Genomic DNA, 43,083 nt, shown 5'->3' with positions numbered 1-43,083 from the left:
ACTCTTTTTTCGGATTTATTTTGTGAAAAATTAAAAATAAACACAAAAAAAGAGCTGTGGACAAAATGATTTCTCATTTTGTCACAGCCCCTTTTATTTATCATAGCCGTTTACCAATAGTGTCAGTTCACCTGAATCGGGATCCACAATAAAACCGTGAACTGGAATATCATTAGGCAGATAAGGGCTGTTTTTTATATTTTGGACAGAATAAAGTACATTTTGTGCTGGCTGCTCAAATTTGTCAGCCCAGTTATTTAAATCTGGTAAAATGTTTTTTATAGCAGTATCATTGATGCTGTTTTTTGTCATTTTTGTTTGCAGGCTGGTGGCAGTAGTGTTTTCCATCCCGCAGTTTTTATGTCCAACGACAATGATTTCCCGAACTTCTAATTCGTAAATACAGACCATAAGGCTTTTTATAACATCGTTTAAATTATCGTCGACAACGTTGCCGGCAATTTTTATAAACTTTACATCCCCACGCTTTATACCCATGGCCGGCTCTAAAAAATCAACAAGACGTGTATCCATGCAGGAAATAACAACGGCATGCCAACGGGGTATTTTATCGATTTTCTCATATGCTGCCTTGGTAAAAGCTGAATTAGCCTGAAGTACTTTTTTTACAATGTCCATAAAAATCAACCTCTTTATTTTTTTTTAGGAATATGCTCGTTGATAAAATCGGAAAATTTAGCTATGTTTCCTTTGCTGAAGCCCTTTTTTTCGATAATGAAAGCACCGCGGTGCTTAGTGAAAAATAAATAGAAATAATCATCTCTTTCTACGAGCTTATTGATGGTCTCGTAGGTAATTTTTTCTCGGTTATTATCAGTTTCTACATACATGTGGCGTTCATAAAAACGCAGCTTTAAAGAATTGCCATTTCTTTTAACTAATATTAAAGAACTAATAAAACTCGAAAAGAAATACATAATAACCATGGCCACGATGAACATAAGAACGCGTTCCCAGGAATGGTTATTGTTATACTCTAAAGCACTGATAAGTACTAAAACCAGTAAATATACCCATATTTGTCGATGAATGTTGACATAGTTGACAAAATCACGGCAATTTTTTTTGGTGAAATGGGTTTCAGTAATAAATTTTTCATTCATAAAATATCAAATCCTGACTATTTGAATTAGGAACGTAATTTTTGTTGTATAAATATATTAAAATCGGCAGCAGTACCGATAACGAAAGTGTTCTTGTCCAATACATACATAGTGGTATCAGCAGAACGCGTACTTATAAAGAAATATTTATTAGTTTGCTGCACTTTTTTTATATCATTATAAGCTATTTTCATTATTTTGTGAGAATTGTTTATAATTAACTCATCATCGTTAAAATTGATATTTAAAGTGATATCACCATTTTGCTGATACATTTTTTTGCCGATGAACCAGGGAGCAGCTAATATGGCAGCTGTTAGAGCTAACCCAGGGATAAAACCAAAGCTTAAGCTAAAAGCTTCGGAGAAAGAATGACCCAGCAATATATAACCAGGTAAAGTGGCAAGCAGCAAAATTCCAATGATCAAGAAACAAATAAATATCGGATTGTGCCATATGATATATTTGGCGCAATCCATGCAAAGCTTTTTGGTTAGAGTAGTTTTTACTGTAAAATTATTATTCATATTTGTTTTTAGCAAAAAAAGGCATTATAATAATGCCGTTTTGCTAATCCTCATTGATTAAAATATATTTTCCGCACAGACGATAGTTTGGTCACGATTTGGACCAACTGAAACAAATCCGATTTCTACTTCGGCAACTTCAGCTAATCTTTTGAGATAAACTTTAGCCTGTTCAGGTAAATCTTCATATTCTCTAATAGCGGTAGTGTCGGTATTCCAGCCTTTGAAGGTTTCATATACCGGTTCTACTTCACCGAATACGCGCAAATTAGCAGGCATTTCATCAATAATTTTGCCATCATGTTTATAGGCTACACACATTTTTATTTCATCAAAATGATCTAAAATATCGAGACGGGTTATTGCTAAATAATCAAGGCTGCCCAAATAACCGGCATATTTAACAACACAGCCATCAAGCCAACCGGTACGGCGTGGTCTGCCGGTAACAGTACCAAATTCATGACCGACATTGCGGATTTTTTCACCGATATCGTTTAATTGTTCAGTTGGGAAAGGCCCTTCACCAACACGAGTACAATATGCTTTAACAACACCAACGGTAGTATCAATTTTTTTCGGACCAACGCCAGCACCAACGCATACACCACCGCTGATTGGATGTGAAGCAGTAACATATGGATATGTACCATAATCAATATCAAGCATGGTAGCCTGAGCGCCTTCAAATAAAACTTTTTCGTTGTTTTTAATGGCACGATTAAGATATGATGGAGTATCAATTACGAATGGGCGTAATTTTTCAGCATATGCGGAATATTCTTCAAAAATTTCATTATAATCCAGTGGGGCATGATTATAAAGCGCCTTGAGTTCGTTATTTTTCATTGCTAAAATAGTTTTTAATTTGTCAGCAAATGATTCACTGTCGATTAAATCGCACATTCTGATGCCGATACGACGGTCTCTATCCATATAGCATGGTCCGATACCACGTTTGGTTGTACCAATTTTTAAATTGCCGCGGCTTTCTTCTTCCAGCCCGTCCATTAGACGGTGGTAAGGCATAACGACCTGAGCACGGTTGGAGATAAGATAATCAGCAATTTCTATGCCTTCTTTTTGCAAAGAGGCAATTTCTGCTAAAAGTACTTCTGGGTCAAAAACGACACCATCACCAACAACACAGGTTTTTCCCTTATAAAGAATACCAGAAGGCATAAGGCGTAGTTTGAATTCTTTGCCATCAACGCTGACGGTATGGCCGGCATTGCTGCCCCCTTGATAACGTACGACTATATCAGATTGCTCAGCAAGATAATCAACAATCTTACCTTTACCTTCGTCGCCCCACTGAGTTCCTGTAACAACAACTGTTGACATATAAATCCCTCTTTCTATGACAATCGTTAGATTATCATTGTCAATTAATTATGATTATGCAGCATTTTTATGATTGACATATTGCAGGTAAATAGTATTATGCAATAAATAAAGTTCTCACTGTATTAGAAATATAATGCAGCAAGAACTTATTATCCAGAGGACTTAGCAATGTGAAGATTAACAAAAATAACGAAGCTGCAGATAGCTAAGTCATTGGATAAAAGATATATTAAATACCGAAACGGCTTAAGATCATATCAATATGGCGTAAGAACCATTTATAATCAAAGCAATTGTCGATTTCTTCTTTAGTTAGATATTTAGAGATATCGGGGTCATTTTCAATATTAGTGCGGAAATCTTCACCGGCCATCCAGCGCTTCATTGCGTTTCTTTGAACCCATTTGTAGGCATCTTCACGTAAAACCCCTTTGCTTACTACAGCAAGCATTAAACGCTGGCTGTAAATAAGACCGCCGGTTTTATTGAGATTGTCCATCATAGCATCAGGATAAACAAGAAGTTTATCAATGATATCAGTGAATTTACGTAAGCAGTAATCAACATTTATCGTGCTGTCTGGCAAGATAACTCGTTCTACGGAAGAATGTGAGATGTCACGTTCATGCCAAAGAGTAATATCTTCAAGTGCAGCAAGGGCATTACCACGAACAAGACGAGCCATACCGGAAATTCTTTCGCAGGTGATAGGATTACGTTTGTGCGGCATAGCGGAGGAACCTTTTTGTCCAGGACTGAAATATTCTTCCGCTTCACGAATATCAGTTCTTTGCCAGTTGCGGACTTCAGTTGCAAATCTTTCCAATGAGCTTGAAGTAATAGCCAGCATAGTCATATATTCGGCATGACGATCACGTTGTACAACCTGAGTTGCAAGTGGAACAGGGGTAAGACCGAGTTTTTTGCAAACAAGTTCTTCAATGCGTGGATCTATATTAGAATACGTGCCAACAGCACCGGATAATTTACCCACAGCGATGTTTTCACGAGCGTTTTCGATACGTTTTAAATCACGGCCTAATTCAGAATACCAAAGGGCAAATTTTAAACCTAAGGTCATAGGTTCAGCATGAATGCCATGAGTACGTCCGATGCAAGGGGTATGACGATGTTCATCAGCACGACGTAATAAAACTTCGCGCAGTTTTTTGATATCAGCAATAATAAGATCAGCTGATTTTTTCATCATAATACCAAGAGCAGTATCTTTTACGTCACTAGAAGTAAGCCCTTTGTGAATATACTTGGAGTCATCACCAACATATTCAGCTACATTTGTGAGGAAGGCAATGATATCGTGATTAGTTACTTTTTCGATTTCTTTTACACGCGGTAAGTCAAATTTAGCTTTAGCACGAATGTTTTTTGCAGCTTCCATTGGAATCTGACCAAGTTCAGCCATTGCTTCGCAGGCAGCTATTTCTACATCCAACATAACTTCAAATTCATGTTGCAGGGTCCATATGTTACCCATTTCAGGATTTGTATAACGTTCAATCATCTAGCTGTGTCCTCCTAAGACAAAAAAATATACGGGGGTTTATTTTACCCCCGTATATCATAGCATTGACCGCTTAGCATGTCAATTTAAAACCGTCGCGATATTTTATTTGAAAATCATTATTTGCAATAAATGGTGCCTCAGAGCGGAATCGAACCACTGACACGGGGATTTTCAGTCCCCTGCTCTACCGACTGAGCTACCGAGGCAAATTTATTAAAAAAAATAACATGGCTTTCCATGTTATATACTTAAATGGCGACCCGAAGGGGACTCGAACCCCTGACCTCCGCCGTGACAGGGCGGCATTCTAACCAACTAAACTACCGGGCCAAATATTATGGTGGGCGATAACAGGATCGAACTGCTGACATCTTGCTTGTAAGGCAAGCGCTCTCCCAGCTGAGCTAATCGCCCATAATATGGTGACGCCTATGGGATTCGAACCCATGAACCCGCCGTGAAAGGGCGGTGTCTTAACCGCTTGACGAAGGCGCCATATTGTGCTCGGTGAATATCTCTCGGTCACGAGCAAAAATATTGTATCATGCTGACAAAAAAAATGCAAGGGGTTTTTAAAAAAAAGTAAAATAAAATTTTATTAAACAGTAAAAATAAGTCTGCCACACCTTAATGAAAATGTGCAGCAGACTCGTTTTTTCAATGGTACTAGTTTTTGCCGATAGAACTATTGCCGCGGCTTGGACCAGTAGCAGGTATTGGATTATCAGCAGGACTGGTGTTGTTAGCCGGAGCAGCAGAAGGCTCACTCGTTTCACTTTTTGTAGAGGCTGAAGGTTGAGTTTTTTCTGAAATGGCTGCATCGTCTTTTTTCTTAGTCTTTGATGTTTTGGCGGAAGTTGATTTTTCTTCATTAGGCTGGTGGATAATTGTAGCCTGTGCCGGAGCAAGAGTTGCTGTTGAAGGAACAGAGTTTTTATATTCACGGTCAGCTTGTTCCATTGAGTTGCGGATAGCTGGTGTAATATCTACATCAAGAGTGTCAGCTAACGCTGAGCGTAATTTAGTAATGTCAGGAATCCAGTAGCTGATGCCATTTATATACATAGGGGTACCAGGAACCATAGCTGTTTTTAAGCCATTGTCATGTGATTCTTTTAAGGAACCGAAAAAGGCCAGCAGCTGGCGAATTGACATATCGGTTTTAACAGCAGCAAAAACCTCGGTAACTATAGCTGGTATACGAGGAATGATCGATGGTGATAAAACCTTATCCATTACTGCTTTCATAAATTTCTGCTGGCGGCCGATACGTCCGATATCACCTTCGGTATCACGATAACGTACATAGGTAACGGCTGTTTTACCGTCCATATGCTGCATGCCAGGCTGTAAGTTAATATGCAGACCGCCGTTGTCATCCCACGGGTCATTGTAATACATGCGTTTTTCAACGTTGATATCGATGCCGCCGATGGCATCGATTATTTTTTGGAAGGCCTCAATATTGATAATAATATAATGGTCCATAGGAACGCCAAGAAAATTTTCTACAGTTTCCTTGGAAAGGTTGTGCCCGCCGTAGGCATAGGCAGCATTGATTTTGTCCCAGCCATGATTGCGTATTTTTACACGAGTGTCACGGGGAATCGATAAAAGAGCGGCCTGATTTTTGTCAGGATCAACAGTAGCAATCATTAATGTATCACTGCGTCCCACATCATCATGACGAGAATCAACACCCATTATCATGATGGTGGCTTTGTTGCCAGCAACGAGCATGCCTTCTTTTTTTTCTGTGGGCTTATCATTGGAATAGCCGAAGAAAGTAGCAAAAAAGGCTCCGGCACCAGCAGCGATTAGAAAGACGAGGACAACTAATATTATGGGGACTAACATTTTTTTCTTTTTTTTCATATTTTCCATATAAGTATACTCCGATGTTAAGAGATTTTAAAAAATAATATATAATCTTAAACTTAGATATTGGTTGTAAATCAATTTGAAAGTAAAGACAGTACTTATTATAAGTATTGTTTTTGATTAAGGCAATAATTTTTAGCAATGTAAATAAAATAAATAAAAGTAAAACTGGAAATGTTAACATATTTACAGTTGCTGAAATTGACATGGTTTTTTTCTCGATGGTATAATATGTTAATATATTATTATTGTAAATTAAAAATATTGTAATGAAGGAGAATGCTTTAATGGCAGACAAAAAATTCCCCTTAGGGGTTAAGGAACTTAATAAAATTATAGAAAAATATCCGACACCTTTTCATATTTATGATGAAAAGGCTATTCGCAGCAATATGCGACGATTGTCTAAAGCATTTTCATGGGCACCGGGCTTTCGGGAATATTATGCGGTAAAAGCAGCGCCAAATCCACGCTTGCTGCAAGTTTTAAAAGAAGAAGGTGCGGGGGCAGACTGCAGCTCTTTGCCGGAATTGCTCTTATCGGAAAAAGCTGGGATCATAGGTGAAAAGATTATGCTTACTTCAAACGATACCCCGGCTGATGAATTTCAAAAGGCAATCGAATTGGGGGCAATAATTAATCTTGATGATATTTCCCATATTAATTATCTAGAAAAAAACGCCGGATTGCCTGAAGTAATATCGTTTCGCTATAATCCAGGATCAATAATAGAAGGTAATGATATTATTGGGAAGCCAGAAGAAGCTAAATATGGTTTGACCCGTGAACAAATATTCGAAGCGTATAAAATTATGCAGGATAAAGGGGTAAAACGTTTTGGCCTGCATACAATGGTAATATCCAATGAACTGCATGATAATGCATTTGTGGCTACCGCAACAATGATGTTTAAACTGGCAGTTGAATTAAAAGAAAAATTAGGAATAAGGGTTGAGTTCATTAATTTGGGCGGTGGCATTGGTATTCCTTATCGCCCGGAAGAGAAACCTGTTAATTTGGAAGCCGTTGGTCTGGGCATCAAAAAAGTTTATGAGGAAATACTAGTGGCTGCTGGTCTTGCTGAAGTAGAAATTGCTTTTGAATCTGGACGTGCTATAACGGGGCCATATGGCTATTTGGTATCGACGGTACTGCATGAAAAAAGGACTTATAAGGACTATATCGGTCTTGATGCCTCTATGGCTAACTTGATGCGTCCAGGGATGTATGGAGCCTATCATCATATTGTAGTTGCCGGCAAGGAAAATGATGAATGTACAAATGTATATGATGTGACTGGGTCGTTATGTGAAAACTGCGATAAATTTGCGATTGACCGGAAATTACCTAAAATAAATATTGGTGATAAAGTTATTATTTTCGATACAGGTGCACATGGCCATTCAATGGGCTTTAATTATAATGGCAAACTGCGCAGTGCCGAATTGTTATTGCGAGAAGATGGTTCGGTAGAAATCATCAGACGGGCAGAAACAATTGACGATTATTTTGCCACATTGACAGGTTTTGAAAACAGCTTGATGTAGGAGTGGTTTTATGAAGATTGCAGCTAGTGATTTTGATGGTACATTATATTTCCCACCAGATCATTTTCCCGGCAAAAATGGTATAGCGGAGGCTGATGTTATGGCTGTCAGCAAATGGCGGCAGGCCGGCAATATCTTTGGCATTGTAACAGGGCGTAATTATCAAGGGCTATTGCGGGACAGTAACCGTTATGGGATGGAATTCGATTTTGCAATTTGTTTGACTGGTGCAGTAATATATGATGAAGAAATGAGACCCTTAGAACAAAATCCTATTGATAATATTGTCAGCCGGGAAATTTTATTATTGCCATTATTGTTGGAAAGCCGTCATATTGCCTGTTTTACAGCCTATGAAACATATGTTTGTATACAGTCGGATGAGTCGTGGTTTAAAAGTATGATAAATCCTTCTAAATATACTGAGATAGATTTTTTTATGGCTGAGTGCCTAAAAGGCATTTGCCAGATAAGTCTGCAATATAGTGATAAGAAAAAGGCCGCAGAAATAACAGCACAGATAAATAAAATGGCTATTGGTGTTAGTGCCTATCAAAATATGACTGCAATCGACATAGTTAAGGATGACACCAATAAATTTGTCGGACTTAATAAATTATTACAAATGAATAACTGGCATAAAAATGAAATCATCACTATTGGTGATGGTGATAACGACTTACCGATGATAACAAAACTGAATGGTTTTACAGTAGAATCAGCCAGTGACAATGTAAAATGTGCTGCAACCAGAGTATACAAAAATGTTGCAGCATTGCTTAATGATAAATATTAAAAAAGAAGCACTCTATAGTAACACTTTATTAGTGTATAGCTATAGGGTGCCTCTTCATTTATAGTAAAAAAATAAAAGCTATCTCTGCGAGATAGCTTTTTAATGACCAAATTATTATTTGGTCGGAGCAGCAGGATTCGAACCTGCGACCCCCTGGTCCCAAGCCAGGTGCTCTACCAAACTGAGCCATGCCCCGAACACGAGTTATATTATATAATGATAATGATATATAAGTCAATACTATTTTTAAAAAAAATTTAAATAAATATAATGTGGATAACTGATAAACAACAGGGGATTAGTTAAAAAAAGCGAATAGTATAGTTATAAAAGATGAATGGCGGTGAATAAGATGCATTTTTATTGCGAAAAATGTAAGAAAGAATATCCTTTGAATGCTTTACAGTATGAATGTGATTGCGGTGGTTTATTTAGATTATATAAAGATTCCAGTAATGAGATACCACATTTAGTATCTATTGGTGAGATAGAAACACCAATGTTAGAGACGAGCTTTGAAAGTATCGGCAGGGTTTTTCTAAAAATGGAGCATATGCAGCCTACAGGTTCCTTTAAAGCACGTGGTGCATATGCTTTGATAAACCAATTAAAATATATGGGTATTGATAAAATTGTTGAAGATTCATCAGGTAATGCCGCTACCGCTATTGCCGCCTATGCCGCGGCTGCTGGCATAGACTGCGATGTTTATATTCCAGAAGAAATTTCATCAAATAAGCTGCATTATATAAAGAGCTTTGGCGCTCATATTCATGTAAAGAAAGATCGAACGGCTGCCGGGCGGGCGGTACGTGAAGCAGCTAAGAATACATATTATGCCTCACATATATATAATCCGCTCTTCTTTGAGGGAATAAAATCACTAGCATATGAAATATATAAACAATTAGGTAATAAAATTCCTGAATATATTTTTGTTCCTGCTGGCAATGGAACGATGCTGCTGGGTCTTTATTATGGCTTTGAGGAAATAGGGGCTCTGCCAGCATTTATAGCAGTACAAAGTGAAAAATGTAATCCTATATATGCGGCATTTAAGCGCAAAAAAGTAATTCAGGAGGCATCAATAGCCACTGCGATTAATATCGCTGAGCCACGTCGCTTGAAAGAAATTTTAATGTGCATAAAACGTAGTTTTGGCAATGTGCTGACTGTTTCAGATGCGGAAATATATGAGGCACAAATGGCTATCGGGAAAAAAGGTATATATGTCGAACCAACAGCGGCTTGTTCCCTAGCCGGCGCATTAAAATTCTTTAAAAAGGGTAAGCCAGACAATTATAATGTTATTTTACCATTAACAGGGACAGGCATGCTGTCTTAGCGGATAATTATATAAAATATAATATTTTCTCCCAAAATGTTATAAATTCTATTAATAAAAGTGTTTTGTATAAATTTTTTAGACAAAACACTTTTATTTTTGCTGACTCTTTATTACAATATAAAGCAACTATAAAAATAAAACTGATATTATTTATAGTAGTAAAAAATATTGGGGGATGTATTTTATTGGATGAGATTACGACAATTGTTTTTTTGGTTCTGGGTGGTTTTATGGCGGGCTTTATTGACGCTATTGCTGGCGGTGGCGGAATCGTTTCCTTACCGGTGCTTTTATTGACGGGAATGAATCCGGTGGCAGCTTTGGCTACCAATAAAATGGCAGCGGTAATGGGGTCCTTTACTAGTGCCACGACATTTATACGCAATAAAAAGGTAACATTGGATTTGATAAAATATTTATTCCCTTTATCGATTATTGGTTCTTTTGCCGGAGTAATGGTAGTACGTCAAATACCAGCAGATTTTTTGCGGCCATTGGTAGTAGTACTATTGTTTCTTATTACGCTGTATACAATATTGCGGAAAAATTGGGGACAATCAGCATCATATGAAGGTACAACTAAAAAAATGATATTGATGGGAATGGGACTGGCCTTTGTAGTTGGTTTTTATGATGGTTTTTTTGGTCCGGGTACCGGATCATTTTTGATGTTTGCCTTTTTATGTATGGGGCTAGATTTTGTTGGAGCGGCGGGAAATGCTCGTGTGCTTAACTTTGCCAGTAATTTGGCAGCAGTAATAACATTTGCTTATCTGGGACAGATATATTTTCACTATGCAATTCCAATGGGACTGGCAATTGCTGCCGGTGCTTATTGTGGAGCGAGAACAGCACTTACCCGTGGAGCGGCCTACGTAAAACCCTTGTTTGTCTGTATGACCGTAGTGCTTATAGGCAAGCAGGTATGGGATTTATTTAAATAAATAGCTGACAATGGAGGGATAATATGCTTTATGCGATAATTGATATCGGTTCAAGTACTATTCGCATGGCGATATATAATATTGCCTACGGAAAAATGGAAATGCTAATGAAGAAAAAACATACAGTAGGCTTGGCGGCTTACGTAAAAGATGATATTATGCAGCAGCAAGGCATTGACAAGACTTGTGATATTTTAAATGAGTTTCGTGATTTATTGGCAGACTTTAAAATAACAAATGTATCAGCGTTTACGACCGCGGCTATACGCAATGTGAAAAATCAGGCAGAGGTCATCGAACAAATACAAAAGCGAACAACAATAGATGTGTGCGTGATAAGCGGCGAAGAAGAAGCTGAATTTGATTTTATTGGTGTGGTACGCACTGTTGGGGTAGATACGGGCATTATAATTGATGTTGGCGGTGGCAGCACCGAGCTTATTTATTATAAAGATGCAGCCATTGTGAAAAAAACAAGCATTCCGGTAGGGGCACTGTCGCTATATACTAAATACGCTGAAGACTTTTTACCGAGCAGTGCTGAAATTTTCGATATGCAGGCAGAAATAAAGCAGCTCCTAAAAGAACAGCTGCAGGATTTTCCAGCAGGAGATAAATTATATGTGTGCGCAATTGGCGGCACGGCTAAAAGTGCTCGCTTATTATATAATGAGTTGTTTTTGCGCCCTGATGAAAATATGACGATGCAGACAGATAAAATGACCGATATTATCAATAAATATAAACGAGATAATCCCTTGTCAGAGAGTTTGGCAATATCGTTGTTAAAAACAGCACCTGACCGTTTAAAAACAATAATACCCGGAATGGTAATTGTCGATGAAGTATGCAGTTATTTTGCTGCGTCGGAAATTACTTATAGTGATACTGGGATGCGGGAAGGTTTTATCTACAAACAGATAATTGGCGAGAATTGACTTTTATCAGTAAGGAAGTGTTGTGAGATATTGAAGGAAGAGAAAAATTTACAAAGAGGCTTGAAAGAACGTCATATACAAATGATTGCCTTGGGCTGTGCCATAGGTACCGGACTTTTTTACGGCTCTGCCAGCACCATAAAAATGGTTGGCCCGGCAGTCATGCTGTCATATCTTATTGGTGGGATATTTATTTATTTTGTCGTAAGGGCTTTAGGTGAAATGGCTGTTTATAATCCGGTGTCAGGTTCATTTAGTACTTATGCTTATGATTATTGGGGCGAGTTCCCGGGGTTTTTATCAGGCTGGAATTATTGGTTTAATTATGTAGCGGTTTCTATGGTCGAAGTTTCGGTAGTCGGGATTTATATGCAGCACTGGTTTCCCGGCCTGCCAATGTGGGTATCTGGTCTAATATTGTTCATACTGGTTAATATAATAAATCTTGTAAATGTAAAATCATTTGGTGAAATAGAGTTTTGGGGAGCCATCATAAAAGTTGCGGCAATTTTATTGATGATTATTTTTGGTCTGGCAATTATATTTTTTGGTGTAGGTAATAATCAGCCGCTGGGACTTCATAATCTGTATGCAAATGGCGGCTTTTTCCCACAGGGATTTGATGGTATGATGCTGTCGTTTGTGGTGGTAATATTTGCGTTTGGCGGCACGGAACTTATCGGAATAACAGCCGGAGAGGCAGAAAATCCGCAAAAGACTATTCCTAAAGCTATTGATTTAATAATAGGTCGTATCTTGATTTTTTATGTGGGAGCAATGTTCGTGCTTGTTACACTTTATCCGTGGGATAAGGTGGGAATGAATGGCAGTCCGTTTGTAGAAATTTTTTCGGCAATAGGTTTTTCTGAAGCGGCATCAATTCTTAATGTGATAGTGCTGACAGCCGTATTTTCTGCATATAACAGCTGTTTATACAGCAATGCCCGCATGCTGCATGGGCTGGCGCTGCAAAATAATGCCCCAGCCTTTTTAAAGAAAGTATCTAAAGATGGTGTGCCGCGGGCAGCAGTGTTGTTCTCATCGTTGTTTGTAGGAATTGTTGTTATTATTACGTATTTGGCACCAAAGGAAGTATTTAACTATGTTATGTCAATTGCTACGATTGCGGCACTGATAAACTGGATTATGATATTATATACTCAGATTAAATTTAGGCAAAAAATTGGGATAAATGCCGATAAACTTACTTATAAAATGCCATTTTTCCCAGTATTAAATTACATCGGTATAGTGTTTTTTCTGTCAATAGCAATAACAATGGTAATTATGCCAGATTATCGGCTGGCAGTTTATCTTTGTCCTATCTGGATTTTTATAATCTATATTGGCTATCGGCTAAAAAAAAGTAAATAAAAAATGCTCTTGCGAAAAATCGCAAGAGCATTTTTTATAAGGAGGGAAAGTTATGGGTTAACATTATTAGTAAGGTCGCTGCCATTGCTGGCAATGACTTTTTTATACCAATAAAATGATTTTTTCTTTTCGCGGCTTAAATTGCCATTACCTTTATTGTCTTTATCAACATAAATAAAGCCGTAGCGCTTTTCCATTTCGCCGGTGCCGGCAGATACCAAATCAATCGGAGCCCAGGTACAATAACCCCATAAATCAACGCCGTCTTCATCGATAGCTTTTTGCATTTCCTTGATGTGGGCAGCAAAATAATCAATGCGGGAATCATCGGCAAAAACACCTTGGGCATTTTTATATTCGTGCAGGCCAATGCCATTTTCTACTACCATTAATGGCAGTTCATAACGTTCTGATAAGATATCCAGGGTATAACGCAGACCGACGGGATCTATCTGCCAGCCCCACTCAGATTGCTTGAGGAAGGGATTATCAGTTCCCTGACCAAAACCGCCATCGATGTCTTTGGTTAACTTGGGGTTAGAAGAAATGGCAGAACTTTTGTAATAACTAAAAGCTAAAAAGTCGATGGTTCCTTGGGCTAATATATCTAAATCATCATCATTTATTTCGATGTTATAGCCTTTGTTTTCCCATTCTTTAATGGCATAAGCTGGATAATGACCACGACAATGGACATCGCTAAAGAAAAAGCGTTTATGCATTTCTTCCAGTTGTTTCATTTGATCATCAGGATCACAGCTAAAAGGATATACTGGCTGCAATGAAAGCATACTGCCTATTTTGAAGTCAGGATTGATATTATGGCCTTCGATTACAGCTTTTGCTGAAGCCACAAATTCATGGTGGGCTACTTGGTACATAACAGCTTTTTTGTCCTCCGCAGCAGTATAAAGTACGCCGGAATTAGTAAAGGCCGTAAAGGGTACATTAAGTTCACTTTGATTATTGATTTCATTAAAGGTAATCCAGTATTTTACTTTGTCTTTATAGCGGGTAAATACGCAGACAGCAAATTTGACAAAAAGGTCGATTAGTTTGCGATTGCGCCAGCCACCATATTTAGTTACAAGATGGTAGGGCATTTCGAAGTGAGACAAGGTGATTACGGGCTCAATATTGTATTTATGCATTTCATCGAAAAGATCATCGTAGAATTTTAAGCCGGCTTCATTAGGCACTTCTTCATCGCCATTAGGAAAGATACGAGTCCAGGCAATACTCGTACGAAAACACTTAAAGCCCATTTCACCCATTAAGGCGATGTCTTCTTTATAGTGATGATAAAAATCGATAGCCTCATGATTTGGATAATTTTTGTTAGCAATTACGCCATCAGTAATTTCACGGGGAACACCATGGCGCCCGGCAGTCATTACATCAGCAATGCTAACACCCTTACCGCCTTCCTGCCAGCCTCCTTCTAATTGATGGGCGGCAACAGCACCGCCCCATAAAAAACCTTGGGGAAATCCCATAATTATACCTCCTATATGTATAAATTAGTTGTAATTAATTATAATATTAATGTTTAAGTTTTTTATAAACATCAATAAATTCGGTTGCTATTATTTTAAAGCCTTCAGCACTCATAAGCTGATCTTCGGCATGCAATATTAAAAGGTTGATATTACTGTTGTTCTTGCCTTCGGCATCGGACTGTAATAATTTTAAATGAACATCATGGCCTTCGTTAAAGGCATCATCGCCTTCGGCGATGAGTTTTTCGGCAGCAATAAAATCATTTGTTTTAGCTTTTTGGATAGCCTCGATATAACAACTGCGGGCGGTGCCTACAGCTGAAATTATATTAAAGGCGATAAGTTCTGAACCTTCCATAATTATGCACCTTCTTATTATTGTAATTTTTCTTTGGCAAATTCGATGACACCTTTGCCATCCATACGACCATACATACGCATATCAATAGCTTCGACGGGAATTCCCGGACATTGAACTTTGATTTTATCTAAAGAGAAACGAACCTGGGGACCTAATAATATCAAATCAGCATCACTGGCTTTGGTTTTTGCTTCGGAAGTGGGGTAAGCAGCTATTTCACAATCGTAATGTATATCTTGGGCAGCAGACTGCATTTTTTTTACCAAGATACTTGTTGACATACCCGCTGCACATAATAAAACGATTTTTTTCATAATAATCACTCCTGTAATAATAAATTAATTGCATTTTAACTAATTAATAGTTTAATTTGATTCTTCTTGTAAATAAGCTTTATCCTGCGCTTTGACAAATGGGAAATATACTAAGGTGGCCATGATAAGATTTATAATTTGGATGATTGCACCATGCCAACCATTTAAGAGAAAGCCAGCGATAATCGCTGGTGTTGTCCACGGGACTTGGACTGCATCAAAAGGCGACATGAATCCTATAATAATTGAGAAATAAGTTATGATCATGGCAATGATTGGAACTAAGATGAAGGGAACAAGTAAATATGGATTAAATACAATTGGCAGTCCAAAAATAACAGGTTCGTTGATGTTGAAAAGTCCTGGTACAAAAGCAAGTTTTGTAATCGATTTTAATTGCTGGGATTTTGCGGATATAAATGAAGCTATTAAAAAACCTAGGGTCAGACCACAGCCGCCGCTTTTGATGAATACATCATTTACCTGACAGGTAATGATTTTAGCATGAGGGTTGCCAATAAGCTGCATGCCAGCATTGACCAAACTTTGGTTATCCAAAGAGTTGGCAATGAGAACAGGATTGACAACTCCACCTACAACGTTAGGACCATGGATCCCAGCCCAAAATAATATACTCTGCAGTCCTGCAATTACAATACCACCGATTAAGGTATCAGAGAGGTTTTGCAAAGGGGTCTGTAAAATTTTAAAAATTAATTCAGGAAATGTTGTATGGGCAAAAAATTGGCATAAGGCATAGATGATGGCAGTGCTGGTAAAAAAGATAAGACCTGGTATAAGTGCTGAAAATGCTTTAGTAACACCAGTGGGGACACTGTCGGGCATTTTTATGCCAATATTATTTTTTTCGCAATAACAAAATATATAAGAAACGGCAAAACCCACAATAATAGCAGTTATTACGCCGTTACTGCCTGCCCAGAGTTTGGGAATAACATCATTTACTATTTCGCCGCTTTTGCTGGTAATACTTGAAGCCGTTAAAATAAGAAAACTAGACATTGCCATTATAGCGCCCATGATAGCATCGCAGCCTTCAGCTTCACAGTATTTATAGCTTATGGTTAAAACACAGATTAAAGCTAAGATATTAAAGGTGGCACCAGCTACCTGATTGAGGGGAACTGTCCAGTTTGCGCCAAATATTGAAGCCATAAATGCGGGATAGCCCGGAATGGGGAGGTTAGCTATCAGTAAAAACACTGAGCCGCAAATTGTGAAGGGTGTTGTCATAATAAAACCATCACGTAGGGCAACAATAGCTTTTAATTCAGCAAAACGACCCATAAATTCAATAAATTTATCAAAGAAAACTTGTTTGCTCATTACTTGTTCAGTCCTTTCGGTTTTTTAGTGGGAGAGGTGGAAAGATGCCATAAAATGTTTTGCTTAATTATTAATATAATCTCACTTAAAAATATATTCAATAAATTTAGAAAGTTTAGAATCAATGTTTCTAATAAAAAAACATTTGCGAAATATATTGAAACATTATTTCACAAATGTTTATGAATATTACCATAGATGCCAAGGATCCTTGAGCCGACCGAAGATGTCCTCAAAATTATCGTAGGTTTTTTTGATATCCCAGTAATTTTGTGATAGCAGCATGGCAAATATTACGTCTAGGTAATAGCGGACACCGGTATTAAAAATCAAAAGGCCCATATCAAGATATTCTTTAGTATCAGCAACATAGAGAAATTCAGAGGTTAATTTGGCTAAACTGGAATTTTTGGCAGGAGATAAGAGCAGTGATGTAATGCGACGAGTTTTTAAAATATTAGCAATATCAATTAGCCGTTTGTTTTCACCAGTACGGCTTAAGATGATAGCAATATTATCTTTGTCACATGTAAGAGCTTGCATATATTGGCTGTTAGCAGCTAGGTTGGCAATAGATGTTTTTTTTATTTGAGTTAAATTATAGCTGGTCATTTGGGCAATAAAATAATTTTGATCAAAAGCATAAAAATCAATACATTTAGCATCGTTGATTTTTTCGGCAATTCTTATTAGTTGCTGTGTATCCATTTCATTTTTCGTTTCTTCAATTGCTTCAATTTCTAAAGCAGCAATTTTTTTTACAATAGAGTCAGGTGGGTTTTTATCAGTAATAGGACGCCCTGTAATAGGACGTCCTAAATCACTGGTGCGATTTATTTCACTGATGAATTTTATTTTGAAATCAGTATAGCCTTTTAAATTTAGTTTTTGACATAGACGGAAAATTGTTGCGGGACTGGAAAATGTTCTTTCGGACAAATCACGTATAGAAAAATGGCTGATTTCTTTACTATGCGCTAGTATGTATTTTATAATGGATTGCTCAGTAGAATTAAACCGTTCGTTTTCCGACATTGTTTTTAAAAGACGCATCGAATATCCTCCGTCATATTTATGAAATTGTTTTAATATACATATATTTGAATTAATTATACTATGGTTTGGAAAAAAATAAAAATAGCCATTTCAAATAATACGGCAAAATATCTTGGAAAAAATTACGGAGACGAATTGTCTAAAAGGGCTAAAATCAAATCTGAGCTGAAAAAAATGAAATTAGATAAAAAATATCACAATTTTAATAAAAAAGGTTTAAAGTGGACTTTTTGCACGAAAAATGATATTATATTAAGTATATATCCATGCTTTGAAGCGGCTGCGTATGCCGCTTTATTATATATTTGAGGTGAGAAAGTGGCAGACGATTTTGATAAAAATGATGATAATTCCCAATCCGGGCAGGCTGGCACAGGACAATTAGGTAATTTAGGTAAGGTTGTTCCTGTTAAGCTGGAAGATGAAATGAAGAACTCTTATATTGATTACGCGATGAGCGTTATTGTTATGAGAGCTTTGCCTGATGTTCGTGATGGGTTAAAGCCTGTCCATCGCCGTATTTTATATGCGATGCAGGAAGCGGGGATGGCATCTAATAAACCATATAAGAAATCAGCTCGTATCGTCGGGGAAGTTCTAGGGAAGTATCACCCACATGGTGACACTTCAGTTTATGATACTATAGTGCGTATGGCACAGAATTTTTCTTACAGATATATGCTTGCTGATGGACATGGTAATTTCGGTTCTGTCGATGGTGATTCGGCGGCAGCTATGCGTTATACAGAAGTACGTATGTCGAAGATTTCTGAAATTATGCTGTCTGATATCGAAAAAAATACTGTCGAATTCATGCCTAACTATGATGAATCACTAAAAGAACCAGCGGTATTGCCAGCTAAGATGCCGAATTTGCTGGTTAATGGTTCTGCCGGTATTGCTGTTGGGATGGCAACGAACATTCCGCCGCATAATTTAGGTGAAGTTATTGATGGTATATTGATGATGATTGATGATCCAGAAGTTACAATAATGGATCTTATGACTAAAATAAAAGGACCTGATTTCCCAACTGGCGGACTTGTCATGGGCAAGGAAGGTATTATTTCAGCCTATACTACTGGCCGCGGCGCAGTAAAAATGAGAGCACGCACCCATGTAGAAGAACGTCCAAATGGCAAAACACGTATTGTTGTTACAGAATTGCCGTATCAGGTCAATAAAGCTCGTTTGGTTGAAAAAATTGCCCAATTGGTTCGTGATAAAACGATTGAAGGCATTACCGGCTTAAATGATGAATCTGACCGTGATGGAATGAGCGTTGTCATTGACTTGCGCCGGGATATTAATGCTGATGTAATACTTAACCAATTGTATCGCCACACTCAGCTGCAGGAAACTTTTGGTGTAATTATGCTGGCGTTGGTTGATGGACAGCCGCGCGTACTTAATTTAAAACAAATTCTTGAATATTATATAAAACATCAGGAAGACGTTGTTCGGCGCCGTACTCAGTACGATTTAGATAAAGCAAAAGCACGTGCCCACATATTAGAAGGTTTGACGATAGCGTTGGAAAATCTTGATGGTGTAATTGCCGATATCCGTGGATCGCGTACAGCAGATATTGCTAAAGAAGCATTGACTTCAAAATATGCGCTTAGTGAAAAACAAGCGCAGGCGATATTGGATTTACGTCTGCAGCGTTTGACAGGACTCGAACAGGAAAAAATCGAGACTGAATATTTACAGATTCTGACAACTATTGATGAATTAACTGCTATATTAGGTGATGAGCAGAAGATTCTCAACATCATAAAAGAAGAGCTAACTGAAGTTAAACGCAAATTTGATGACGATCGCCGTACTGAACTTACAATGGACGCATCGGAATTTGATATTGCCGATTTAATTGCTGAAGAAGATGTAGTAGTAACTCTAACACATAATAATTATATAAAACGTCAGCCGATCGCGGTGTATCGCAGCCAAAGACGCGGCGGACGCGGTGTGGCTGGTATGGGTACAAAAGAAGAAGACTTTGTGGAAAATATGATAGTAACATCTACCCATCGTAATATTTTATTCTTCACTAATCGTGGCCGTGTTTATCAGCTCATGGGCTATGAAATACCTGAATCAGGCCGTACTGCTAAAGGCACAGCTATAATAAATCTGTTGCCAATAGAAAACGGCGAAAAGATCACAGCAGTAATTCCAGTAGAAGAATTTGCTGAAGATAAATTCTTATTTATGACAACTAAAAAAGGTGTTGTAAAGAAAACTTCGTTGCCGGAATACGATACAAGCAGAAAGAAGACTGGCCTTATTGCATTATCCCTGGATGAAGATGATGAGCTTATTGCTGTAAAACTCACTGATGGCAACCGCAGTGTGATTTTAGGCACAAAGGATGGCTATGCTATTTGCTTTGAAGAAACAGATGTTCGTTCAATGGGAAGAAATACACGCGGTGTGCGTGGCATAACCTTACGCAAGGGGGATGAAGTTGTTGGCATGGATAACGTACATGCTAATGCTACGGTATTGACTGTTACCCGCAATGGCTATGGCAAGCGTACTACAACTGAAGGCTATCGCCAGCAGACCCGCGGTGGTAAAGGTATTATCAATATTAAAGTTACCGAAAAGACTGGAGAGGTCATCGGCATAAAAGTTGTTCGGGAAGAACAGGAATTTATGCTTATAACTACCGGCGGAATAGTTATTCGGTCGACAGTTGACCAGATATCGGTAATTGGCCGTAATACACAAGGTGTAAAGGTAATGAAGACGGAAGTCGATGATGAAGTTTCAGCACTAGCTGTATTTGACCATGAAGATGAGATTGATTAATTTATAAAAAATGGAAATATGTCTGGCATCTATGTCAGGCATATTTTTTAATATCCCCTATCCCCCCATATTGTAGATCTTTTTAGCCAGCAATACCAAGGCTTATCATCATAACCCCTATGGTAGGCTTTTTATGACTAGAACATAGTGATATAATAGCCCCATTATATATAGGGAGGTTATTTACGTGCATATACCTGATAATTATCTAAGTCCGTCTACCTGTGCTGTTTTTACAGCAGCGATGCTGCCAGTCTGGTATTATTCAATAAGAAAGATTAAAATGGAATTGCCAAAGGATAAAATACCACTTATTGGTGTTGGTGCGGCCTTTTCATTTTTGCTGATGATGTTCAATCTGCCTATTCCCGGGGGAACAACAGCGCATGCTGTCGGCGGCACTTTAATTGCACTTTTACTGGGACCTTATGCGGCGTGTATAGCGATAAGTGTGGCCTTGTTTATTCAGGCACTTGTATTTGGTGATGGTGGTATATTGTCATTTGCGGCTAATTGTTTTAACATGGCATTTGTTCTGCCGTTCGCTGGTTATTATACATTTCGTTTTATAAGAAATTTGTTTAGTTCATCTGCTGGTGAAAAAATTGCTATTTTATTAGGCGCATATGTTGGGATAAATATGGCGGCATTTGTAGCGGCTATAGAATTTGGGGTTCAACCATTATTGTTTACTAATAGTGCCGGACAGGCACTTTATTCACCTTATCCGTTGGCGGTTGCTATCCCCGCCATGCTGTTGCCGCATTTACTGATAGCAGGTATTGCTGAGGCAGTATTTACCCTGGCAATTTATGAATTTATTGCTAAGGTTTCACCAGGGCTGATACAAGATAATAAAAAACAAAAGCTAAATCCAATATTTGCTTTGCTAATTGTGCTGATTATAGCATCACCATTAGGATTATTAGCCAGCGGGACAGCTTGGGGCGAATGGGGTGCCGATGAAATCGCTGCGGATGCTTCTTTGGGAACAGCGCTTGGCTATATTCCGGCGAAGATTGCTAATGGTTTTAGCTACGATGCGTTATTGCCGGATTATACAATGGCTGGGATGTCTGATGTGATGGGCTATATATTATCAGCAGTAATTGGGGCAGCTTTATTAATAATAGTATTTAAGATTATAGGAACATTTGTAAGTGAAAGAAAAAGAACAGTTTAATGTTAATAATAAACAGCCACATAGGGATATTCCCATGTGGCTGTTGCAAAATGATGATTATTTACCGCAAAAAGATAGGGAGCGCTATTTAAGTAAAACGCTGTTGGGGATTTTGGGCAGATTAATCCATTTTCGTCAGCAAATGCAGATACAGACAGAAAGCTTTTTTAGTGTGACGTTTAAACTTATATATGTGTTTTTGCTGATATTCTCAATTGCCCTTGCACATACGATTACATTTTTATTGTTATTGTTGGCGGGACTTTTAGCTTATATATGCCTTCTTGATGGACGACAGATTTTATCATTGTTAAAACCGGCTATAGGGGCGATGGTGTTTACATTTATTATTATTGTACCGGCAATTTTTTTACAGGGGACAATAGTTATGCTGCTGCCGTTTAAGGTGTTTTTATCAACTTTGCTGGTGGCAGCGTTATCACGCAGCACACCTTTTTATCTTATAACAAAAGCATTGGGGGGGTTACATGTTCCTAGTGTGTTTATTATGTCACTCGACTTGACGATAAATTATATTGTCCTGTTAGGAAATACGGCAATTGATTTACTGCAGGCCTTAAAATTGCGCTCGGTCGGACGAAACACAGGAAAGTACGAAAGTATGGGTAATGTGTTGGGAATGACATTTTTAAAATCACAGGAATATGCCAAACAGACACATGCCGCGATGCTGTGCCGGGGATTTACGGGTGAATATCATGTTGTACAACAGCATCATTGGCAGAAAAAATATATAATATATACGATGGCAATAATGCTATTATTGGTTTTATTTATACATATAGAAGGATATTAATGATGAATTCGCTGATTAAATTATTGAAGGTACAATATGAATACGAAGATATTAAGGCACTTACGGATATTTCCTTAAATATTGCTGAAGGAGAGTTTGTACTGCTAAGTGGTCCTAATGGTGCGGGAAAATCAACATTATTTAAATTGCTCAATGGGCTTATTTTCCCAACAGGTGGCGAATATTTTTTTGCTGATGAAAAAATAACCGCAGACAAATTAAAAGATATAGTATTTGCTAAAAAATTTCATAAACGTATTGGTTATGTTTTTCAAAATCCCGATATGCAATTATTTAATCATACTGTTTATGATGAAATTGCTTTTGGTCCAAGACAGATGGGACTTTCTGAAATAGAAATAAAAAACAGGGTTGAACAGCTGCTGACATTTTTAGATATAGAACATTTAAGCCAACGGGCGCCTTATCATCTAAGCGGTGGTGAAAAGAAAAAGACAGCAATAGCAGCAGTGCTGTCGCTGAATCCTGATATATTGATGATGGATGAGCCGGTAAATGGGCTTGATGAAAAATCACGTGACTGGATAGAACAATTTATAATGGACTTTTCGAAGGCTGGTAAAACGTTGTTGATTGCCAGTCATGACAAGGCATGGCAGTTGATGCCCGGAGTTCGAGTGGTGAATTTTACCAGTGAGCATACAATAATAGAATAATAAAAACAGACTGCAGCTGATTAGACGCTGCAGTCTGTTTTTATTAAATAACTTAAAGCTTAAGGTTTAAATAATTTTTAAATTTATCAACACTGGTATTAATAATAAGTTCTTCGGGAAAATTCGCCTGCTGCAATAACTCCTGGGAATATTGATGATTGCCGACATCACCGTCAATATGGGCATCACTGTCCATGATGATAGAGGTATGATATTTTTGGCATTGTTTTAGCATTTCCAAGGCATTTTCCCGTGAACCGATACGACCGCTCGTGGGAGCATAAGAACTGTTATTTAATTCCAGTAGTACATGATGTTCATGGGCGGCTTGGGCAACAGCGACAAAATCAACGGGATAATAGCCATTGTCAGGATGCCCGATTATATTAATATAAGGGTTTGCAATAGCCTTTAAAAGAGCAGCAGTATTATCCTGAAGGCTGCCAGGTTCAATGCATAAGTCATGTAAACTGGCAATGGCATAATCAAGTTTTTTCAACGTTTCTTCGGATACATCAAGATTGCCCTGAAAATCCATAATGTTGACTTCTGCCCCCATCATTAATTCAATATTATCGGGATGTCGGTTAATTACCTTGAAATTATGGAAATAAATTTCATGACAGGTGCCGGGCATAGAAGGAGTATGCTCAGTGATGCCAATAAGCTCTAAGCCCTTTTTTCGCCCGGCTGCTATCATTTCTGATAATGTGCTGTAAGCATGCCCACTCATCAGCGTGTGCATATGCATATCTAAGATATCTTTCATTATATCGCCTCTTCTGTAATCTTTATTTTATTGTGATATAGATAAAGGCAGTTGTCAAGAATCAATAGGTAAAGTTTATATTAGTATATAACGCTTGTTGAGAGCTATAAAATGATTTTTCAATAAAATAGAGGGTTTATTACCGTAATATAGAAATAATGTAATAGTATTTTTAAATCTATAATAATGCTGTGATAATTTATTATAGTGCTTGCCTGAGAGGGGCTTTAATATATTCTTATAGACAGATACTGCGATAGTGAAATTAATAAAGATATTTTTCCTGCTGTAATTAACGTTTAGACCGTATTTGTCAAAAAAGAAATTATTGGTGTATTGATAAAGGGGAGGATAAAGTATGCTGTTAAAGGAAATTAAAAATATTGCTGTTGAACATGGAGTAATTACAAATGGTATGAGAACAAAAGGTGAGGTTATTCATGCTATTCAGCAAAACGAAGGCAATCAACCCTGCTATGCAACAAAATCAGACTGTGAGAATGTTGACTGTGCATGGCATACGGACTGCGTAAAATACGGTAAACGCAAAAATAATGGTAGTAAACATTGAAACTTGGAAAATATTACATAAAAAAAGCTGCTAGTAGATTAAAAATGTACTAGCAGCTTTTTTTATAATGCTTCCCGCAAATCAACCCATTGTAAATTTACTGCAGGCATAATTAGCTTACTGCAAATGGCAATATAATAATTATTGATTTTATATTCATAGAAAGAATAAGAGGATTTTTTGTTATTCGCAGAAAGACAGACTGAGGGACTATCTGTTTTTATAGAAAAACTATTAAGTGTATTAGCCAAACCTGTGCCTAGATTTTTTACGTAACTTTCTTTTAAGGCCCAGAGGCGAAAGAACATACGGTGCTGTTTATCATGGGGCAGATTAGCTAAATAATTATATTCATCCAAATGAAAAAACCGTTTGGCAATATTTAAATTATAATGGGTGGTCATTTTTTGTATGTCGGCACCAACTTCTATATCACTGATGGCACAAAGGACATATTGGCCCGAATGAGATAAATTAAAATGAATAGGATTGTCTCTAAAGTACGGTTTGCCATGAGAGTTATAGGTAATTATAAGATCTTTACTGACAATGTTTTGTATAGCAAGTCCGTAATTAAGCAGTAAGCCAGCAGATATTGCCAGCTTACGATTTTGGGTATTGGTAATGTTTTTAATTTTTCTTTGACGCTCAGATGATAATAGAGATAAGTAAGCTTCACTATTGTCAAAAGGTAAGGTATCGATATTAGCAATATAAATATTAAGCATAAATCAAGCGTTTTGTTCAATATAAGCTGCTAATAAGTTGAGATAGTCGTTATCGAAGGATTCGATGCCTTCTTTATCACATTTAGCGGCAAGTTGTGGATCTAATGGGATTTGAGCAGTTTCATAGATATTATAAAAGCCTGCTAGAGAAGCAACATTGCTTTCACCAAATATATTATGCTTTTCGTTGCAATTTGGACATTTGAAATAAGCCATGTTTTCAACGATGCCAAGGATAGGTTTATTCATCATAGCAGCCATTTTCACAGCTTTTTCAACTATCATCGAAACTAAATCCTGGGGAGATGTTACAACAACCAAGCCATTAACAGGCAAAGATTGCATTACAGTTAATGGTACATCACCAGTTCCTGGCGGCATATCAACAAACATATAATCGACATCGCCCCATTCTACATCATTCCAAAACTGCTTAACGACACCACTGATGATTGGCCCACGCCAAACAACTGGATCAGTAGTATTTTCCAGTAAGAGATTAACAGACATTACTTTTATGCCGCCTTTAGTTGTTACAGGTAAAATACCGCCATTTTCAGAAGAAGCAGCTTTTTCGTCGATACCAAATGCTTTGGGGATTGATGGACCGGTTACATCAGCATCTAAAATACCGACATTAAAACCGCGTCTTTTCATAATAACAGCCAGCATTGATGTGACTAATGATTTACCAACACCGCCTTTGCCGCTGACGATACCAATTACTTTTTTTATACGGGAATGAGGGTTACCCTTTTCAATAAGAGATTTATTACGGTCAGAGCAATCTGCGCTGCCGCAGCTGCTGCATTCATGTGTACATTCTTCGCTCATTAATATTGTCCTTTCTTATGCCTTAAATAATTACCAGACTGATGGAGAGTAATAATATAAAAATTTATTAAATCAGGTCTAATAATAGGTAAGTTATCTAGTGAAAAAAATAATAGATAAATTACATTGTTTAAGGGTACTTTAAATTTCATTTATATTATAGCACACTATAATATAATATGCATTTATCAGAATTTATATTGAAATGGATTTTATTTATAAAAAAAATATCGACTGGTATTATATTATACCAATCGATATCTCTCTTTTATTGTATTTGGGCAAATTCTTCCAATACTTTTAGGGCATCTGCCTCTGATAATGGTTTACCATAAACATAACCTTGGATATAATCACAGCCATATTCAAATAATTCTTTGAGTTGGTCAAAGTCTTCAACACCTTCGGCGATAACAGTGGTTCCTAAAGTGTGTGCCATATCAATTATGTAGCCGACAAGCTGGGATTGTGTACTATCAAGAGAGATTTTGTCGATAAAAGATTTATCTATTTTTATAAAGTTTACTGGCAGCGTTCGAAGATAAGTTAGGGATGAATAACCAGTACCAAAATCATCAAGAGCTACACGAATGCCTTTTTCACGCAGCTGTGTTAGTTTGGCAATGCTGTCATCGAGTGATTTGATGGCGGCAGTTTCTGTTATTTCAATAGTAAGCTGGGAATGGCGTATGCCTGTTTCTTCAATGACAGCGCTGATGGAATCAATGATGTTGTTATCGACCAGCTGGACTGGTGAAAGATTGACGGATATTTTTATGTTTTCATAGCCCAAGTCATTTGTTCTCTTGAGAAATTTGCAGCTTTGCTGCAATATCCATTGACCGATAGGCAGAATTAGACCGCTTTGTTCAGCTAGTGGAATAAATTTGCCGGGAGAAATCATTTCGCCATTGGTTTGTTTCCAGCGAACAAGCGTTTCAAAGCCTACTACCTGAGTACCATCAATATTAAACTGCGGTTGATATACTAAAAATAACTCATTATTGGCAATGGCATTTCGCAGTGCATCAGTAAGAATAATTTGTTCGTAGGAATTTGACAGCATGCTGTGATGGAAAAAGCACCAGTTGTTTCTACCACTGTTTTTTGCCGAATGTAAAGCACTATCGGCTTTTTGCAGGAGCTCTTCCTGGGTATTACCGTTATCAGGGTATAGGGCAACACCAATACTGGCAGATAGATGGAATATATTGTTAGCTATTTTGTATTCACCGCAGATAAATGAATGAATATAATTTATTTTGTCGGTAAGGGTATCAGATTCTGTAATAGGAATGATAATGATGAATTCATCACCACCGAATCGGCAGATAAATGAGTTTTTATCAGTAGATGCTACTATGCGTTGACTGACGTTTATTAGCAAATTATCACCAATAGAATGGCCAAAGTTATCGTTTATTAATTTAAATTCATCTAAATCAATAAAAAGTATCGCATAATGCTGACCTTTTTGCTGATCGGTTTGAATTATTTCTTCAAGGTATTCTTTGAATTTAATTCGATTAGGCAGGCTGGTAAGAGCATCGTGGTAAGCCATATTTTTAATATGTTTTTCATTTTCATCTTGTTTTTGTCGATAAGCTAATAAAGCGGCTACCATTTTATTAAAATTATCGGCTAAGGAACCTATTTCGTCATGACGAGTTATAGGTAGTTTAACAGTTAAATTACCGTTTTTTACTTCGTTAGTAGCCGTAAGAATTTCAAATAAAGGATTTAGCAAACGGCGTGAAAATAAAATAATAAGGTAAATCGCAATTAAAAATGAGGCTAGGGCTATTATAAAGGAGTCGCGAATTACGTTATCCATAAATTCCATTATGGAACTATAACGGCGTACTACCAATAGACTCCAATGCTCATTTAGGCCGGGAAAATAAACGGGGCGGTATGAGCAGATGAATTTTTCACCATCAGTAGTAGTGTATTCGCCGATTCCTGTTTCCCCACCAGAAACTTTATCGATGATATCCTTCATGGAAGGCGACAGCGAAATATCTTGTTTGCTTGTAATAAAAGTACCATTTTTCTGACGAAGCAAATTACCATCCTTATCAGCTGTTAATACAGTTTTGGTAAGGTTTTTATAATTATATAATTCTTGACTTTTATTACGGTCAATATGGGCGATGACACTACCGTTACTATCCAGTAAATAAGCATAGCTAGTGCCTTGATTAAAGGTTTCAATCATTTTTTGCAATTGTTCAATTTTTATACTAGTGGTTACATAGCCAATTAGGCTGTGATCACTATAAACACGTGAGGCAATAGTTATTATGGGGGCAGCTAAAATATTGTACGGGGAGTAGATGATATTTTTTTAAACCAATCCTGATAAGAGCGATCACCTTCAATCCCATTAGTTCGAATTATTTGTACCCCGTGCAAATCAATAAATGCAACATTTTCCAGCCAAGGGTATTGCTGATTGATGTTTATGAGTTCTTGTTTTTTTTGTGAATAAGGATAATCTTTTATTTGTGAATACTTGTCAGCAGTCATATCATTAATAATTACTGCTGAATAAATGTATTGTGAAATATTTCTGGCAATACTTTCCGACATTATCGCATTATTGTTTTGTAATTTTTCTTTATAATCAACAGAAATAAAGTGCTGTATTGTTATTATAGAAGAAAATAACGTACCAAAGATAAATAAACCAATTAATAAGACCAATTGCCAGCGAATAGGAATTTTCATAAGGACAGCCTCCTGCCTATATTGGTATATAATCATAGTTGTATATTAAAACATTCTTCTAGATGCTGAAGCAATATTCCTGTAAATTTCACAATTTTAGAAATTTTTATTATAGAAATGATATGGTAAATAAAAAAGCTGCTATTTTAAATGATTTTAAAATAGCAGCTGATAAAAAAATTATTCTAAGACGGCTCCTGTACTGGCTGATGTTGTTAATTTTGCATAGCGGGATAAATAGCCGGTTTTTATTTTAGGCTCTGGTTTAACCCAGTTCGCTTTGCGTTCTTCCATTTCAGCATTGTCAATGACAAGTTCGAGTTTACGTGCTGGAATGTCAATGTTTATTGTATCGCCATCTTTTATCATAGCGATAGGACCGCCGGCCATAGCTTCAGGGGAAACGTGACCGATACAGGCACCGCGCGTAGCACCGGAAAAACGACCATCGGTTATCAGAGCTACCTTTAATCCCATGCCAGTAATGACAGCGGTAGGATTAAGCATTTCGCGCATACCAGGACCACCTTTAGGCCCTTCGTAACGGATGACAACAACATCACCATTGTTTATTTTACGACTGGTGATAGCGGCAATAGCTTCTTCTTCCGAATTAAACACTTTGGCAGTGCCTTTATAGCAAAGCATATCCTCGGTAACGGCACTTTCTTTAACAACGGCATAATCAGGCGCAAGGTTGCCTTTTAATATAGCAATACCACCGGTTTTACGATAAGGGGCATCAACACTTTTTATTACCTCAGGACGATGGATAACGGCATTTTTAATGCGTTCGCCAACAGTACCGTCTACAGTTAGGGCGTCAAGGTGAATGATATCTTTTTTAGCTAGTTCGTTCATAACAGCAGATATGCCACCAGCTTCGTTTAAGTCCTGCATATGATATATGCCGCCGGGACTGAGCTTTGTTATATAAGGCGTCTTGGCGCTGATTTCATCAAATAAAGGCGGTGGCAGGGTAATGCCGGCTTCGTGGGCGATAGCGGTAAGATGAAGCACAGTATTGGAAGAACCACCGATTCCCATATCGACGGTAATAGCATTTTCAAACGCTTTTTTAGTCATGATATCGCGCGGCTTAATATCTTTTTTCACTAATTCTACAATGCGCTCACCAGCGGCTTTGGCAAGCATGCGGCGCTGACCAAAATAAGCAGCAGGGATAGTGCCGTTGCCAGGCAGGCCCATGCCTAATACTTCAGTTAGGCAGTTCATTGTATTGGCGGTGAAAAGACCAGCGCAGGAACCGCAACCAGGGCAGGCATCAGCTTCAAGCGAGGTCATGGAAGCTTCATCCATTTTGCCGGCGGCAAATTTACCAGCGGCCTCAAAAGTTGTACTTACACTGACGTTTTCACCGTTATGGCGGCCGGCCAGCATTGGTCCACCGCTTACGACGATGCAGGGAATGTTAAGACGGGCGGCAGCCATTAGCATGCCAGGGACAACTTTGTCACAATTAGGAATCATTACAAGACCGTCAAAGGCATGTCCAGCTGCAACAGCTTCAATGGAATCGGCAATTAATTCACGGCTGGCTAGGGAATATTTCATACCTTCATGCCCCATGGCTATACCATCACAAACACCAATAGCCGGAAATTCTACAGGCATACCACCACCAGCAGCAACACCCAGCTTGGCGGCTTCAGCAATAGTTCTCAGGTGGATATGACCGGGAATTATTTCATTAAAGGCATTTACAATGCCTATCATTGGTTTTTTTAAGTCGTCAGGGCCATAGCCCATGGCATAAAATAGAGCTCTATGAGCAGAACGTTCAGGACCTTTTTTTGCTAAATCACTTTTCATATTATATCTCTCCTTGAAATTATTAAATTTATTTATTGAATTCTAAATCATTTTTAATGACGGAATCGTTAGTAGATAAACTTGTATCAGTTTTACTGGATAAATAATTAGCGACCAATGAACCGGAAATATTATGCCAAACACTAAAAATTGCACCAGGAATAGCGGCAGTAGCACCAAAGTGCATAAGTGCCAGCGAGGTGGCCAGTCCGGAGTTTTGCATACCAACTTCGATGGCAACGGCTTTTTGCTTAGAGAGGTTAAGACCGGTTATTCTTGCTAACGTATAGCCCAACAGGTAACCACAGAGATTATGCAGCATAACGATGCCGATGATTAATAAACCAGTCTGCATTATTTTCTGGGCACTGACTGAAACTACACCGCCGACAATTATAACGATAGCTATAACGGAAATAAGCGGCAGAACGGCAATAGTTCTGCGTACAAAATTGCCAAAAAATTTATTGCAGATAATACCTAGCATAATCGGAATAACAACTACTTTAAAAATAGACAAGAACATCGCACTTAGGGAAATATCAACCCAGGCACCAGCTAGATACCAGGTTAAAAGCGGTGTTATAAATGGAGCAAGAACAGTAGTGGTCATTGTTATCGCAACTGACAGAGCAACATCGCCTTTGGCCAAAAAGGTCATGACATTGGATGATGTACCACCGGGGCAGGTGCCAACAAGAATTACACCGACAGCAAGCTCGGGTGGCAGATTAAAAGCTTTGGCTAATCCCCAGGCTAAAAGCGGCATAATGGTAAACTGGGCAACAGCACCGATGCAAACATCACGTGGGCGCTGAAAAACCAAGGAGAAATCTGATAGTTTTAAAGTCATTCCCATACCAAACATGACAATGCCCAGCAGAAAAATAATATACTTAGTGGACCAGGTAAATGATGCCGGAATAAAAAGAGCAATAATAGCGATAAGTAAAACAATGATTGCCATGTATTTGGTTACGAAATTACTTAATTTGCTTAATGCAGACATAAAATAGCCTCCCTAAAGATAAAAATAAATCCGCCCCTTAAGAAAGGGACGGATTATCCGCGTTACCACCCAAATTCATTTATTAGTAAAAATAAATGCACTTACAACGTACTAACATACGTGTTTCTTATAACGGAGAAATACCGGCGCCACTTACTGTTTTCAGTGTTGCTTTTCGGAGATGATATTGGGCAGGTTTTGTTTATCAGCTTACACCGAATGCTGACTCTCTGGAAAACAAAAAAATGCTTACTTATTCTCTTCATGAAATTTATTTGGATATTATATTTGTAATATTGTACAGCTACATAGTGTGATAATTATTCTAGTATTTTACTTGTAATTTGTCAATAGCCATTTATAAATAAAATATAGAAAGAATTAATATAAAACATAAAGCAGACATGTAATAATGTAACACATAAGACTGCAAAAATAACAAGTATAATAGTGATTTAACCCTTATTTAAAGATTATAGAGTGTTATTTAATTTTTTATTTATTGCGCTGATAAGTGCTAATACGGATGCCGTGATTATATCGGTATCCATACCGGCACCCCAGTACGTATTATCCTTTTCATCAGTAATGCCAATATAGGCCATAGCTCTTGAGGTTGAACCGATTTCCATAGCATGTTCGCTGTAAACGAGATTATTATATTTTATATTAAGTTCTTTTTGCAGGGCATTATTTACGGCATCAAGACGACCGTTGCCATAGGCAGGGATTTGTTTTTCTTTATTGTTTATAGCAAGGTGTAAATGTCCCTTGCGCATGCCATCAGCAGTTTTATCCAAATTAAAATCAATCAGGCGTAATGGAGTTTCAATATTGACATAAGTGTCATGGAAAATTTTATATATTTCATCAGGCATAAGTTCTTTATGCTGATGATCAGAAACATTTTTGACGCAATAGCCAAAGTCCTCACGCATTTTATTGGGCATATCCAGTCCATATTTTTGTTCCATTACATAGGCAACACCGCCTTTGCCGGATTGGCTGTTGATGCGAATGACGTCGCCATCATACTGACGACCGATATCCTGCGGATCAATCAATAAATAAGGCACAGTCCAGTATTGAGGTTTTTTCTCTTCACGCCATTTCATGCCTTTAGCAATAGCGTCTTGGTGCGAACCAGAAAAAGCTGCAAATACCAGGCTGCCGGAATAAGGTTGACGTTCATAGACATGCATACGGGTAACTCGCTGGTATAAATCAACTATTTCATTCATATTGCTGAAGTTGAGTTTGGGGTCGACACCAAGTGCGGCCATATTCATGGCAATTGTCACAATATCGGCATTGCCGGTACGTTCGCCGTTGCCGAATAAAGTTCCTTCTATTCTGTCGGCACCGGCTAAAAGACCCATTTCAGAATCAGCAACACCGGTACCTCTGTCATTATGTGGATGTAATGATAAAATAACATTGTCGCGATTAATAAGATTTTGTGACATATAGGCTATTTGGGCGGCATAGACATGCGGCATTGACATTTGCACTGTCGAAGGCAGATTAATAATAGCTTTTCTTTGTGCTGTTGGCTGCCAGATATCAAGTACGGCATTGCATACTTCGCAGGCATAATCGACTTCTGTGCCGGTGAAGCTTTCCGGAGAATATTCGAAGCGATAGTTTTTGCCGGCTTGTTCAGTAAGGTCTTTTAGCATAAGGGCACCGTTTTGTGCAATTTTTTTAATATCGGCTTTTGATTTTTTAAATACCTGTTCGCGTTGTGGTACAGATGTGGAATTATAGACATGAACGATAGCATTATTTACGCCATCAAGAGCTTCAAAAGTTTTTTTGATTATATGTTCGCGGGCCTGGGTTAATACCTGAATGGTAACATCGTCGGGTATTAATTCTTTTTCGATAAGCGTACGCAAAAAAGCATATTCGGTTTCGGAAGCTGCGGGAAAGCCAACTTCAATTTCTTTAAAGCCGACTTTTACGAGCATTTTATAGAATTCGATTTTTTCATCGAGACTCATTGGGATAACTAAAGCTTGATTGCCGTCACGCAAATCAACACTGCACCAGGTAGGGGCTTTAGTGGGGTGTTCTTGCAAAGCCCAGCTCATATCAACTGTTGGCGGCATAAAGTAATTTTTGGTGTATTTTTCGATATTCATAGCAGACATAATTAATCCTCCTGGAAATAATAAATGTTATTATTGCATTAAATGTAATAAAAAAGCCTTTCGTCTCTTAATAAGAGACGAAAGGCTGGCTTTCGCGGTACCACTCTAATTTATACTAATTGTATATTAGTATACACTTTTACAGATACGCACTATACTAACAGTGTTATATCGCTCCGTTATAACGGTCGGACTCCGTCTGCGCTTACTTGGATATTTCAGGCAGCTGCTTCAAGGTGAGTTCACATTTACTAGACTGTTGTTTTGCACCAAATAACAACTCTCTGTAAGTCATTTGTAAATACTACTATTCCTCTGCAATGCATTTTTCGTATGACATATACAATATCATATAAATAAAAATATTACAATAGTTTTGTATACAAAATTACAAAAAAATAAAATAAAAAATAAAATAAATATTAATTTTAGAGGATTGATTTATAGATTCCAATTACTTCGTCGAGTGTTACATCGCGTGGATTGCCCGGAGTGCAGGCATCAGCAATAGCGGATTGGGCTAAAAATTCAATATCTTTTTCCTGTACACCGAGTTCACTAAGTTTTTGCGGAATGCCAACATCAAGGCTGAGTTTTTCTACAGCAGCGATACAGGCTTTGCGGGCTTCTTCCACAGTCATGGTCGCTGTACCATCAACGTCCATAGCTTTGGCAATATCGCGGTACTTATCGTGGGAAGAGTCCGCATTGAATTTTAAGACCGGAGTTAGTAATATTGCACAGGCAACACCATGAGGTGTGTCATAAACAGCGCTTAACGGATGTGCCATGGAATGAACAATGCCTAAACCTACATTAGAAAATCCCATACCGGCAATATATTGACCTAATGCCATATCGGAGCGTCCTTGTGGACAGCCTTGTACGGAACTGCGCAAGGAACGGGAAATTATTTCAATGGCTTTTAGATGAAGCATGTCGGTTAATTCCCAGGACCCTTTTGTTATGTATCCTTCAATAGCATGGACCAATGCGTCCATACCTGTAGCAGCACAAAGCTTGGCTGGCATTGAGGCAGTCATATCCGGATCTACTATGGCGATAACCGGAATATCATGAGGATCAGCGCAGACAAATTTGCGATTTTTTTCTTCATCGGTTATTACATAATTAATGGTAACTTCAGCGGCAGTTCCAGAGGTAGTAGAAACGGCAATAATTGGCATAGCTTTATTTTTGGTGTCAGAGGCGCCTTCAAGGCTTCTGACATCAGCGAATTCAGGGTTGGTCATGATGATGGCAATGGCCTTGCTGGTGTCGATAGAGCTGCCACCGCCTACGGCAACAATTACATCAGCGGCTGATTTTTTGCAAAACTTAACACCGTCAGTAACATTTTTTATAGTGGGGTTAGGCTTGATATTATCATATACTTCGTAATCTATTTGGGCATCTTGCAGTATATCGCATACTTTAGTAGCTACATTAAATTTTATTAAATCTTTGTCGGTAACCAATAAAACTTTTTTTAAATTGCGTTTTTTAATTTCAGTTGCGATTTCTTTAATAGCACCTTTACCAAAATAAGATGTTTCGTTTAAAATTGTTCTGTAAACCATAGTAAGTACCCCTTTGCAAGTAAAATTATTATAGTTAGAAAGTTATGAAAATAAAATTCTAATATAAATAGTATACGACTGACAATAGTAATTATCAATATAAATGACAAAATATAACAATAATTTTAAATAATATGATAAAAATATTATGTCAATATAACTGTCTTGTCATATGTAATAATATCTGCTATAATGCATGCAATATCTTAATCAATTAGGTATTTATATTAAAAATTTGTCTGCAATAAAAATTACCGACATCATAATATGCTATATAAATGAGTTAGAACAGTGTTGATAATTAAAGAATTGTTGATAGTTGGAGTGATGTTATGACAAAGCAGGAAGAAATATTAAAATTAAAAACAGAAAAAAATGCCGTTATTTTGGCGCATTATTATGCTGAAGGACAGGTACAGGACATTGCTGATTATGTAGGGGATTCTTTTTATCTTAGTAAAGTTGCTGCCAAGCTGGAATCGGACATAATAATTTTTGCTGGTGTGCGATTTATGGCCGAGTGTGCTAAGATGCTTAATCCGGCCAAAACAGTGTTATTGCCTGATGAACGGGCAGACTGCTTTATGGCACATATGATAGACAATGAATACATAAAACAAATGCGGCAGCAATATGATGATTTGGCAGTAGTTTGCTATATTAATTCCACTACTGAGACTAAAACTTATGCGGATGTTTGCGTTACATCATCTAATGCCGTGAACATAGTAAAGAAATTACCGCAAAAGAATATATTATTTATTCCCGACAAGAATTTGGGCCGTTATGTGGCTGAAAAAGTTCCCGAGAAGAATTTTATTTTTAATGATGGTTTTTGCCCTATTCATGAGCATATGCGCATGGAACAAATACAAGAATTAAAACAAGAACATCCGCAAGCGGAAATACTAGCACATCCGGAGTGTAATGAAGCTATTATAAAAATAGCTGATTATATTGGCTCGACCAGTGGGATAATTGATTATGCCGCTAATAGCAATAAGCAAGAGTTTATTATTGCTACGGAAATAGGCGTAAAACATAAATTGGAACAGGATGCTTTGTCGAATAAATTTTATTTTACGGCACGAGTACCTAAATGTCTTAATATGAAATTAAATACATTGGAAAATGTGTTGCAGGCTTTGAAAAATGGCGGCAGTGGCATTGAAGTTGATCGTGAACTTGCCAAACAGGCGGTTAAGCCGTTGGAAAAAATGATGGAATTAGCATAATGCATAAAAATTCTTTATTGTACTAGTCTAAATTTTGCAGAGAAGTAAAGGGGATAGCGAAAAATGGAAGAATTTGAATATGATGTCGTAATCGTTGGCTGTGGTGTTGGTGGTTTATATACGGCACTTAATTTATCACAGAATAATAAAGTATTGATAATAACTAAAGCCGACGAAATAAGCAGTGATTCGATGCTGGCACAGGGCGGAATTTGTGTATTGCATGATAAGGATGATTATGATGCTTATTTTGAAGATACAATGAAGGCTGGTCATTATGAAAATCGACAGGAAAGCGTAGATATTATGATACGTTCCAGTCGTAAGATTATCGATGATTTATTGCAGCGCGGCGTGCGCTTTGCCCGAAATGATGATGGTTCCTTGAAATATACACGCGAAGGGGCTCATTCCCGTCCCCGTATCTGTTTTCATGAAGATATAACAGGTAAAGAAATTACGACAACATTATTAGCAGAAGTGAAAAAAATGGCTAATGTAACAATTAAAGAATATGTAACAATGACTGATATAATAGAAGAAGCACGGCAGTGCCAGGGCATAAAAGCTGTGGATAGAGAAAATAAGGAATTGTTGATAAAGGCACCTTTTGTGGTAATGGCTACAGGTGGCATTGGCGGCTTATATGAACATTCCACCAATTTCCCACATCTGACAGGCGATGCCTGCCGTATAGCCAAACAGCATAATATTCAGCTTGAACATATGGATTATGTGCAGATACACCCAACAAGTCTCTACAGTGAAAAAGCTGGACGCAGTTTCTTAATATCAGAATCGGCCCGTGGTGAAAAAGCCATTTTACTTAATAATAAAAAAGAACGATTTGTCGATGAACTTTTGCCGCGTGATATTGTATCCAAGGCTATCTATGAGCAAATGGAAAAAGAAGGCAGCAAGCATGTCTGGATGTCATTTGAAAATGTTCCCGATGATATTATAGTGCAGCATTTTCCGCACATTCAGGAAAAATGTTTGGAAGAAGGCTATGATATATTAAAAGAACCGATACCGATAGTTCCGGCACAGCATTATTTTATGGGAGGTATTCATGTAAACAGTGATTCGGAAACAACGATGAAAAACTTGTTTGCTGTGGGTGAAACAAGCTGTAATGGTGTACATGGCAAAAATCGTTTAGCTAGCAACAGCTTGTTGGAAAGTCTTGTATTTGCTAATCGGGCAGCGGTGGAAATAACACGGAGAATGATATAAGATGAATAATATAACAATGGAATTAGTGGCTGATAAATATATAAAAATGGCATTGGAAGAAGATATCAATGGTGAAGATGTAACGACAAATGCTGTTATGCCGCTGGCACAAAATGGCGATGTGGAGCTTATTTGTAAGCAGGATGGTGTTATTGCCGGGCTTGATGTTTTTAAGCGGGTATTTACACTGCTGGATACGACGGTGCAGGTAGAGCTTTATGTAAAAGACGGTGATGCAGTATGTGCAGGTGATAAATTGGCGGTCGTAACAGGTGACGTGCGGGTACTATTATCAGGTGAACGTACAGCACTAAACTATTTGCAGCGGATGAGTGGTATTGCTACATATACCAGTCAAATAGTTGAATTGCTACAGGGGAGTAAAACCACATTGCTTGATACTCGTAAAACAACACCATGTATGCGTATTTTTGAAAAATATGCTGTTACTGTAGGTGGTGGGAAAAATCATCGTTATAATTTATCAGATGGCGTATTGTTAAAAGACAATCATATAAATGCTGCTGGTGGGGTAACAGCAGCAATCGCTATGGCTAAAAAGTATGCACCATTTGTCCGCAAAATTGAAGTTGAAACGGAAACGATGCAGATGGTAGAAGAAGCAGTGGCAGCAGGGGCTGATATAATAATGCTTGATAATATGACGGTCGATGAAATGAAAAAAGCTGTAGAGTATATTAATGGACGAGCTTTGACCGAGTGCTCAGGCAATATAAATAAAGATAATATTGAAATGCTTATTAATATTGGTGTAGACTATATATCTAGTGGAGCATTAACACATTCAGCACCAATATTGGATTTGAGCTTAAAGAATCTACGGGTATTTGATATAAGCTATAAATGCTAAAATAAACGGAGCTGATAAAAGAGGGAGGATGATATAATGACAGGGCAAGAACGTAGAAAAATCATTATTGATGCGATGGAAAAATCCAATGAACCTTTATCAGGCAGTGATTTAGGCAAATTTACTAATGTCAGTCGACAGGTGGTAGTTCAAGATATTGCCTTGCTTAGAGCGCAGGGCTATACGATAGTATCTACTAATAGAGGGTATATTCTTACTGATGTGCATCGGTTTACACGACTAGTTAAGGTTCATCATAGTGAGGAAAAGACAGTGGATGAGTTGCAGACAATTGTTGATTTAGGTGGAACAGTGGTTGATGTACATGTTAACCACCGTGTTTATGGAAAGGTAAAGGCACAGCTTAATATAAAAAATCGTCGTGATATAAAACTGTTTTTACAGGATATGCAGACGGGTAAATCAACACCACTGATGAACATAACGGCAGGTTATCATTTTCATCTGATCAGTGCAGAATCTAAAGAAGTTTTAGATGATATAGAAGCAGCCCTGCGTGAAAAAGACTATTTAGCTGAAGTATTACCATATGAAGTAGAAGATTAGTTTACAAAAATTAATAAAATATAATTTAATATCCTTTAATAAAGAACAATAATGCTGATATAAATATGATGAATAATGGCGTTATTGTTCTTGTTTTTATATATTGGCAATTATAAGGCTAATATTTGATAGATTTAATAAGACTTAAACTTATTTTGCATATATATAAAAATATTACTTTTTTATAAAAAAATAGATTAATACTTTAACAAAAATAATGAAAATAAAAATAAAAAAATAAGGCATTAATTGTTTTTAAAATGACAAATTGTGCTATAAAAACAAAAAAATACGGAAAAATTGTGCATGTGTACATTGACTTAATTGCGGTATACATGATAAAATAAGTCCAATAACTGAGAATAATTAGAGCGATGGCGCTCATCTTCTGTAAAGGAGATGAGCGCTTTTTTTTATCAAAAACTTGATGGCAGTTATGTAATTATTTTATTTATTAGTATATTTCTGGTTCTCAGTTAGGAATAGGAAATAACAATAACATTATTCGCATTTAAAGGAATTTTTGTTAGTAGTATTGAAGAGGTGTTTAGCATGTTCAATATATTTGAGCTGGGAAAAAATTATGGTGATAATGAAGTTTTAAAAAGTATAACGATGCGCATTGATGATGGTGAAGTAATATGTATTATCGGGCCATCGGGTTCAGGGAAAAGTACATTTTTGCGCTGCTTGAATTTATTGGAAGTACCTACTAGCGGACAGATTTATTATGATGGAACATTGCTTGATGATAAGCTGGATACCAAAAGATTGCGCCGGGAAGTAGGCATGGTGTTTCAACGGTTTAATTTATTCCCCATGTTCACGGTATTAAAAAATGTAATGTACGCACCAATGCATGTAAATAAAATGAAGAAAAAGGAAGCGGAAGAATTAGCCCGCAGTCTTTTAGCCAAGGTTGGCCTTGCCAATAAGGCTGATGCCTATCCAGCACAGCTTTCAGGTGGTCAGCAACAGCGTGTGGCAATAGCAAGAGCCCTTGCCATGCAGCCCAAAATGTTATTGTTTGATGAACCAACGTCAGCACTTGATCCGGAGCTTGTAAATGAGGTCCTTACAGTTATGCGGGATCTACGCAAAGAAGGTATGTCGATGGTCGTTGTTACGCATGAAATGGGATTTGCCCGCGATGTATCTGACAGAGTTATATTTATGGATAAAGGTTATATAGTAGAAGAAGGTGCCCCTGTAGAAATCTTTAATCATCCTAAGGAAGAACGTACACAACAGTTTTTAAACAGGGTTTTAGTGGGGGTATAAATCATGAATATTTTAGGACAATTACATTTTTCTGAGGCAGCAAAATATTTGGCACCATCACTCTTGCACGGTTTTGGCGTCGTAGTAGAGGCAACAATAATAGGTTTCTTTTTGGCAACAATAGTGGGGATATTTATTGCTATAGGCAGATTATTTGGCTGGAAACCACTTAAAGCATTCTTATATGGTTTACTGGAAATAGTTCGTGGCACGCCATTGCTTGTGCAATTAGTATATATTTATTATGTTATGCCGCTGCTTATCAATTTGATTGCCGGAATGTTTGGCTATAAGACTGATGTGCAGATAACACCACTTACAGCTGGTATTGCCGGCTTGGCAATAAACTATGGCTGCTATATGTCAGAAGTAATAAGAGCAGGTATTGTATCAATTGATAATGGACAGACAGAAGCGGCGCTTGTTTTGGGCTTCGGTCGTTATGAAACCTTGTTTCGGATAGTTATGCCGCAGGCTTTGCGTGGTATCATTCCATCTTTGGGGAATTATCTGGTAATGATGATAAAAGACACATCTCTTCTGGCTTATGTTGCAGTTAACGAACTTTTGCTGCGCACCCAGACTTTTGCTTCGCAGACTTTCTATACAATTGAAGCTTATACTTATTTGGCGATTGCCTATCTGATACTAAGTGTTCCGTTGTCACATCTTGTTAAATTTATAGAATATAAATTGTCTTCAGCCAGTCGTTAATAAAAAAATGATATAAAGAGAGGTTTGATTTTATGCGTAAACATGGTAAAAAAATATTAGTTTTAGTGATGTTAGTGTTGTCTTCTTTATTTTTATTGGTGGGCTGTGGTTCAGAAAATAGTCAAAAAGCAGCTGATAACCAAAGTACTTTAGCAAAAATTAAGGAAAAGGGTGTTTTGGTAGTTGGTTCATCCAATGATGCACCATTTGCCTATATGGATACTAAAACCAATCAATTTGCCGGTATCGATGCAGAAATAATCACAGAAATAGCTAAAAGATTAGGTATTAAAAAAGTAGAAATGAAGCATGTTCCATTTGAAAACCTATTGATTGGTTTAAATAATGAAGCAGTGGATATGGTTACTGATGGAATGTATATCAAACCTGAACGTCTGCAAAAAGCAGCTTTTACTAATATCTGGTATAAAGAAGGGGAAGCTATTGTTGTAAAAAAAGATTCTCCAATAAAAAGCAAAGCTGATTTGAAAGATAAAGTTATCGGTGGACAAAAAGGTGTTACTTTCCTTGAACTAGCAGAAAAATGGAAAAAAGACGGGGAAGTAAAAGATGTCAAAGTATTTAATAGTCAGGCTGAATTGATGATGGCTGTAAATACCGGCAAAATAGATGCATGTATTACCGACGGTATCGTTGCTGCTTATACCATTAAAACCAGCGATAACTTAGATGTAAAAATATTAAGCCCTTATAAAGCTGAAGCATCAGGTCAAATTGGTGCAGCTGTAAGATTTAAAGATAAAGATTTACTGGATGCCGTTAATGGCGAATTGGAAAAAATGCGTGCTGATGGCAGCCTCAAAAAGATTTTGGAAAAATATGGTTTGACCGAAGACTTCATGGTATTGTCTGCTGATGAAGCAAAAACTAAGAATGTAAAATAAATAGCAAATAACAAAAAAGGAGCACTGCCGTTTTGGCAGTGCTCCTTTTTGTTATTCGTTATGGTGAAAGTTAATAATGAGATAAAAAGTACGAACAGGCTATGGATATATGTTTATTTTTATTAAAGGAGTATTGTGCATACTGACTTCCTTTAATGAGCTTTAAATACGGCATATAAGCAATTAAAAAGGAAAAGATGATAAAAAGTATCGGCATAAATAAAAACAGCTGTAAAGAAGAATGAGAAAGCATATTTATAAGCATAATAAAATCCCTCCGTTGCCGGAGGGATTAAAAGAAGATTTTTGTTAATAAAGTTGTTTATAAATAGATAAGACATTGGCACTGGATAGTTCACAGCAATTATTAGCCATTAGGCGGCCCTGCTTTTGCATTACTACATCGGTAAATGCTGTTAAGTCATTAGTAGTTACACCGTATTCATGCAATGCTTTTAGCGGAATGATTTGCTGCAATAGTGCTTCTAGTTGGCTAAAAACATTATTAGCAGAACAGTGCAGGATAGTCGCTAAATGCTGTTTTAAAGCCTGTAGAACAGGTTTGTTTTCAATCAATTCATATGTTTTATAAACCTGCATAAACATAGCATAATTAGCTTCGCCATGCGGCACATGATAAGCGGC

40 protein-coding genes, 5 tRNA genes and 2 other annotated features (1 of these 47 running past the window's edge) are annotated in these 43,083 nt (G+C 37.4%); of the genes, 19 read left to right on the top strand and 26 right to left on the bottom strand.

The annotated features are described in order from the left end of the window. Positions 1–93: 93 nt before the first annotated feature. The 10 genes from HNR32_RS01735 to HNR32_RS01690 form a co-directional block, all read right to left on the bottom strand. Positions 94–639 carry a beta-class carbonic anhydrase gene (locus tag HNR32_RS01735; protein ID WP_183859048.1) on the bottom strand — a complete coding sequence of 182 codons (546 nt, stop codon included), beginning with the start codon at positions 637–639 and terminating at the stop codon, positions 94–96. A 14-nt stretch (positions 640–653) separates the two neighbouring features. Continuing rightward, entirely contained in the window at positions 654–1,124 is a 471-nt protein-coding gene (locus HNR32_RS01730; protein ID WP_183859047.1) for a YcxB family protein, read from the bottom strand. Positions 1,125–1,150: 26 nt separating this feature from the next. Continuing rightward, on the bottom strand, positions 1,151–1,651 hold the full coding sequence (locus tag HNR32_RS01725; protein ID WP_183859046.1) for a YcxB family protein: 501 nt from the start codon (positions 1,649–1,651) through the stop codon (positions 1,151–1,153). Between the two features lie 57 nt (positions 1,652–1,708). Beyond that, on the bottom strand, positions 1,709–2,995 hold the full coding sequence (locus HNR32_RS01720) for an adenylosuccinate synthase (protein ID WP_183859045.1): 1,287 nt from the start codon (positions 2,993–2,995) through the stop codon (positions 1,709–1,711). Between the two features lie 232 nt (positions 2,996–3,227). Beyond that, positions 3,228–4,520 (bottom strand): adenylosuccinate lyase, encoded by a 1,293-nt coding sequence (purB, locus tag HNR32_RS01715; RefSeq protein ID WP_183859044.1) that lies wholly within the window; start codon positions 4,518–4,520, stop codon positions 3,228–3,230. Between the two features lie 133 nt (positions 4,521–4,653). Next, positions 4,654–4,729 (bottom strand) — tRNA-Phe (locus tag HNR32_RS01710). A gap of 47 nt (positions 4,730–4,776) precedes the next feature. Continuing rightward, positions 4,777–4,853, bottom strand: a tRNA-Asp gene (locus HNR32_RS01705). Between the two features lie 8 nt (positions 4,854–4,861). Then, positions 4,862–4,937 (bottom strand) — tRNA-Val (locus HNR32_RS01700). A gap of 6 nt (positions 4,938–4,943) precedes the next feature. After that, positions 4,944–5,018 (bottom strand) — tRNA-Glu (locus HNR32_RS01695). Positions 5,019–5,189: 171 nt separating this feature from the next. Next, a complete protein-coding gene (locus HNR32_RS01690) occupies positions 5,190–6,407 on the bottom strand; it encodes an LCP family protein (protein ID WP_183859043.1) in 1,218 nt (405 codons plus the stop codon). Positions 6,408–6,691: 284 nt separating this feature from the next. Between HNR32_RS01690 and lysA the strand changes: the two genes are divergently transcribed. Both lysA and HNR32_RS01680 read left to right on the top strand, forming a co-directional pair. Further along, positions 6,692–7,951 carry a diaminopimelate decarboxylase gene (lysA, locus tag HNR32_RS01685; protein WP_183859042.1) on the top strand — a complete coding sequence of 420 codons (1,260 nt, stop codon included), beginning with the start codon at positions 6,692–6,694 and terminating at the stop codon, positions 7,949–7,951. 10 nt (positions 7,952–7,961) lie between these two features. After that, positions 7,962–8,747: an HAD-IIB family hydrolase gene (locus HNR32_RS01680; protein ID WP_183859041.1), complete on the top strand. Its 786-nt coding sequence runs from the start codon at positions 7,962–7,964 to the stop codon at positions 8,745–8,747. Positions 8,748–8,866: 119 nt separating this feature from the next. Here the strand turns inward: HNR32_RS01680 and HNR32_RS01675 are convergent. Next, a tRNA-Pro gene (locus HNR32_RS01675) sits at positions 8,867–8,943 on the bottom strand. 156 nt (positions 8,944–9,099) lie between these two features. On the opposite strand from HNR32_RS01675, the gene HNR32_RS01670 reads away from it, so the two are divergent. The 4 genes from HNR32_RS01670 to HNR32_RS01655 all read left to right on the top strand — a co-directional run bounded on the left by HNR32_RS01670 (position 9,100) and on the right by HNR32_RS01655 (position 13,351). Then, a complete protein-coding gene (locus tag HNR32_RS01670; protein WP_183859040.1) occupies positions 9,100–10,092 on the top strand; it encodes a pyridoxal-phosphate dependent enzyme in 993 nt (330 codons plus the stop codon). A gap of 188 nt (positions 10,093–10,280) precedes the next feature. Next, a complete protein-coding gene (locus HNR32_RS01665) occupies positions 10,281–11,039 on the top strand; it encodes a TSUP family transporter (protein WP_231038119.1) in 759 nt (252 codons plus the stop codon). Positions 11,040–11,062: 23 nt separating this feature from the next. Then, positions 11,063–11,977 carry a Ppx/GppA phosphatase family protein gene (locus tag HNR32_RS01660; protein ID WP_183859039.1) on the top strand — a complete coding sequence of 305 codons (915 nt, stop codon included), beginning with the start codon at positions 11,063–11,065 and terminating at the stop codon, positions 11,975–11,977. A 30-nt stretch (positions 11,978–12,007) separates the two neighbouring features. Next, positions 12,008–13,351, top strand: a complete 1,344-nt coding sequence (locus HNR32_RS01655) for an amino acid permease (RefSeq protein ID WP_231038118.1) — start codon at positions 12,008–12,010, stop codon at positions 13,349–13,351. A gap of 50 nt (positions 13,352–13,401) precedes the next feature. Here the strand turns inward: HNR32_RS01655 and HNR32_RS01650 are convergent, their stop codons facing one another. From HNR32_RS01650 to HNR32_RS01630, 5 genes are all read right to left on the bottom strand, one after another. Further along, positions 13,402–14,847 carry a 6-phospho-beta-glucosidase gene (locus HNR32_RS01650; protein WP_183859038.1) on the bottom strand — a complete coding sequence of 482 codons (1,446 nt, stop codon included), beginning with the start codon at positions 14,845–14,847 and terminating at the stop codon, positions 13,402–13,404. A 46-nt stretch (positions 14,848–14,893) separates the two neighbouring features. Further along, positions 14,894–15,208, bottom strand: a complete 315-nt coding sequence (locus HNR32_RS01645; RefSeq protein ID WP_183859037.1) for a PTS lactose/cellobiose transporter subunit IIA — start codon at positions 15,206–15,208, stop codon at positions 14,894–14,896. A 17-nt stretch (positions 15,209–15,225) separates the two neighbouring features. Next, the gene (locus HNR32_RS01640) at positions 15,226–15,525 is read right to left on the bottom strand and encodes a PTS sugar transporter subunit IIB (RefSeq protein WP_183859036.1); all 300 of its coding nucleotides are present in this window, start codon (positions 15,523–15,525) and stop codon (positions 15,226–15,228) included. 51 nt (positions 15,526–15,576) lie between these two features. Beyond that, the gene (locus HNR32_RS01635; RefSeq protein WP_183859035.1) at positions 15,577–16,872 is read right to left on the bottom strand and encodes a PTS sugar transporter subunit IIC; all 1,296 of its coding nucleotides are present in this window, start codon (positions 16,870–16,872) and stop codon (positions 15,577–15,579) included. A 189-nt stretch (positions 16,873–17,061) separates the two neighbouring features. Continuing rightward, positions 17,062–17,925 carry a MurR/RpiR family transcriptional regulator gene (locus HNR32_RS01630; protein ID WP_183859034.1) on the bottom strand — a complete coding sequence of 288 codons (864 nt, stop codon included), beginning with the start codon at positions 17,923–17,925 and terminating at the stop codon, positions 17,062–17,064. 63 nt (positions 17,926–17,988) lie between these two features. Here HNR32_RS01630 and HNR32_RS01625 point away from each other — a divergent pair, with 63 nt between their 5' ends. From HNR32_RS01625 to HNR32_RS01605, 5 genes are all read left to right on the top strand, one after another. Further along, complete coding sequence (locus tag HNR32_RS01625; RefSeq protein ID WP_183859033.1) at positions 17,989–18,237, top strand: hypothetical protein; 249 nt, start codon at positions 17,989–17,991, stop codon at positions 18,235–18,237. A 9-nt stretch (positions 18,238–18,246) separates the two neighbouring features. After that, positions 18,247–20,745, top strand: a complete 2,499-nt coding sequence (gyrA, locus tag HNR32_RS01620) for a DNA gyrase subunit A (RefSeq protein ID WP_311636262.1) — start codon at positions 18,247–18,249, stop codon at positions 20,743–20,745. A gap of 187 nt (positions 20,746–20,932) precedes the next feature. Next, positions 20,933–21,928, top strand: a complete 996-nt coding sequence (cbiM, locus tag HNR32_RS01615) for a cobalt transporter CbiM (protein ID WP_183859032.1) — start codon at positions 20,933–20,935, stop codon at positions 21,926–21,928. Further along, positions 21,906–22,745, top strand: coding sequence for an energy-coupling factor transporter transmembrane component T (locus HNR32_RS01610; RefSeq protein ID WP_183859031.1), 840 nt, complete (start codon positions 21,906–21,908; stop codon positions 22,743–22,745). The genes cbiM and HNR32_RS01610 overlap by 23 nt, the downstream gene beginning before the upstream one ends. Continuing rightward, the gene (locus HNR32_RS01605) at positions 22,745–23,422 is read left to right on the top strand and encodes an energy-coupling factor ABC transporter ATP-binding protein (protein ID WP_231038117.1); all 678 of its coding nucleotides are present in this window, start codon (positions 22,745–22,747) and stop codon (positions 23,420–23,422) included. The genes HNR32_RS01610 and HNR32_RS01605 overlap by 1 nt, the downstream gene beginning before the upstream one ends. A 52-nt stretch (positions 23,423–23,474) precedes the next feature. Here the strand turns inward: HNR32_RS01605 and HNR32_RS01600 are convergent, their stop codons facing one another. Continuing rightward, positions 23,475–24,191 carry a phosphatase gene (locus tag HNR32_RS01600; protein WP_183859030.1) on the bottom strand — a complete coding sequence of 239 codons (717 nt, stop codon included), beginning with the start codon at positions 24,189–24,191 and terminating at the stop codon, positions 23,475–23,477. 358 nt (positions 24,192–24,549) lie between these two features. On the opposite strand from HNR32_RS01600, the gene HNR32_RS01595 reads away from it, so the two are divergent. Then, on the top strand, positions 24,550–24,762 hold the full coding sequence (locus tag HNR32_RS01595; RefSeq protein ID WP_183859029.1) for an SAP domain-containing protein: 213 nt from the start codon (positions 24,550–24,552) through the stop codon (positions 24,760–24,762). Positions 24,763–24,824: 62 nt separating this feature from the next. On the opposite strand, the gene HNR32_RS01590 is transcribed toward HNR32_RS01595, so the two are convergent. The 8 genes from HNR32_RS01590 to fucO all read right to left on the bottom strand — a co-directional run bounded on the left by HNR32_RS01590 (position 24,825) and on the right by fucO (position 35,629). Next, positions 24,825–25,490: a 4'-phosphopantetheinyl transferase family protein gene (locus tag HNR32_RS01590; RefSeq protein WP_183859028.1), complete on the bottom strand. Its 666-nt coding sequence runs from the start codon at positions 25,488–25,490 to the stop codon at positions 24,825–24,827. A gap of 3 nt (positions 25,491–25,493) precedes the next feature. Next, a complete protein-coding gene (locus HNR32_RS01585; RefSeq protein WP_183859027.1) occupies positions 25,494–26,324 on the bottom strand; it encodes an Mrp/NBP35 family ATP-binding protein in 831 nt (276 codons plus the stop codon). Between the two features lie 268 nt (positions 26,325–26,592). Continuing rightward, positions 26,593–28,626: an EAL domain-containing protein gene (locus HNR32_RS01580; RefSeq protein ID WP_512698934.1), complete on the bottom strand. Its 2,034-nt coding sequence runs from the start codon at positions 28,624–28,626 to the stop codon at positions 26,593–26,595. 11 nt (positions 28,627–28,637) lie between these two features. Continuing rightward, positions 28,638–29,054: a hypothetical protein gene (locus tag HNR32_RS01575; RefSeq protein WP_183859025.1), complete on the bottom strand. Its 417-nt coding sequence runs from the start codon at positions 29,052–29,054 to the stop codon at positions 28,638–28,640. Positions 29,055–29,234: 180 nt separating this feature from the next. Beyond that, positions 29,235–30,887 (bottom strand): dihydroxy-acid dehydratase, encoded by a 1,653-nt coding sequence (ilvD, locus tag HNR32_RS01570; RefSeq protein ID WP_183859024.1) that lies wholly within the window; start codon positions 30,885–30,887, stop codon positions 29,235–29,237. Positions 30,888–30,915: 28 nt separating this feature from the next. Beyond that, complete coding sequence (locus HNR32_RS01565) at positions 30,916–31,896, bottom strand: bile acid:sodium symporter family protein (protein WP_183859023.1); 981 nt, start codon at positions 31,894–31,896, stop codon at positions 30,916–30,918. Between the two features lie 41 nt (positions 31,897–31,937). Beyond that, positions 31,938–32,171, bottom strand: a binding site (T-box leader). Positions 32,172–32,369: 198 nt separating this feature from the next. Further along, a complete protein-coding gene (locus HNR32_RS01560) occupies positions 32,370–34,040 on the bottom strand; it encodes a 2-isopropylmalate synthase (RefSeq protein ID WP_183859060.1) in 1,671 nt (556 codons plus the stop codon). Between the two features lie 79 nt (positions 34,041–34,119). Next, positions 34,120–34,379: a binding site (T-box leader), on the bottom strand. A gap of 98 nt (positions 34,380–34,477) precedes the next feature. Continuing rightward, complete coding sequence (fucO, locus tag HNR32_RS01555; RefSeq protein ID WP_183859022.1) at positions 34,478–35,629, bottom strand: lactaldehyde reductase; 1,152 nt, start codon at positions 35,627–35,629, stop codon at positions 34,478–34,480. Positions 35,630–35,961: 332 nt separating this feature from the next. On the opposite strand from fucO, the gene nadA reads away from it, so the two are divergent. The 7 genes from nadA to HNR32_RS01520 all read left to right on the top strand — a co-directional run bounded on the left by nadA (position 35,962) and on the right by HNR32_RS01520 (position 42,438). Continuing rightward, positions 35,962–36,864, top strand: coding sequence for a quinolinate synthase NadA (gene nadA, locus HNR32_RS01550; RefSeq protein ID WP_183859021.1), 903 nt, complete (start codon positions 35,962–35,964; stop codon positions 36,862–36,864). A gap of 63 nt (positions 36,865–36,927) precedes the next feature. Continuing rightward, complete coding sequence (locus HNR32_RS01545) at positions 36,928–38,100, top strand: L-aspartate oxidase (RefSeq protein WP_183859020.1); 1,173 nt, start codon at positions 36,928–36,930, stop codon at positions 38,098–38,100. Between the two features lies 1 nt (position 38,101). Continuing rightward, positions 38,102–38,971 (top strand): carboxylating nicotinate-nucleotide diphosphorylase, encoded by an 870-nt coding sequence (gene nadC, locus HNR32_RS01540; protein ID WP_183859019.1) that lies wholly within the window; start codon positions 38,102–38,104, stop codon positions 38,969–38,971. A gap of 36 nt (positions 38,972–39,007) precedes the next feature. After that, positions 39,008–39,538, top strand: a complete 531-nt coding sequence (locus HNR32_RS01535) for a transcription repressor NadR (RefSeq protein ID WP_183859018.1) — start codon at positions 39,008–39,010, stop codon at positions 39,536–39,538. Between the two features lie 552 nt (positions 39,539–40,090). Next, positions 40,091–40,819: an amino acid ABC transporter ATP-binding protein gene (locus HNR32_RS01530; protein ID WP_183859017.1), complete on the top strand. Its 729-nt coding sequence runs from the start codon at positions 40,091–40,093 to the stop codon at positions 40,817–40,819. A gap of 3 nt (positions 40,820–40,822) precedes the next feature. Continuing rightward, positions 40,823–41,533, top strand: a complete 711-nt coding sequence (locus tag HNR32_RS01525) for an amino acid ABC transporter permease (RefSeq protein WP_183859016.1) — start codon at positions 40,823–40,825, stop codon at positions 41,531–41,533. Between the two features lie 32 nt (positions 41,534–41,565). Beyond that, a complete protein-coding gene (locus tag HNR32_RS01520) occupies positions 41,566–42,438 on the top strand; it encodes an ABC transporter substrate-binding protein (RefSeq protein ID WP_183859015.1) in 873 nt (290 codons plus the stop codon). 309 nt (positions 42,439–42,747) lie between these two features. Here HNR32_RS01520 and HNR32_RS01515 read toward each other — a convergent pair whose 3' ends face one another. Next, positions 42,748–43,083, bottom strand: the 3' end of a protein-coding gene (locus HNR32_RS01515; protein WP_183859014.1) for a 4-hydroxybutyrate dehydrogenase. It continues 780 nt past the right edge of the window; 336 of the gene's 1,116 nt are visible here — the last part of the coding sequence; the start codon falls outside the window, past its right edge; the stop codon is at positions 42,748–42,750.

The organism is Pectinatus brassicae, assembly GCF_014201835.1.
In the GTDB taxonomy this organism is placed as follows: Bacteria; Bacillota; Negativicutes; order Selenomonadales; family Selenomonadaceae; genus Pectinatus; species Pectinatus brassicae.
This window is presented reverse-complemented; position numbering and strand designations above follow the sequence as displayed.

Excerpts from the sequence above, each read along its gene's own strand:
- HNR32_RS01520 (WP_183859015.1), top strand. The coding sequence starts at position 41,566 with ATGCGTAAACATGGTAAAAAAATATTAGTTTTAGTGATGTTAGTGTTG.
- HNR32_RS01545 (WP_183859020.1), top strand. The coding sequence starts at position 36,928 with ATGGAAGAATTTGAATATGATGTCGTAATCGTTGGCTGTGGTGTTGGT.
- HNR32_RS01560 (WP_183859060.1), bottom strand. The coding sequence starts at position 34,040 with ATGAATATCGAAAAATACACCAAAAATTACTTTATGCCGCCAACAGTT.
- nadC (WP_183859019.1), top strand. The coding sequence starts at position 38,102 with ATGAATAATATAACAATGGAATTAGTGGCTGATAAATATATAAAAATG.
- lysA (WP_183859042.1), top strand. The coding sequence starts at position 6,692 with ATGGCAGACAAAAAATTCCCCTTAGGGGTTAAGGAACTTAATAAAATT.
- HNR32_RS01635 (WP_183859035.1), bottom strand. The coding sequence starts at position 16,872 with ATGAGCAAACAAGTTTTCTTTGATAAATTTATTGAATTTATGGGTCGT.
- HNR32_RS01535 (WP_183859018.1), top strand. The coding sequence starts at position 39,008 with ATGACAGGGCAAGAACGTAGAAAAATCATTATTGATGCGATGGAAAAA.
- HNR32_RS01645 (WP_183859037.1), bottom strand. The coding sequence starts at position 15,208 with ATGGAAGGTTCAGAACTTATCGCCTTTAATATAATTTCAGCTGTAGGC.
- HNR32_RS01565 (WP_183859023.1), bottom strand. The coding sequence starts at position 31,896 with ATGTCTGCATTAAGCAAATTAAGTAATTTCGTAACCAAATACATGGCA.
- HNR32_RS01735 (WP_183859048.1), bottom strand. The coding sequence starts at position 639 with ATGGACATTGTAAAAAAAGTACTTCAGGCTAATTCAGCTTTTACCAAG.
- HNR32_RS01690 (WP_183859043.1), bottom strand. The coding sequence starts at position 6,407 with ATGGAAAATATGAAAAAAAAGAAAAAAATGTTAGTCCCCATAATATTA.
- HNR32_RS01670 (WP_183859040.1), top strand. The coding sequence starts at position 9,100 with ATGCATTTTTATTGCGAAAAATGTAAGAAAGAATATCCTTTGAATGCT.
- fucO (WP_183859022.1), bottom strand. The coding sequence starts at position 35,629 with ATGGTTTACAGAACAATTTTAAACGAAACATCTTATTTTGGTAAAGGT.
- HNR32_RS01575 (WP_183859025.1), bottom strand. The coding sequence starts at position 29,054 with ATGAAAATTCCTATTCGCTGGCAATTGGTCTTATTAATTGGTTTATTT.
- HNR32_RS01630 (WP_183859034.1), bottom strand. The coding sequence starts at position 17,925 with ATGCGTCTTTTAAAAACAATGTCGGAAAACGAACGGTTTAATTCTACT.
- HNR32_RS01640 (WP_183859036.1), bottom strand. The coding sequence starts at position 15,525 with ATGAAAAAAATCGTTTTATTATGTGCAGCGGGTATGTCAACAAGTATC.
- HNR32_RS01725 (WP_183859046.1), bottom strand. The coding sequence starts at position 1,651 with ATGAATAATAATTTTACAGTAAAAACTACTCTAACCAAAAAGCTTTGC.
- HNR32_RS01530 (WP_183859017.1), top strand. The coding sequence starts at position 40,091 with ATGTTCAATATATTTGAGCTGGGAAAAAATTATGGTGATAATGAAGTT.
- HNR32_RS01660 (WP_183859039.1), top strand. The coding sequence starts at position 11,063 with ATGCTTTATGCGATAATTGATATCGGTTCAAGTACTATTCGCATGGCG.
- HNR32_RS01595 (WP_183859029.1), top strand. The coding sequence starts at position 24,550 with ATGCTGTTAAAGGAAATTAAAAATATTGCTGTTGAACATGGAGTAATT.
- HNR32_RS01730 (WP_183859047.1), bottom strand. The coding sequence starts at position 1,124 with ATGAATGAAAAATTTATTACTGAAACCCATTTCACCAAAAAAAATTGC.
- ilvD (WP_183859024.1), bottom strand. The coding sequence starts at position 30,887 with ATGAAAAGTGATTTAGCAAAAAAAGGTCCTGAACGTTCTGCTCATAGA.
- HNR32_RS01625 (WP_183859033.1), top strand. The coding sequence starts at position 17,989 with ATGGTTTGGAAAAAAATAAAAATAGCCATTTCAAATAATACGGCAAAA.
- HNR32_RS01525 (WP_183859016.1), top strand. The coding sequence starts at position 40,823 with ATGAATATTTTAGGACAATTACATTTTTCTGAGGCAGCAAAATATTTG.
- HNR32_RS01590 (WP_183859028.1), bottom strand. The coding sequence starts at position 25,490 with ATGCTTAATATTTATATTGCTAATATCGATACCTTACCTTTTGACAAT.
- HNR32_RS01605 (WP_231038117.1), top strand. The coding sequence starts at position 22,745 with ATGATGAATTCGCTGATTAAATTATTGAAGGTACAATATGAATACGAA.
- purB (WP_183859044.1), bottom strand. The coding sequence starts at position 4,520 with ATGATTGAACGTTATACAAATCCTGAAATGGGTAACATATGGACCCTG.
- HNR32_RS01585 (WP_183859027.1), bottom strand. The coding sequence starts at position 26,324 with ATGAGCGAAGAATGTACACATGAATGCAGCAGCTGCGGCAGCGCAGAT.
- HNR32_RS01600 (WP_183859030.1), bottom strand. The coding sequence starts at position 24,191 with ATGAAAGATATCTTAGATATGCATATGCACACGCTGATGAGTGGGCAT.
- HNR32_RS01650 (WP_183859038.1), bottom strand. The coding sequence starts at position 14,847 with ATGGGATTTCCCCAAGGTTTTTTATGGGGCGGTGCTGTTGCCGCCCAT.
- HNR32_RS01680 (WP_183859041.1), top strand. The coding sequence starts at position 7,962 with ATGAAGATTGCAGCTAGTGATTTTGATGGTACATTATATTTCCCACCA.
- nadA (WP_183859021.1), top strand. The coding sequence starts at position 35,962 with ATGACAAAGCAGGAAGAAATATTAAAATTAAAAACAGAAAAAAATGCC.
- HNR32_RS01720 (WP_183859045.1), bottom strand. The coding sequence starts at position 2,995 with ATGTCAACAGTTGTTGTTACAGGAACTCAGTGGGGCGACGAAGGTAAA.